The sequence below is a fragment of the Stenotrophomonas rhizophila genome, assembly GCF_003751305.1.
GTDB classification, from domain to species: domain Bacteria; phylum Pseudomonadota; class Gammaproteobacteria; order Xanthomonadales; family Xanthomonadaceae; genus Stenotrophomonas; species Stenotrophomonas rhizophila_B.
Window position 1 is genome coordinate 1,863,747 of the sequence record NZ_RJKV01000001.1, and the last position, 52,562, is coordinate 1,916,308.

Below are 52,562 nucleotides of genomic sequence, written 5' to 3' on the forward strand. Positions count from 1 at the left end.
ATGCGCTGCGAGGGCGACGGCGTTTCAATGCGCACGCCCATCTGCGAAAAGATCGCGGCGGTAGCGCGCGTGTCTTCGCCCTCCAGGAAGCCATCGATACGCGACACGCCATCGGCCAGCGCGGCAAACATCACCGAGCGGTGCGAGACGGACTTGTCGCCGGGAATGGTCAGGCTGCCCTGCAGGGGCTGGCCCTTGTGGGCGATCCAGTACGGAGAAGCGGTCATCGGAAATCCTATGGGGCGGGCCGCCGCGGCGGCGATGCAACGGTGTGCGGGAGGGGCCGCAGTGCCCACACGGGCGCCGGGCCGGGCGTAGCGCGCGAGGCGGCTACGCCGTTCGGATCAGGGCACGGCGACCGGATAGGAGCCGAGGATCTTGATCTGCGCCGAGTGGGCTTTCAGTTCGGCCAGGGCCGCCTGCATCGCGTCGTCCTCGACATGGCCGGCCAGATCGATGAAGAAGCCGTACTCCCACTTGGCGTTGTGCGAGGGCCGCGACTCGATCCGGTTCATGCTGATGCCATGCCGCGCGAACGGGCTGAGCACGTCGAACAGCGCACCGGGCTTGTCGTGGATGAACACGAGCACCGAGGTACGGTCATGGCCGGAGGTCGGGAAGATGTTGCGGCCGATGACCAGGAAACGCGTGGTGTTGTCCGCGTCGTTCTGGATCGGCTTGGTCACGACCTTCTTCAGGCCGTACACATGCCCGGCGCTCTCGCCACCGATCGCGGCGGCGTCATCGGCATTGCGCGCGCGGCGCGCACCTTCGGCATTGCTGGAGACCGGCACCTTCTCGGCCTTGGGCAGATTGGCACGCAGCCACGAGGAGGTCTGCATGAACGACTGCGGGTGGCCGTAGACACGCTCGACATCCTCCAGCCGGCCACTGCGCGACATCAGGTACTGCTGCACGCGCAGTTCCACTTCGCCGCAGATCTTCAGGTTGGAGGTCAGGAACATGTCCAGGGTGATCTGGATGGTGCCCTGCCCCGAGTTCTCCACCGGCACCACGCCGAAATCGGCGTTGCCCGCTTCCACTTCCTGGAACACTTCTTCGATGCTGGCCAGCGGCAGGCCCAGCGCGGAGCGGCCGAAATGCTTGAGCACCGCCTGCTGGCTGAAGGTGCCTTCCGGACCGAGGTAGCCGATCTTCAGCGGCTCCTGCTGGGCCAGGCAGGCCGACATGATTTCGCGATAGACGTGGACCAGCACTTCATCGCTGAGCGGGCCTTCGTTGCGGTCCACCACCATGCGCAGCACCTGCGCTTCGCGCTCGGGGCGGTAGTAATCCACGGCGGCAGCGAGCTTGCCCTTGGCCTTGCCGACCTGGTGGGCGAAGTTGGCGCGCTCGGCGATCAGCGCCTGGATGCTGCGGTCGATATGGTCGATCTTGGCGCGCACGTCCGACAGCACGGGCGCGGCAACGGCCGGCGCGGCGCCGCGCTTGGCGGCCTTGGCCTTCTTCGCGGGGGCAGCCCCCTTGGGCGGGGTCGGCGCCGGCTTGGCGGCCTTGGGCTTGGCGGGTTTGGTGGCCATCTGGGTTCCAAATGCAGTGGGGCGGCGAGCGCCCCGGGAAAAACGAATGCGTCAGCCGTTGCGCTGTTGGAAATCGCGCATGAAAGCGGCCAGCGCCTGCGCGCCCTCCACCGGCATGGCGTTGTACAGCGAGGCGCGGATGCCGCCGACCGCCTTGTGACCCTTCAGCGCCAGCAGGCCGGCCGCTTTGGATTCACTGACGAAACGCGTAGTGAGCGTGTCGTCTGGCAGGAAGAACGGGATGTTCATGCGCGAGCGTGCGGCCGGCACGACCTCATTGCGGTAGAAACCGCCGGACTGGTCGATCGCCCCGTAGATCAGGCCCGACTTGACCGCATTGCGGCGCGCGAATTCCTCCACGCCGCCTTCGGCCAGCATCCACTGGAACACCAGCCCGGCCAGGTACCAGTTCCAGGTGGGCGGGGTGTTCAGCATGGAATCGCGGGCGACGTGCGAGCGGTAATCGAAGATGTCCGCGCGCGGCTGACCGCTGCGCTCGAGCAGGTCGCGGCGCACGATCACCACCGACACGCCGACCGGGCCGAGGTTCTTCTGCGCGCCGGCATAGATCAGGCCGTACCTGCTGACATCCAGCGGCTCGCTGGCGATCGAGGAGCTGAAATCGGCGAACAGCGGCACCTCGCCCACGTCCGGGGTGTCACGGAACTCGACCCCGTGGATGGTTTCGTTGGCGGTGATGTGCACGTAGGCCGCGTCATCGGAGAGCTGCCAGCTGGCGCGCGCCGGGATGTCGTGGAAGCCGTTGGCTTCGCTGCTCGCGGCGACGTTGACCGTGACGTAAGGGCTGACCTGCTTGATCGCGGTCTTGCCCCAGTGCCCGGTGAGCACGTAATCGACGGTCTGGCCAGGCTGGGCGAAGTTGAGCGCGAGCAGAGCCTGCTGGGTGGTGGCGCCACCGGCCAGGAACATCACCGCGTAGTCGTCCGGGATGCCGATCAGGCGACGCAGATCGGCCTCGGCCTGGGCGGCGACGGCCATGAACTCCGGGCCGCGGTGGCTCATTTCGACAATGGAGGCGCCCGCGCCGTTCCACTCCAACATCTCTTCCTGCGCCTGGCGCAGGACCGATTCCGGCAACGTTGCAGGGCCGGCACTGAAATTGAACGCGCGCGTCATGTCACACCTATGAGGCAAGACCCCTAGTATGCCGCAGCGCACCAGCCTTTAGGCCTTGCAGGACAAGGCGAATTTGGTTGCAAACGAATCTAATGGCTCACGCGGGACGTGCCAGGTTGCCGGCCAGCGGCCGGCACTACCTCGCCCCGAACCAGAGCAGCCCGCTGAGCGCTGCGGCCAGCAGCAACGCACTGGCCAGCAGCCACGGCCAGCGGCTCACCCGCTTGGGCGCAGCCACCGGTTCCGGGCGCTGACGTGCGTCGAAGCCGTCGTCCTCTTCTTCGATCACGATGCGCTTGCGGCCGTCGTGTGGGACTTCGAGCACGAAGCGATGCTGGGCATCGAAGACCAGCTGATCGCCCGGCTGCAGCCAGCAATGGCGAACGGTGATGCCATTGACCCGCGTCGACTCGCCGGCGCCCAGATCGCGCAGCAGCAGACGCTCGCCGTGCTGCTCCAGGCGGGCGTGCTGTTCGGCGAAGGCAGGGTCGTCGATGACGATGTCCGCCTCCGGCCCCCGCCCGATCACGCGCGGGCGATCCAGGGTGAAGCTGCGCCCGTGGTGCTGGCCGCCGACCCCGCGTAACAGGCGCTGGTCATCGCCGCCATCATCGCTGCGCGGCGGCGCATGGACGACAGCCTCGCAATCGCCCTGCACCACCATCTCCACGCCATCGGCGTAGACAGCGTCACCGGCGCGCAGCAGCGCCATCCGGCGCACCGGGCGGCCGTTGACGTGGATGCCACGGATCCCGTTGGCGACCTGCAGCCACAGGCCACGGTCGTCCAGGCAGAACTGGGCCAGCAACAAGGTGCCGGGCGTGTCATCGCCAAGCCGGACGGTGCCCGATGCATGACGCACGATGCGCTGCACCCCGGGCCGCAGGGGCTGGTCGGGATGTTGGCGTTGAGTAAAGTGAACTAGCAGGTTCTGCACGCGGCGCAGCCTAGCAGGTTGAATGTCAGGGAAGAAGAAGTGTGACGCAGACCTTGGAGTTGTGCCTGAGGATGCGCACAATGCACGCCCAAATCCGCGCCGTTGTCCGCCAGGAGGCTGTATGTCCACCATCGATATCCGTCACGCCCACACCCTGCCCGCCGAAAATGCGCGCAAAGCCATCGAAGAAGTCGCCGCCAAACTGTCTGAACGTTTCGGCCTGGAGTCCAACTGGGTGGGCGATGTGCTGAACTTCAACGGCTCCGGCGTGGATGGCGCGATCGCGCTGCAGCCCGGCCAGGTGCAGGTCACCGCCAAGCTCGGGTTCCTGCTGTCGGCCATGAAGGGCATGGTGGAAAGCGAGATCCAGCGCGTGCTCAAGGAAAAGCTCGGCTGAACCGACGTCCGGCCCGGCGCCACAACGGCGCCGGCCATCACATCACTTGAAGCCGGCGATGCATACGATCCAAGGGTGTCCACCCAAGGGATCGCCCCATGAATGCACCCAACGATTTCGACGATCGCATCCCCGGCGAGAAGCCCTCGCTGCAGGATCAGGCCGAGCGCTTCTCGCGCAAGCTGACCGATTCGGCCCAGCAGATCTGGCTGGCCGGCCTGGGCGCCTTCGGGCGTGCGCAGGCCGAAGGCAGCCGTGTCTTCGACAACCTGGTCAAGGAAGGCGAGAACATCGAGGCCCGCAACCGCGAGCAGACCGGCGATACGCCGCGCTGGCGCGACAATGTCGAAGAACACCTCGGCGAGGCCCGCGAAAAGGCCAGCGGCACCTGGGACAAGGTGGAGAAGGCGTTCGATGATCGGGTCCAGGGCGTGCTCAAGCGCCTGCACATCCCGACCGCCGAGGACGTCGCCGCGCTCAATGCCCGGATCGACGCACTCAACACCCGGGTCAACCGTGCCGAGGCCCGCAATGCCTCGCCGTCAGGTGCGCCGTCCCCGGGCACTCACCAGTCGCCGACCTCCGACGCCTGACCGCCTCCGTCGATTGTTGCAAAGCAGCACAACTTTGTTGACAATCGAAACCGACCCGCCAATCGCTTGCACCGCCGTTTGTTCCCTCCCCTCACGGCTCTGGATTGGCGGGTTTTTTGTGGGCGCTCGATCCGCGGATCGTCCAAAGTGAGACGGCCGTCACCGACGTGACCACCCGACGCACGGCCAGTGCAAAAACGACGCGCCGCAGACGTGCAAAGGCGCATATAAACTGTCTGTCGCACTTCCCTGTTCATATCCCCCTGCATGCTCTCCTGGATTCTGGCCCTGCTGTTGGCCCTCATCGTCTGGTTCCTGGCCACGGCCTACTTGTGGCTGATCAAACGGAAGCAGAAGGAGACCCAGCTTGGCCTGAATGCCTTGGCGGGCATGCACTGGCGCGAGTTTTCCCTGATCGTCCGGCGGGCGATGCACGAGCAACGCGGCCTGCAGGATGTGCCGGAAGAGACCGCCGACAGCCGCGAACCGCGCAGCGATTTCCTGATGCACGACGGTCCGCAGCGCTGGCTGCTCTCCTGCAAGCATGGCCGCGCCTACCGGATCGGCACGGCGGCAGTGAACGAGCTGGGCGCCGCCGCGCGCCTGGCCGGTGCCCGTGGCGGCATCCTGATCACCGAAGGCAAGGTTGAGCGCGACGGTCGCAGCGCTGCTGAAAAGCAGAGCGTCGAGGTTCTCGATGGCCCGCTGCTGTGGCCGTTGCTGAAGCCCTATCTGCCGGGCGACATGGAAGCCCGTGTCGAGGCCGGTGCCCGTGGCGAGGCGCTTCGACGTATCTCGATCGCGGCACTGGGCGCGGCGACGTTGGGCCTGATGGTCGGGCTGGGCTCGCTGACCGCCGGGCTGGAAAAGGAATGGGCCAACGACGAAACCGCGGCGGCCGCGCCTGCCGTCGCCACATCTGCCGCCACGGAAGCACGCGCCACGGCCGACGCACCGCCCACTGCGGCTGCGACGCCAGCCCCGGTAGCCACTGGGACCGCTGAAAATCGCGCTGCCGATGCCCCCCTGTCTGCAATGGAAGCGAACCCGGACAACGCCACGCTGGACCGCTATCAGCAGGAATTGTCGCGCAAGGTCGCCACCCACCCCGGCGTGGCCAGTGGCATCTGGCTGACCCGCCAGACGCTGGCGATCAACCGCACCGGCGAAATCGAGGCGATCTGGCCGCTGATCTGCGATGAAGTCACCCGCTACCCGGCGCTGCGCACGGTGCGCATCCAGCTCAACCCGCGCCCGGGCGTGGATGAGCCGGTCCGCTGGCGGCAGTGCACCACGCTGTAAGGCTCAGCGCGCGCCTGGCGAGAACCGGGCAACCAGATCGTAGGCATCGCCCAGGAACATCTGCCGCACGCAGGTGATCGGCTGCTCGCCGCGCCAGGTGAGGCGGTCGATGACCAGGCACGCTGTGCCGGGTTTGACCTGCAGCAGCGTCGCTGCCGCCTCATCCGCGCCCCAGGCACTGATCCGATGCTGAGCGCGCGTCCAGGAGACGTTCTGCAGCAGCCAGCTGCCCGGTGCCGTGGTCTCGAAATCCACCTCCAGCACCTCCGGCACGCCGACCGGGCTGATCAAGCGGTGCTCCAGCGCCAGCGGCCGGCCATCGGCCAGATGCAGGCAGCGGATCGCCAGCAGCTTCTCACTGCCGGACAGCGCGGTTTCTTCGGCCACGTGCTCACGCGGCAGCCGATAGGCGCGCTCCAGCAACTGGTAGCCATACACATGGCCACGCGCCTGCACCGCCATCGCGATGTCGGGAATCTCCAGCGCCACCTGTTCCAGGTGCGGCGGCTGGCGCGCGACAAATGAGCCCGCACGCCGGCGGCGTTCGATCATGCCGCTCTCGGCCAGTGCAGTCAGCACCTTGTTCACGGTCATCCGCGAGCAGCCGTACTGCTCCATCAGTTCGTGTTCGTAGGGGATGCGGAAGCCAGGCTCCCACTGTCCACTGAGGATGCGGCTTTCCAGATCAGCACGGATGCGCTGATTGAGGGTTGCTGCTTTCTTGCCCGTCACTCTGGATTCCTGCATGGGAGGGTCGGATCAGACCCTCAACAACGGTCGAAGTGCCGCGGCGAACCGTGCGGCCACCGCCTCGCGTTGCGGGTGGCGACCATCACGGACCAACTGGCGCCCTTGGCGCCACACCGATCGCACGGCGCCATTACGTGCGGCGAACACCCAGCTGTCAAGCAAGGCATCGCCGTCGCGGGCGATCAGCGCCGGGTGGTCCGGATCGAGTTCGACGAGATCGGCCGGTGCACCTGCCTGCAGCCCGGTGGCCACGCCCAGGGCCTGCGCAGCACCGTTCAACGACTGTTCGTACAGCCAGCGGCCGGTGGACTGCCCATCGCCCGGAGCCAGCACGTTGCGCCCGCGCAGCTGCAGGCGCTGGCCGTACTCGAGCAGGCGCAGCTCTTCGGCCGCGTCGATCAGCACGTTGGAATCCGAGCCCACGCCGAACCGGCCGCCGGCACGCGCGAAGGCCTGCATCGGGAACAGACCATCGCCCAGGTTCGCCTCGGTGATCGGGCACAGCCCGGCCACCGCACGGCTGGCGACGATCTGCTGCATCTCCACCTCAGTGATGTGGGTGGCATGCACCAGGCACCAGCGCGCATCCACCGGCGCGTGTTCGTACAGCCACTGCACCGGCCGCATGCCGCTCCAGGCGACGCAGGCATCGACCTCGCGGGTCTGCTCGGCGATGTGGATGTGGACGGGCCCGGTGTTGAGCGGCAGCAACGCCGCCAGTTCCTCGCCGGTCACCGCGCGCAGGCTGTGCGGGGCAAAGCCGAGCACCGCATCGTCCTGGTCCTGCAGCGCGCGCGTGCAGCCCTGCAGCAGTTCCGCAAAGCCGTCGACATCGTGGATCAGCCGCCGCTGGGCCGGATTCGGCGCGGCGCCGCCGAAATCGGCATGCGCGTAGAACACCGGCAACAGGGTCAGGCCGATGCCACTGGAGTGGGCAGCGGCCGCGATACGTTCGGCCATTTCGGCGCGATTGGCATAGGGAGCACCGTCCGGGCCGTGGTGCAGATAATGGAACTCGCCGACCCGGGTGAAGCCGGATTCCAGCATTTCCACATAGGCCTGCTCAGCGATCGCCTGCATGGCTTCGGGCTGCAGATGCGCCAGGAAGCGGTACATCAGCTCGCGCCAGCTCCAGAAGCTGTCGCCGCTGTTGCCGCCGATCTCGGTGAGCCCGGCCATGCCGCGCTGGAAGGCGTGGCTGTGCAGGTTGCCCAGGCCCGGCAGCGCGATCGCCAGCGCGGTATCGCCCGGCTCGGCCGACACACCCTCGGTCACCTCGAGGAGCGTGCCGCCCTGGCTGAGGATGCGCACATCGCGCGCCCAGCCATGTGGCAGCAGTGCATGAGCGGCGTGGAAACGAAGGATCGGTGCGGGGGTGGCTGGCATCACTGGACATCCCGGAAGAGGCGCCTATATTGTATAGACATATACACCGATGTGGTTGCTGCCATGCACTGTGACACCCTCTGGTACCACGCCAACCTGATCACCGTCGACGGCCCGGGCCTGGGCGTGATCGAGAATGGCGTGATCGCCGCGACCGATGGGCGCATCATGCATGTCGGTGCGGCCGGTTCTGCCGATCACCTGCAGCCCGCCCAGCGCATCGACTGCGCCGGGCGCTGGATCAGCCCCGGTCTGATCGACTGCCACACCCACCTGGTCTATGCCGGCAACCGTGCCGGCGAGTTCGAGCAGCGCCTGCAGGGCGTGAGCTATGCCGACATCGCCCGCGCCGGCGGCGGCATCGTCTCCACCGTGCGCGCCACCCGCGCCGCCAGCGAGGCCGACCTGCTCGCCGCCAGCCTGCCCCGGCTGGATGCCATGCTGGCCGAAGGCATCACCACGCTCGAAATCAAATCCGGTTACGGGTTGACCCTGGCCGACGAGACCAAGCAGCTGACGGTCGCGCGCGAACTGGGCCGCCAGCGCGCGGTCGAGATCGTGCCGACCTTCCTGGGCGCGCATGCGATCCCGCCGGGCCGCGAAGCGCAGGAGTACATCGACGAGGTCTGCAAGGTCATGATTCCTGCCGTCGCGGCGGCCGGGCTGGTCGAGGCGGTGGACGTGTTCTGCGAGAACATCGCCTTCAGCGCCGCACAGGCCGAGCAGGTCTTCGTTGCCGCGCAGCAACACGGGCTGGCGATCAAGATCCATGCCGAGCAGCTCAGCAACCAGCACGGTGCCGCCCTGGCGGCACGTCACGGCGCACTGTCGGCCGACCATATCGAACACCTCGACGCCGACGGCATCGCCGCCATGCGCAGCGCCGGCACCGTGGCCGTGCTCCTGCCGGGCGCGTTCTATTTCACCCGCGATACCACCCTGCCCCCGATCGCCGACCTGCGCGCCGCCGGCGTACCGCTGGCGCTGGCCACCGATTCCAATCCCGGCACGTCGCCGCTGACCAGCCCGCTGCTGGCAATGAACATGGCCGCCACCCTGTTCCGCATGACGGTGGCGGAGTGCATCGCCGGCTTCACCCGTGAAGCGGCACGCGCCCTTGGTCGGCAGGACCGGATCGGCCGGCTCGCCGTCGGCTTGGACTGCAATCTCGCCCTGTGGGACATCGAGGCGCCTGCCGACCTCGTCTACCGCATGGGCTTCAACCCCCTGCACGGCCGCGTGATGCGCGGCCAACCCGTCTGAATCTAGTGATGTCTGGAGATTTCATGAGCACTACCCTGACCCTGCACCCCGGCGCCGTCACGCTGGCGCAATGGCGCGCGATCCATGACGGCGCGCGGGTGCGGCTGGACCCGGCCTCGGCCGAGGCGGTGCTGCGCAGTGCGCAGACCGTGGCCGACATCGTCGCCAAGGGCGCGCCGGTGTACGGCATCAACACCGGCTTCGGCAAGCTGGCCAGCGTGCGCATCGAGCGTGACGACCTGGAAACCCTGCAGCGCAATATCGTGCTCTCGCATGCCGCCGGCGTGGGCGAGCCGATGCCTGCACCGGTAGTGCGCCTGATGATGGCGTTGAAGCTGGCCAGCCTCGCCCAGGGCGCCTCGGGCATCCGCCCGCAGACGCTGGCGCTGCTGGAAGCCTTCCTGCAGCACGACTTCATTCCGGTGATTCCATGCCAGGGCTCGGTCGGTGCCTCCGGCGATCTGGCTCCGCTCTCGCACCTGGCCAGCGTGATGATCGGCGTCGGCGAAGCCTTCGTGGCGGGCGAGCGCCTGCCGGCGGCCGAGGCGCTGGCCAAGGTCGGCCTGGCCCCGCTGGTGCTGGGCGCGAAGGAAGGCCTGGCCCTGCTCAACGGCACCCAGTACTCCACCGCCTATGCACTGGCCGGTCTGTTCGCGATCGACACCGTGTTCCGCGCGGCACTGGTCACCGGCGCGCTGTCGGTGGAAGCGGCCAAGGGCTCGGACACCCCGTTCGACCCGCGCATCCACAGCATCCGTGGCCAGCGCGGGCAGATCGCCACCGCTGCCGCGCTGCGCACCCTGATGCAGGGCTCGGCGATCCGCGAATCGCACCGCGACAACGACGTGCGCGTGCAGGATCCGTACTGCCTGCGCTGTCAGCCGCAGGTAATGGGCGCCGCGTTCGACGTGATGCGCCAGGCCGCCACCACGCTGGCGATCGAAGCCAACGGCGTGTCCGACAATCCGCTGGTATTCACCGATACCAACGAGGCGCTGAGCGGTGGCAACTTCCACGCCGAGCCGGTCGCTTTCGCGGCGGACATGCTGGCGATGGCCGTGTGCGAGATCGGCTCGATCAGCGAGCGCCGCACCGCGATGCTGGTCGATCCGGCCCTGTCCGGGCTGCCGGCCTTCCTCACCCCGAAGCCCGGCCTCAATTCCGGCTTCATGATTCCGCAGGTCACCGCCGCGGCGCTGGTCTCGGAGAACAAGCAGCGCGCCTACCCGGCCAGCGTCGACTCGATCCCGACCTCGGCCAACCAGGAAGACCACGTCTCGATGGCCGCACACGGTGCGCGCCGCCTGATGGCGATGGCCGAGAACGCCGCCAACGTGATCGGCATCGAGCTGCTCGCCGCTGCACAGGGCTGCGATTTCCATGCCCCGCTGCGCTCCAGCGATGCACTGGAAGCCGTACGCCAGCGCCTGCGCGCGCAGGTACCGACGCTGGAAGACGACCGTTACTTCCACCCGGACATGGTGGCCGCGACCGACCTGGTGCGCAGTGGCGTGCTGGCTGAGGGGCTGGCCGACATCCTGCCGCCGTTGGAGCCGCTGGCATGACGACCCAACCGGATTGGCTGCAGATCCACCGCGGCGATGTGCCGTTGATCGTCAGCTTCCCGCACACGGGCACCGAGTTGCCCGATGCACTGGCCGCGCAGTTCGTGTCGCCGTGGCTGGCACGCCGCGACGCCGATTGGTGGGTGCATGAGCTGTACGGCTTCGCGCAGCAGATGGGCGCCACCACGGTGCGCACCGCGGTGTCGCGCTCGGTCATCGACGTCAACCGCGACCCCAGCGGCACTTCGCTGTACCCGGGCCAGAACACCACCGGCCTGTGCCCGCTGACCACCTTCGACAACCAGCCGCTGTACTGCGATGGCCACGGCCCGGACGAGGCGGAGATCGCGCGCCGCCGCGATACCTGGTTCGCGCCCTACCACGACGCCCTCGCCGCGGAGATCGCGCGCCTGCGTGCCCTGCACGGCACCGTGGTGGTGTATGACGCGCACTCGATCCGCTCGCACATCCCGCACCTGTTCGATGGCCAGCTGCCGCAGTTCAACCTCGGTACCAACGGCGATACCACCTGCGACAACGCCCTGACCGATGTGGTCGACAACCTGTGTGCGATGAGCGGCATGAGCCATGTGCGCAACGGCCGCTTCAAGGGCGGCTACATCACCCGCCATTACAGCGACATCCCCGGCGGCGTGCACACGCTGCAGATGGAGCTGGCCTGCCGCGGCTACGTGCACGAGCCCGAGGCCGTGGATGAGCACAGCTGGCCCACGCCATTGGATCCCGATCACGCCGCCCCGCTGCGCGCCACGCTGCAGCAGGTGCTCGATGCCTGTCTCGACTTCGCTACGTCCCGGAGTGCTGCATGACCCGTCTCGATTCCACCCGCACCATCCTTGCCCCGACCGGCACCACACTCACCTGCAAGAGCTGGCTGACCGAAGCCCCGCTGCGCATGCTGATGAACAACCTGCACCCGGACGTGGCCGAGCGCCCGCAGGAGCTGGTGGTCTACGGCGGCATCGGCCGCGCCGCGCGCGACTGGGAGAGCTACGACAAGATCATCGAGACGCTGCAGCGGCTGGAGGATGACCAGACCCTGCTGGTGCAGTCCGGCAAGCCGGTCGGCGTGTTCCGCACCCACGTCGATGCCCCGCGCGTGCTGATCGCCAACTCCAACCTGGTGCCGCGCTGGGCCAACTGGGACCACTTCAACGAGCTCGACAAGAAGGGCCTGGCGATGTACGGCCAGATGACCGCCGGCAGCTGGATCTATATCGGCGCCCAGGGCATCGTGCAGGGCACTTACGAAACGTTCGTGGAGATGGGCCGCCAGCATTACAACGGCAGCCTGGCCGGCAAGTGGCTGTTCACCGGTGGCCTGGGCGGCATGGGCGGCGCGCAGCCACTGGCCGCGGTGATGGCCGGGGCTTCCTGCCTCGCGGTGGAATGCCGCAAGAGCAGCATCGAGATGCGCCTGCGCACCGGGTATCTGGACACCTGGACCGATGACCTCGACGAAGCGCTGCGCCTGATCGAGGCATCCTGCACTGCGAAAAAGCCGCTCTCGGTCGGCCTGCTCGGCAACGTTGCCGACGTGCTCGACGAGCTGCTGATCCGCGGCGTGAAGCCGGACCTGCTGACCGACCAGACTTCCGCGCACGACCCGGTCAACGGTTACCTGCCGCAGGGCTGGACCGTGGAGGAATGGGACGATAAGCGCGTCTCCGCGCCGAAGGAAGTGGAAGCCGCCGCGCGCGCGTCGATGGCCAACCACATCCGCGCCATGCTCGGCTTCCACTCGCTCGGCGTACCGACGGTGGACTACGGCAACAACCTGCGCCAGATGGCGCTGGAAGAAGGCGTGGAAGATGCATTCGACTTCCCCGGCTTCGTACCCGCCTACATCCGCCCGCTGTTCTGCCGCGGCATCGGCCCGTTCCGCTGGGCCGCACTCAGCGGCGATCCGGAGGACATCGCCAAGACCGATGCCAAGGTCAAGGAACTGATCCCGGACAACCCGCACCTGCACCGCTGGCTCGACATGGCCGCCGAGAAGATCAAGTTCCAGGGCCTGCCTGCGCGCATCTGCTGGGTCGGCCTGGGCGATCGTGATCGACTCGGTCTGGCCTTCAACGAGATGGTCGCCAACGGCGAATTGAAGGCGCCGGTGGTGATCGGGCGCGATCATCTGGATTCGGGCAGCGTCGCCTCGCCCAACCGCGAAACCGAGGCCATGCAGGACGGCTCCGATGCCGTCTCCGACTGGCCGCTGCTCAACGCCCTGCTCAACACCGCCAGCGGCGCCACCTGGGTGTCGCTGCATCATGGCGGCGGCGTCGGCATGGGCTTCTCGCAGCATTCGGGCATGGTCATCGTCTGCGATGGCACCGAAGCGGCGGCCAAGCGCATCGCGCGCGTGCTGTGGAACGACCCGGCCACGGGCGTGATGCGGCATGCCGACGCGGGGTATGCGATCGCGGTGGACTGCGCGAAGGAAAAGGGGCTGGATCTGCCTGGGATTCTGGGCTGACTTGGGAAGCCTCGGCCAAGTGCCGGGGCCTTTTCATGGCCGGGGGTGACTTCCGTCGCATTGACCGGCGTATCCACGCTTCCTACTGTGCTGGCTCACGTACGGGGATGCCCGCAATGCGTCGTTTCGCCTGTGTAGCCGTCCTGCTGACCGCGTTATCGACACCGTCCGGCGCCGCCCGTGCCGATGACCTAGACACTCGGATCACCCGGCAGCTCCATGCCAACGCGGAGCGCTATGGCATCGCCGGTCAGTCGGTGCTGATACGGCACGACGGCAAGCTTCTCGCGCAGGCCGTCGCTGGAGAGGCCGACCTCACGACGCACCGGCCGGTGACACCCGAGACGGTGTTCAACGCTTATTCGCTGGCCAAACTGCTGGTGAGCACCTTGGTCATGCAACGGGTGGAAGCCGGCTCGATTGAGATGAACGCGCCGGCCAGCCGTTATCTGCCGGATCTGCCGGAGGCCTGGCGGGCAATCACCGTGCAGCAGTTCCTCGATCACGCGTCGGGGGTTCCTGATTATTTCCAGACCCACGACGGCAAGATACTCACCCCGCAGGGCGTTCCCCTTCCGGCCACGCTGGCGGATGTATTCAAGGCGCTCGACACTGCGCCGCTCCAGTTCGCCCCGGGCACCGCCAACCGGTACACGCAGACAAACTATCTGGTCCTCACCGCGCTGTTGGAAGCGCAGTACCGGCAGCCCTATACGCAGATCGTCGAAGAACGTGTGCTGCGCCCGCTGGGATTGACGCACACCTCGCTGGGTCCGGCGGGCGCCGCGCAGGAAAACACCGCCATCGCCTACGTCGGCAGGCAGGGTTCGCTGCAGCGCGAAGACGATATCGCGTGGCCATCCTATGCCTACGGGCATGCCGCACTGCATACCACCGTCGGTGATCTGGACCGCTTCCTGCTGGCCCTGACCCGCGGGGAGCTGGTGCGTCGTGCCACGCTGCAACGTCTGTGGCAGCCGCAGCTGTTGAGCAACGGACGACGCAGCGGCTTCTCCACTGGTTGGGAATTCGAGGAAAGCGGCGACTACCGCATGGTGGGGCATGACGGTGGCACGCGGGTGCGGGCGCGGATCGCCTTCACCAACGGCCTGGCCGGGGATACCTACAGCTTCATCTACCTCACCAACGGGAGTGCGAAGAACGTGTGGTCACGCACGCTGGTGGACAGCACGATGGCGGCGGTGGCCCCAACGCAGTTCCCCCGCGCGACACTGTCGGAAACGCTGATCACCTACGCGCTGGAGCCCCATACGGCCGCACGCACAACCGCGTTGCGACAGTGGTTCACCAACACCGGGCGCGGTGATCAGGCGACGCTGGAGCAGGACATCAATCGCGTGGGCTACGCCGTGGCCGAGAACCTGGGCCACGCCACCGCCGTGCACATCTTTACTCTCAACACTACGCTGTTCCCACGCTCGCCCAATGCGTGGGACAGCTTGGCGGAGACCTACTCCGCGCTGGGGGACCCGAAGCAGGCCGAACGGCTGTACGCCAAGTCGAAAGCTCTGGCAGCGGCCCGGTAGTGCCGGCCGCTGGCCGGCAACCACGCAATCATGGTTCTCACGCGACGGGATCGCGTAGATCCTGGCGAGCCGGCCAGCGGCCGGCACTACGGACATCCCGCCGTCGGCGTTCGTCACCCATACGCCCCACAAGGGTGACGAACACCCCCACATCCTGTTAACTTGCGCGCCCCACATGAAGTTGACAGGGTGTCGCGCCAACACGCGCCCTGTCGACACTGATACCGCGCACGAATGACTGCCCTCCCGAATCGCTCCACCGCCCCCGCCCTGTCCCTGCTCGCCGCTGCCTTGCTGGCCAGCCTTGCCGCCACCAACGTCGCCCATGCCGCGCCCGCCAGTCAGGCGGTCACCCTGGACGCAGTCAACGTCACCGCCGCCGACGCCACCGAGGCCGCGCGCCGCGCGCTCGACCGGGTGCCCGGCGCAGGCAACGTCGTCGATATGACCCAGGTCGGCCAGGGCCGCGTCGCCGGTACCGCCGATGTGCTGGCCTATCAGCCCGGCATCAGCGCGCAGAGCGCCGGCAATGAAGGCGTCAAGGTTTCCGTCCGCGGCTCGGGCCTCAACCGCGCGCCGGGTGCGCATGCCTCCGGCCTGTCGGTCTCGCTGGATGGCCTGCCGCTGACCGGCCCGGGTGGCACGCCGTACGAGCTGCTGGAGCCGCTGTGGCTGAGCCGCGTCGAAGTCCTGCGCGGTGCCAACGGGTTTGAGCGCGGCGCCCTGGCGCTGGGCGGTGCGATCAACTACATCACCCGCAGCGGGCGCGATACACCCGGGCTGGAGCTGCACTACGAAGCAGGCGCACGCGGTTACCAGAAGCGCGGCATCAGCGTCGGCGGCGTGCACGACGCTGTCGACTATTTCCTGGCCTACACCGATACCGAGTACGACGGCTATCAGCAGCACGCCGCCGGCAAGGGCAAGGGTGCGGTGGCCAATATCGGCTGGCAGCTCACGCCGGATCTGGAGACGCGCTTCTTCCTGCGCTACCGCGAGACCGATCACGAAACCCCGGGGCGCCTGACCCGCGCGCAGATCCGCAACGCCCCCCGCGCCGCCAATCCGGCCAACGTGGCCATCGATGCGCGCCGCCCGCAGCCGGGCAGCACCTGGTTCGGCAACACCACTACCTACACGATCGATGAAGATTCATCGCTGCAGGCGGGCCTCGTGTATCACAAGTACCCGATGGACTTGAACGAGAGCCTGTACCGCCAGCAGCTGGACTACGCCAACCTCAACGGCACGCTGGACTACCGCCGCCGGCACGCGCTGTTCGGGCATGACAGCGTGACTACGATCGGCCTGCGCGTCACCCACGATCTGGATGCCAACGTGCGCGAGACCCTGCGCTTCGCCAGCAACGGCTACGCCGCCGGCACGCACACCCGCGACTTTGAGCATTACGGCACCGACAGCGTGCTGCACATCGGCAATGATCTTGCGCTGAGCGACACGCTTCGCCTGCAGACCGGCATGGCGTTGATCCACACCCGCCGCGATGTGCAGGTCACCTGGCCGGCGACGCAGGAGAAACTGTCCGAGCGCCAGTGGGATTACGCGCCGCGGCTGGGCTTCACCTGGCAGCAGACGCCGCAGACGCAGTGGTTCGGCAACCTCAGCCGCTCGGTGGAACCGGCCCACCCTTGGTCGATGATCTGGGGCTCGAACAAGTATTTCGCCGCCGGCAACGGTGCCTCCACGGGCCGCCAGCGCGCGCCGGTGGAACTGGACAACCAGACCGCGACCACGCTGGAACTCGGCGCACGCGGCGACAGTGTGCTGGGCCGCTGGGAGCTGACCGGCTATTACGCGCGCCTCAACCACGAACTGCTCACCGTGGAAGTGCAGCCGGTGCCGAACCTGTTCATCGCCGAATCCAACGCCAGCCCGACCGTGCACCGCGGCATCGAAGCCGGCCTGGACAGTGCGCTGTGGCAGGGCATCGGCGGCCGGCTGTCGCTGCGCCAGGCCTACACCTTCAGCGACTTCCGCTACCGCGATGATGCGCGCTTCGGCAGCAACCGCCTGCCCGGCCTGCCGCGTCACTACTACCAAGCCGAACTGCGCTACGACCACCCGGCCGGCTTCTATGCCGGGCTCAACACCGAGTACGCGTCGAAGATGTTCGTCGACTATGCCAACAGCATGGCCGCCGACAGCCACGTGATCTTCGGCACCCGCATCGGCTACGACGCCCCCGGCGGTCGCTGGCAGGCTTGGGCGGAGTTGCGCAACCTGACCGACCGCCACTACGCCGCCACGGTCACGCCGGGCTACGACGATGCGGGCAAGAATGTCGCGCGCTCGACGCCCGGTGATGGGCGTGGTGTGTATGCCGGCGTACGCTGGCGCTTCGACTGACGTCGTCGCGCCGTAGCTGGGCCGGCAGGCGGGGACCCGGCCTCAGCGCGCCAGTGCCTTGGTGACGGCAGCCTCGGCCAGCGGCACCATCTTCGCGTAACCGGCCGGCGTTGGATGCACGCCATCACTGGCCAGCTCGGGGTCCAGGCCGCCGTCCTTGTTGGTCAGGGCCGTGTGGTAGTCCAGATAGACCACGCCCTGTTTCTTGGCATACGCGCGCAGGGCCTTGTTGAGCGCGGTCACTTTGCCGGCGGGCTGCACGCCCGGCTGCCACGGGTAATCGCTGACCGGCAGCACCGAGGCGAGCACGATGCGGATGTTGTGCGCCTGCGCCAGTTCCACCATCGCGTGCAGGTTGTCTTCGATCATCGCCTGCGTGGTCGGCCCGGTGTTGCCGGCGATGTCGTTGGTGCCCGCGAGGATCACCACCAGCGCCGGTTTCAGCGCGATGACGTCCTGCTGGAAGCGCACCAGCATCTGCGCCGTGGTCTGCCCGGAAATACCGCGGTTGACGTAGGGCTTGCCCGGGAAGAAACGATCACTGCCGGTCGGTCCCCAGCCCTCGGTGATCGAGTCGCCGTAGAACACCACGCGCTTGGTCCCGGGCGCAACGGGCGCCAGCGCGGCGTTCTCGGCGCGGTAGCGCTGCAGCTGTGGCCAGTCCAGCAGGCGCTGCTGCATCTCCGTGATCTGCGCGGGCGTCGCCTTGTCGGCAGGCACCAGATACAGCGGATTGACTGCAGGGCCATCCTGCGCCTGGGCAAGTGGGTGAAGCGCGCACAGCACCAGGCCGGCGGCAAGGGCGAAGGGACGGGTCAAGGCTGGCATGATGCGGCGCTCCGGTAAGGGCAAGCCAGCAGTCTCAGCGATCCGCCACCAGCGATTCAAGCTGCAGCGCGACGCGATCGAACGGGCCGATGTCACGCATCGCCCGGCACATCGCCACCGCGCCCTCCACGCTGGCGATGATCATCGTCGCCAGCGCGTGCGCCTGCCCGGGCGTACGGGCGTCGGTGCACAACGCCTCGCTCAGCCGGGCTTCCCAGCTGGCAAACACAACGGCGGCCGCCCGCTGAGCATCGTCGGGCGCCGCATCGATCGGCTCTTCGACCGCAGCCGCCAGCACCGGGCAGCCCGCATGGAAGTCCGAACGGATCAACCGCTCGCGCCACATCGCCAGAAACAGCGACAGGCCCTCGGCACCACCGGCCTGCAGGCAAGTGGCCAGCACGCTATCGACTTTTGCGCCGGCCAACGTGGTCGCCTCGGCCAGCACCTGTTGCTTGCCGCCCGGGAAATGGTGATAGGTGGACCCGAACGGCGCCTGCGCACGCTTGGCGACCTCGCGGACACTGGAGGCATTGAGCCCATACGTGGCCAGCATTTCCGCTGCCGCAGCCACCACGCGTTGCGGGGCATCGGAATGGCGTGCGCTCATGGCCGGATTCCTTGCTAAGACAAGTGTCATAGACTAGCGTATTTACGTTATGACAACTGTAATAGAAACGACGGCCCGCCCATGAATCTCTGGTTCCGCCTGCTGCTCCTGCTGCTGTCCACCCCATTCAGACCGAAACTGGCCGCGCCGTTTGCGGTGTCGCGACTGAGCTTCCGGGTGCTGCCCAACGACATCGACAGCAACCTGCACATGACCAACGGGCGCTACTGGACGATCTTCGACCTGGGTCGCCTGGACCTGGTGTTCCGGATGGGGCTGGGCCGCGTGGCCTGGCGCTCGAAGTGGGCACCCATCGTGAGCGGCGGCACCATCCAGTTCCGGCGTGAGCTGAAACCGTTCCAGCGTTTCGTGCTGGAGACCCGCATGGTCGGCTGGGCCGGCACGCGCATCATCATGGAACAGCGCGTGTTGATCGGCGAGGAAGAGAAAGTCGCCACGCGCGCGCTGCTGATCACCGGCGTCTACGACCGACGGCACCGCCGCTTCGTCTCTACCGATCAGATGATGGAGGCCATTGGCGCGCCGATCGTGCCCTCGCCCGAACTGGGCAAGGCGGCCCAGGCGTTGCTTGCCGCCGAGATGGCGATGAAAGAAGACTGACCTCACCTTGCGTCACACGGATCACGGCGCCGCTCACGTAGCGCGCCAGGACAGGATCTCTGCTTTGGCCGCCATCGCCTGTTCGATCACGCGCAGGCACTTCACGTCAGGACTGATCAGATACCACTGCTCGCTGTTGCGCAGCAGTGGCAGATCCGCGCGATGATCGGTGTAGGCGATGCGCCACGGCGGCGGATAGCCGCGCTCGGTCAGCATGGGAATCTTGTTCTCACCGATGCAGTGGTTTTCGCTGACCCACCCACCCAGACAGGGCCGTAGGGTGGAAGCCACCAGTGGCACATGCTGCAGACCTTCGCGTTCAAGCAGCGCGCGTGCCAGTGGCTCCCAGCATCCCGTCGCGATGACGACCTGATCCCCATCGGCGAGATGCTGACGCACGCGTTTCACGCCCTCAGGCAGGAACACAGGCTCCGGGCCGGCGAATACTTCGTCGGCATGCACCACGGCAAGCCTGGCCAGCGCCTCGCGGCTGCGTCCGAACGTCGCCATCCACACGGCGAAGCGTACCGGCCTCTGTCGCGTGCGCGGTAGTGCCCAGAGCGGCACCAGCACCGGCAGCGCGAGCATGACACCGGCGATCCGCCACGGTTGGCGGCGCAGCAGACCTTTGAAGAACCGGCTTGCCGTTTCCCAGCGGGTCAGCGTCAAGTCGAAATCAAATACCACCACACTGCGGTCTGACATCCGTATCAGCTCCTTTCAGAAGACGCCTTGCACCAGCAGTTTGTCGTCATCGGTCGGTGTGAGCACCAACCCGTAAGCCTCGTTTCCGCGATGGAAGCCTGCCGAGCAGATCGCGTCCCAGCCCTGCCCGCAATCCACCTCCGGATGCGCGGCAAAGACGGGCGTGCCCTCGTTGTCGGGCGCGGATGCGAGCCATCCGGCCTTGATGAGCAGCGCCTTGGCCTGCGCGTACGGCATGCCGACGGTGATGCCGATCTGCGTCCACGCGGCGGGCAGCGACGGTGCATCAGCGGCATGCACGTGGCCGGCAGACAGCAGGAGCACCACAGCCAGGAACATCGATTTCATCGGCATCACATCAACACCATGGCTGCACAGGATAAAGCGCAGAACCCATCAGAACCCATCCAGTGTCCGCAGCAGTGAGCCAAAGGTCAGATAGAACGAAGTGTGCCCACCCTGCGCGCGGCCGTAGCCGAGGAACACCGGCCCCAGGAACGTATCGGCGCCGACGAACAGGCTGCCTGCGGTCTGCATGCCATCCAGGCTGACATCCTCGCGGCGCTGCCAGAATCCGCCCCACTCCACACTGCCGCCGACATACAGCGGGATGGTCAGCAGCGAATCGGCGTGCGCGACGCGACGGTAATACACCACCCGGGCCAGCGCGGTCTGCGGCGCGAAGATGGATTCTTCCGGATAGCCGGACAGATTGCCCAGCCCACCCAGGAAGCCGTAGGTGGCCAGCAGGTCATCGCCACCGTGTGCCGAGGACGCGCGAAAGCCGCCCAGCCAGCGATTCTGACCGTACGCCCACGCCCCATCCCACTGCACCCGCGTGACCGCCGCCGAATTGTCGGTGCCGAGCGCGTCGAGATAGTGCTGGCGCGTCACTGACACGCGCTGGCCGCGACTGGGGAAGGCCGAGCTGTCGATCGAATCGTGGCGCAGCTGCCAGCCGACGCTGCCCATGTCCGCGCGATAATTGCCCAGCTCGGTGGGGTTGCCGACGTCCAGGCGCAGGCGCTCACGGCCGCGCTCGCCGAACAGCGCGATTTCCCAATCCGGATGTGGCGAATATGCCCAACGCACTCCGCCCAGCCACTGGCTGTAACGGAACTCGGCGAGTGCGCCGCCGCGCATCAGCGCCAGGTCTAGATCGGTGGCGCGGTATTTGGCATAGGTGGACAGCGCATGCCGGCCACTGGCGCCGAACGGCCGGTAGTACTCGGCGAACGCCTCTTCAACTTCGCCCAGCCCCACGCGCAGTTTCAGCTCCGCGCCCTGCTCGCTGAGGCCAGTACGGGTCAGCTCCGTGATGAGCTGGTAGTTGCTGCTGCCGTCGAAATCATCGGACAGGCGCAGCGCGAAATGCAGGAAATCCGGACCCCATCGTTTGTCCTGCGGTGCGAGCACCAGGCCCTGTTGCCCGTCACGCTCTTCCAGCCGCCACTGCACCTGCTGGTAGCGGCCTTCGCCGTAGGCCGTGGCCACGTTCTGCTCCACGCGGTCCGGTGCCAGCGGCTGGCCGACCTCCGGCTTCAGGCGCTGCTCGATATAGCGCGCGGTACGTGTCTTATCGCGCAGCACATCGATGAAGGCCACGATCGGCGCTTCATACGCCGGCGGCCGATGCTGGCGCTGGAAGGCGGCGTAGCGAGTATCGTCCACCTGGAAGCGACGAACCGCCGCGACCTCGGCCTGCGCGGCCTGCTCACCGACGCCGACCGCCTGTGGTGAGCGGTTGAAGTCCTGGCTGCCCATCTCGCCCAGCGGCGGTGTGATCAGCAGATCCTGTGGCCCGAGCGTGGCCAACTGCGCGAGTACTTCGCGCTGCATCAGCACGCTGGCCATCTGGTGGCTGATCGCCAAGGGTGAATCCAGCTGCGCTTCGGTCATCAACGGCGAGCCGACCCGCGACACGATCAGCCGCTGCGCGCCCAGCCGCCGCGCCTCATCAATCGGTACGTTGTCGACCACCCCACCATCCACCAGCAGATGGTCCTCATAGCGGACCGGCGCGAACACGCCCGGCACCGACATGCTCGCGCGGATGGCCAAGGCCAGATCGCCCTGTGCGAACACCACCTTCTCGCCGCTGACGATATCGGTGGCGATGGCCCGGAACGGAATCGGCAGATGATCGAAGTCGCGCACCTGCCAGGTCGGCAGCAGCAGGCGGCGCAGCAGCATCTCCAGCTTCTGACCCTGGATCAGCCCCTGCGGGAACGCGATCTTGCCGTTGCTCAGGCCGACTTCGACGCCGCCCAGCAGGCGCAGGTCATCTTCCTTGCGGCGCATGCTGCGCTCATCGCGTGGCGGTTTGTCGCGCAGCACCTCGGCCCAGTCGATCCGGTCCAGCACCGCCTCGATCTCGTCGGCCGTGTAGCCAGAGGCATACAAGCCGCCGACCACCGCGCCCATCGAAGTGCCGACGATGCAGTCGATCGGCACGCGCTCGCGCTCGAGCACCTTGAGCACGCCGATATGGGCCGCGCCGCGGGCACCGCCACCGCCAAGGACCAGGCAGGTGCGGGGGCGGTCGGAAACCTGCGTCGCGGAATCAACGGGCGCGGGAGCGGTCTGCGCCACCGCCATGAGCGGGGCGAACGCCAGCGCTGCCAGGACGAACAGCCAGCGGCTGCACCGACGCCGCGTGGCGGGACCGGTGGGTTGTAATGGTGTCTGCTGCATTCGATCCCTCGCTCCCCGGTACCCGGCATCCCCTTGAAGCGCACTTTGCCTCGTTTCAAGCGCCGATGGGAAGAAAGCCCACCAGTGCCACGACCAGACAGACCAGGCCGCCAGCCAGCGGCAGATAGGTGGCCCATACCGGCGCCCCTTGGCCGATCGCGAAGGCGACGAACGCTTCCCGTATGCTTCGGCCGGTCAGAAACGGGATGACGACCAGTGCCAGCAGGGGCAACAGCGAAGCGAGCCCGAAGCCGAGGAATGCCGGCCGGTGATCGTTGCTGGCAAATCCGCCCAGCGGGTACAGGGCCAATCCCACTAGTAATCCCACGAAGAACAGGGCGTTGGCGACCCGGATCGTGGTGCGATGACGGCGCCGCAACGCGGCCCGGGACCAGCCACGGTAGTGCGTCTGCAATCGCCTCGCCCAGTACGCGACGAGCCATGTGGCGATGATGCCGCCGACGACACCGCTGCCCGCCGGTCCCCAAGACTGGATATCCATACCTGCGTCCTTGTGGTCTGCCCCGAGTGTAATTCCATCACCGGCCCGGAATGCAGAACGGCCGCCCATTGAGGGCGGCCGTGGGTCTGATGCGTATCGCGGCTCACTGATGAGCGGCGCTACCGATGTCTCGCCTCAGCGCTTGGCCGGCGGCGCATTCTTCACATAGGTGTCGAACCAGGTCAGCATTTCCGACACCAGCTGCTCATTGGATTCCAGCGCGGTGTACCAGTGCGGTTCGTGCGGCAGCATCACCAGGCGAGTGGTGCCGCCATTGCCACGGATCGCCTGGAACAGCTTGCGCGACTGGAACGGCTCGGTGCCCGGGTTGGCGTCATCCTCACCGTGGACCAGCAGCAGTGGCAGCTTGATCTTGTCGGCGTAGAAGAACGGCGAGGCCTTCAGGTACACGTCCTGCGCCTGCCAGACCGAGCGACGTTCGTTCTGGAAGCCGAACGGGGTGAAGGTCTTGTTGTACGAGCCGCTGGTGGCGACCCCGGCCTTGAACAGGTCGGTATGCGCGATCAGGTTGGCGGTCATCAGGCCCCCATGGCTGTGCCCAGTGACACCGATCCGGTTGCGATCGACCACGCCCAGCTCCACGGCCTTGTCCACTGCGGCCTTGGCATCGGCTTCAAGCTGTTCCAGATACGTGTTGTAGGCGGTTTTCGGGTCGCCGACGATCGGGAACGAGGCATTGTCGATGATCGCGTAACCGGCCAGCAGCATCAGCCGGTACGGCGCCAGGCGGGTGAAGGTCTGCTGCGAACCGGACACCTGCCCCGCCTGCGCCGCGTTGGCAAAATCGGCCGGGTACGCGTACAGGATCGCCGGGACGCGCTGGCCTTCCTTGTAACCCGGCGGCGTGTACAGGGTGAACGACAGGTCCACGCCGTCGGCGCGTTTGTAGGTGACCAGGCGCTTCTTGATCTGACGCACTTCGGGGGTCGGGTCCACCAGGTGGGTCAGTGCATCCGGCTTGGACGCGAACTGCGCTTCGCCCGGCTGGGTGTCGGCGACCGGTTCGCCGAGCAGGCGCACGAAGGCATTCGGCGCATCGGTGACCGACTGGTGCCACGTCAGCAGGTGGCCCGGCGTGGCGCTGAAGCCGATGAACTGCTCATAGGCATCGGCATCGCTGCGGAACAGACGCTCGGTTTTCAGGCTGCGCAGGTTGAGTGCGTCCAGGAAGGGACGATCGCCCTGTGGCGACGCACCCTGCCCGCGCAGGAACACGTTGTTGCCGTCCTGGCGCACCACGTAGGCGCCGTTGGGCAGGCGCTGGTAAACGAAATTGCCCGGGTCCTCGTACAGCTCATCGCTGGAAAGGTCCCACAGCAGGCGACCTTCCTGCTTGGGGTTGTCGACGTTGACGATGCGGGTCTGGCGCCAGTGGCGGTTTTCGTCGTTCTCGTCCAGGAAAGCGACGTCCGGCTGCGCGGTCCACGCCAGGCCTTCGAAGCGCTGCGCGGTGCGGGCGATCTCGCTCGGCTTGGCGGTGAACGGGGCCTTGAGCATCAGCACGCGATCGCGATGCGGGACGGTGACTTTCCAATCGCCTTTGTCCAAGGCTTCGGCATACACCAGCGTGGCCGGATCGGTGGCGCGCCAATCGAAATCACGCGGGCCTTCCGGCACGCCATGCACCGGCACGCGGTCGGCCAGCGGCAGGCTGGCGATCGACGTGCTGCGGCCGCTGGCGATATCCACTACTGCCACGTCATTGGCGAAACGCTGGTAGGTCACCGCGTGCGAGAACGGTGCCTTGAGCGTCCTGGTGAGCACGTGCACACCATCCGGCGCGGCCCCGACGCTGTCCAACAGCGCCGGTGCGCCGACGGTGCGCACCGTGTTGGAAGCCGTATCCACCACCGCCAGCTGCGACTGGCCGTAATAGGCGAACAGCGCTTCATCGTAGGCACTGGTCAGCGTATCGCGGGCCTCATAGGTGCTGCTCTCACCGGCAGTTCCCAGCGACTCCTGGATGTCCGGGCCGATCGCACCGTCCGCAGACGGTGCCGGGCCTTGCCTGGCGGGAACCAGCTTGACCAGCAACTGCTGGCTGCCACCGAGCCACTGCACGGTACTGCCGAAGATCGGATTCAGCGCGACGTTGGGGACCTGGCGGACCTGCCCGGTCACCGCATCGCCGACCCACAGCTGCACGCTGTCATCGACCACATTCTGGAACGCGAAGCGCTGGCCGTCGGCCGACCACAGCGCCATGCCGGCGCACCCGTTGGGCAGCGCCACCTTGGTGGAGCGGCCGGTGGTGGTCTCCACCACGGTGAAGTCACCGACGCACGGTGGAATGCCGTAACCACCCGGGGTGTCGTGGCGGCTGCGGTTCTTCGGCTCCAGGCGCACACCGGCCAGCTTCAGATACGGCTGGGCAACGCGGGTGATCGAGGGATAGGTCTGCGTGGTGGTCAGCAGCAGGCGCTGGCCGGTCGGGTCGACACTGGGTATCGGCGGCGGCGGCGCCTTGAGCACCTTGAGCAGGCTCTCCGGTGGTGTGGCGTAGCCACTGGCATGGGCGGGCATCGTGCCCAGCGTGGCGAAGGCTGTCACGGTGAACGCCGTGGACCAGAACGTACGAGCAAGCATGCGTGTCCCCTTGGATATGGTGGGAGCCGGCACGGCAGGGTCGTCGGTCGGCACGTCTCGAATCTAGCACTGCCGTCCTTCCCGAAGATGGGCCAGAAGAAATGACCGGCGGCCATCGAGACCGGTATCGCGGTGCGGTACCCTTGTCGTTCCATTGCTTCCGGGTGCCGCTGTGCGAACCGTGCACGCCCTCCGTTATGTCACCCCGCTGCGCGAAGGCGGCTCCCTGCCCGCCGTGGTCGAGACCGACGACGACGGTATGGTGGTGCTCAAGTTCCGCGGCGCCGGCCAAGGGCCCAAGGCGCTGATCGCCGAACTGATCGCAGGCGAAATCGCCCGGACGCTCGGCTTGCCGATTCCAGAGATCCTGTTCGTCGAGCTGGACCGCGAGTTCGCCCGCACCGAACCGGATCCGGAAATCCAGGACCTCATACGCGCCAGCGAAGGCCTGAACCTGGGCAGCGATTACCTGCCCGGCGCGATCAACTACGACCCGGCCGCGATGCAGCCCGATGCGGAACTCGCTTCGAAGATCGTGTGGTTCGATGCGTTCACCAGCAACGTGGACCGGACCGCGCGCAATCCCAACTTGATGGTGTGGCACCGCAAGCTGTACCTGATCGACCATGGTGCAGCGATGTATTTCCATCACGATTGGGCCAGCGCTGGCGAGGCGTGCAAGAAGCCGTTCGTGCTGATCCGCGATCATGTGCTGTTGCCGTTCGCCACGCAGATTGCCGAGGTCGATGCCGGCCTCGCGGTGATGCTGCCCGATGCGGAGATCGAGCGCATCGTCGCCCTGGTACCGGACAGCTGGCTGGTGGACGAACCCGTGTTCGACAGCCCGGCGGCCTACCGCCAGGCCTATATCGACTACCTGCAGCACCGCCTTCGCGTCCGCGCGGCCTTTGTCCAGGAGGCCGTCCGTGCCCACACTGCACACGTATGACTATGCGGTGATCCGCGTGGTGCCCCGCGTCGAGCGCGAGGAGTTCATCAACGTCGGCGTCATCGTCTCCTGCCCCGGTGCCAAGCATCTGGAAGCGGCGATCGAGCTGGATCTGGAGCGGGTGCGTGCCTTCGCGCCTTCGCTGGATATCGACGGCCTGCAGCCGTGGCTGGACGCCATCGTGGCGATCTGTCGAGGCGACGCGAACGCCGGCCCGATCGCGCAGTTGCCGGCGCGCGCACGCTTCCACTTCCTCACCGCAAAACGCAGCTCGGTGGTGCAGATGTCGAGCACGCACGTGGGGCGCACCGCGGATCCGTCCAGTGTGGTGGAGCATCTGATGCGGAAGATGGTGCGGGTACCGGGCTAGCTCACACCGGCCAGCGGCACCACGCGAACGGGTAGCCATGCAGACCGCTGGCCAATCCCGCGCGCATGGGAGTGGACAGAATGTAGGTAGCGCAGGCGAGCAGTTGACGCTCGTCCAAGGGCCGTTGATCGTGGTAACCCGGTTGCCAGATTCGCCCCCGGCTCGCAGTGCGTTCATGCAGCGCGCGCGCAGAGCGCGACTTCAACGTTCGGATCACCGTCGACAGCCGGGGTCCGCGCAGACGGAACAGCCAGTGCACGCAATCCGGCATGACCACCCAGGCCAGTGATTCGGTGCGCTTTTCAGCATCGGAGGTGCGTAGCCACCGCACGACTTCCTGCGCATGGGCGGAATGGGCGAGCAGCGCGCATTGACGGGTGGAAAACGAGATGACGACGTAGCAGGCGTGTGGCAACGCACACCGGCCGGGTGTAGCAGCGAAACTGGGCATCCGGCCATCATGACCACGGATATCCACCCGTTTCAGAGGGAGACTTCGCCTGCCCCTGTAAGAGTTATGCGTGGTGCGCTGTAGTCATGCCATCCATCACCGGACAGGAACCGGCTGCGCTGGTGGCGTTGGGCAACGCGAACCGCCGCCCTGCACCTCACCCCTTCGGCAGCGCGTAGGCGATCACGTAATCACCCGCCGGCGTTTCCATGAAGTGGTGGCCGCCGGCCATGATGACCACGTATTGGCGCCCGCCAAACTCATAGATCATCGGGTTGGCCTGGCCGCCCGCGGGAAGCTTGGCGTGCCACAGTTCCTTGCCGGTCTTCAGGTCGATGGCGCGCAGCAGATCATCGGTCGCCGCCGCAATGAAGATCAGTCCGCTGGCGGTGACCACCGAGCCACCGTTGTTGGGCGTGCCGATCTCGATCGGCAGGCCGGAGCGGATGCCGAACGGGCCGTTGCCGCGGGCGCTGCCGAACGGACGGTCCCACAGGGTCCTGCCGGTGCGCAGGTCCACGGCACGAATGCCGCCATAGGGCGGTTCCTTGCACAGCAGCTTGGTGAACGGCAGGCGCCACCCCGCGTTTACATCGATGGCATACGGCGTGCCCACCTGCGGATCCCCCGCGCCTTCCGCGCCGCCCTTGTCCGCTTTGACGTCCTCGCGCGGCAGCCAGCCCAGCTTGTCCGCCTTTTCGCGCGGCACCAGCCGGTTGTAGTTGGGCATGTCGTTGTAATTGGCCACGATCACCCCACGGCGCGGATCCACCGCGACACTGCCCCAGTCCGAACCGCCGTTGTAACCGGGGTACTCGATGGAATGACGGTCCGCGGTGGGCGGCGTGTAGAAGCCTTCGTAACTGGCCTTGCGGAACTGGATGCGGCAGACCAGCTGATCGATCGGCGTCATGCCCCACATGTCGCGCTCGGTGAGGTCCGGCTTTCGCAGCGTGTGATACAGCGAGAACAGCTGGGTCGGCGACCGCTGTTCCGGCTCGACGCCACCGGTGGGCACCTTGCGTTCCTCGGCCGGGGTCAGCAGTTTGCCGGTGCGGCGGTCGAGGATGTACATGTCGCCCTGCTTGGTGGGCAGCAGCAGCGCCGGGACCTTGCCGGCGGCGGTCGGGTAGTCGATCAGCGTCGCCTGCGAGCCCATGTCGTAATCCCAGACATCCTTGCGCACCGCCTGGAAGTGCCAGGCCGGCTTGCCGGTAGTGACGTCAATGGCGACCAATGAGGTCGCGTACGTGTTTTCGTTCTCGGTGCGCGAACCACTCCAGTAATCGCCGGCCGAGTTGCCCATCGGCAGGTAGACCAGGCCGAGTTCGTCGTCACCGGTCGCGGTGGTCCACATGTTCGGGGTGCCGCGGGTATAGGTCTCACCCGCCGGCGGTGCACCATTGCGATCGGGGCGGACCATGTCCCATGCCCAGCGCAGCTTGCCGGTGACGGCATCGTAGGCCTGGATCACGCCGGAGGGGGCATCGCGACGCTGGCCGTCCAGCACCTGGTGGCCGGTCACGATCACGCCCTGCACGATCGCCGGCGGCGAGGTGATGGAGACATACCCGGCCGGACTGTCGCCCATGCCGACGGTGATGTCGACCTGGCCATTGTTGCCGAAGCCGAGGCACGGCTTGCCGGTCGCGGCATCGACCGCGATCAGGCGGCCATCCAGGGTGCCTTCGATGATCCGGGCAGCGCAGGCCCCACGCGGCACCTGGGTCAGCACCGGCACGCCACTGGGGACGGCAAGATCGGCCGCGACATCGTTCAGCTCGGTGTCCTGGGCGGTAGCGGGTACTTCGTAATAGGAGACCCCACGGCAGGCCGCGGTGTATGGAATGGAGGTGTCCTTGACCTTGGGGTCGTAGCGCCAGCGCTCGGTACCGTCAGCGGCATTGAGCGCCACCAGCTGGTTGCGCGCGGTGCACAGGTACAGGCTGTCGCCGACTTTCAGCGGCGTGGTTTCCGCGCCCCAGCGCTTGTCCGGCAGATCACCGGTCCGGAACAGCCAGGCCTGTTCCAGCGTGCCCACATTGTCCGGGGTGATCTGCTGCAGCGGCGAGAACCGCGTGGCCGCGTTGTTGCGGCCATAGGCGGCCCAATCGCCATCCACCGGACGATCGGCCGGCTGCAGCGGCGCATCGGCGGTCGGGGCCAGGCCGGTGCTGGTCATCGGCTTTGGGAATGCGCCCTCGGCGGTGGTAACGCCGTGCGGCACGAACGCCAAGGTGAAGGCGGCGACGAACACCAGCGCCAGCACGCCGGCGATGCCACGCGAGACCTTGCGCGAGACCGGGCGATCCAGCGTGGGCAACAGCAGCGACAGCACGAAGCCGATGGCCACGATCAGGCCCAGGCGCGGCACCCAGCGCCAGTAATTGCTGCCCGACTCCCACCACGTCCACAACAACGTGCCGACGAACACCAGCGCGAACCACAGTGCGCCGCTATACCGGCCCCGCCACAGCTGTACCCCCGAGACAAGCAGTCCGATACCGGCCAGCACGTAGTACCAGGAACCACCGAGGCTGGCGAGCCAGGCGCCCCCTGCGGTGAATACAACGCCCAGCAACAGAATGACAATGGCCAGCACAGCCACCAGCCAATGGCGGGGGTGGCGGGTCTGCGTCGTGGTGGACATCGGTCTCTCCTGGAGCGCGAAGATCGCCGACGTTGCTGCCGGTCCCGCGGCCCTTATCCCACCGGGGTCGTGAACGTTGCGCGTTCTTTGCAACGAAAAACGCCGGCGTGTGCCGGCGTTCTCCGTGTGACTACCACTGGCAGGCCTTACGCCTCCGGCGGTGCCACCACCGGGCTGGCCTCGACGGCCGCCAGTGTTTCTTCTTCCACACCCTCGTCCAGCGAGGCATCCATGCGTTCCACCGCCTGGAGCTTCTCTTCCTTGGACAGACGGATCAGCGTCACACCCTGGGTGTTGCGGCCGACGCGCGAGATTTCCGAACCACGGGTGCGCACCAGGGTGCCACCATCGGAAATCAGCAGCACTTCGTCGCGCGGCCCCATCAGCACCGCACGCACCAGCTTGCCGTTGCGCTCGGTGGTCTGGATGCCGATCACGCCCTGCGTGCCGCGGCCCTTGCGCGGGTAATCCGGCAACGGGGTGCGCTTGCCGTAGCCGTTCTCGGTCGCGGTCAGGATGTACAGCGCGTTGTCGTCGTCAGCCCCGTTCTCGATCACGGCATCGCCGCTGTCGATCACGGTCTCATCGACCTGGCTCTCGTCCTCGTTCTCGTCTTCACTGCCGCCCGCACTCTCGGCCACGATCAGACTGACCACTTCCTCGCCCTTGGGCATCTTGATGCCGCGCACGCCAGTAGCGGTACGGCCCATCGAGCGGACCTTGTCCTCACCGAAGCGCACGGTCTTGCCGTTGGAGGCGAACAGCAGGATGTCGCGCTCACCGTCGGTCAGGCCAACGCCGACCAGCGCGTCACCCTCATCGAGGTTGATCGCGATCTTGCCGCGCGCCAGACGGAAGGCGAACTCGCTGAGCGGGGTCTTCTTGACGGTACCGTTGCGGGTGGCGAAGAACACGAACTGGCCTTCGGCATACTCACGGACCGGCAGCACGGCCTGCACCCGCTCACCGGTTTCCAGCGGAATCCAGTTGATGATCGGGCGGCCACGGGCGTTGGAACCGGCTTCCGGCAGCTGATGCACCGGCAGCCAGAACACCTTGCCTGCGCTGGTGAAGGTCAGCAGCGTGTCGTGCGTGTTGACCAGCCACAGCTGTTCGATGAAATCCTCTTCCTTGGTCGACGCGGCGCTGCGGCCACGGCCACCGCGGCGCTGGGCCCGGTAGGCACTGACCGGCTGGCGCTTGGCATAGCCGGCGTGCGACAGGGTGACCACCACGTCTTCCGGGGCGATCAGGTCGAGGATGTCCAGGTCTTCTTCGCTGTGGCGGATCTCGGTGCGGCGTTCGTCACCGAACTCGGTGCGCACGTTGATCAGCTCTTCGCGGATGACCTGCAGCAGACGGTCGGGATCTTCCAGGATTTCGATCAACCCGGCGATCACTTCCAGCAGCTGCTTGTACTCGTCGGTCAGGCGGTCCTGCTCCAGCCCGGTCAGGCGGTGCAGACGCATTTCCAGGATCTGGGTCGCCTGGATCTCGGTCAGCTGGTAGCCGCCCTCGAGCAGGCCCACACCCTTGGGCAGATCATCCGGACGCGACGCTTCGGCACCGGCGGCGCCCAGCATCGAGCCGACCAGGCCCGGCTCCCACAGGCGGGCGAGCATGCGTTCGCGCGCTTCGGTGGGGTTCGGCGAGGTCTTGATCAGTTCGATCATCTCGTCGATGTTGGCCAGCGCGACGGTCAGGCCTTCCAGCACGTGCGCACGGGCACGCGCCTTGCGCAGCTCGAACACGGTGCGGCGGGTGACCACTTCGCGGCGGTGGCGCACGAAGGCCTCGAGCATCTGCTTGAGGTTCATCAACTGCGGGCGGCCATCCACCAGCGCCACCATGTTGATGCCGAACACCGACTCCATCTGGGTCTGCTGGTAGAGGTTGTTCAACACCACTTCCGCCGACTCGCCACGCTTGATCTCGATGAAGATGCGCATGCCGTCCTTGTCGGACTCATCGCGCAGTTCACTGATGCCTTCGAGCTTCTTTTCCTTGACCAGCTCGGCGATCTTCTCGATCAACCGGGCCTTGTTCACCTGGTACGGGATCTCGGTGACGATGATCGATTCGCGGCCGTTTTCAGCCACTTCGACCTCGGCCTTGGCGCGGATGCGCACACGGCCACGACCGGTCCGGTACCCGGCAACGATGCCGGCGGTGCCGTTGATGATGCCCGCGGTCGGGAAGTCCGGGCCCGGGATGAACTCCATCAGGCCGTCGACGTCGATCTCGGGATTGTCGATCAGCGCGATGCAGGCGTTGATCGATTCGGTCAGGTTGTGCGGCGGGATGTTGGTCGCCATGCCCACCGCGATACCGGCCGAACCATTGACCAGCAGGTTCGGGAACCGGGTCGGCATGACCGTCGGCTCCAGTTCCTTCTCGTCGTAGTTGGGCTGGAAATCGACCGTTTCCTTCTCGATGTCCGCCATCAGCTCATGGGTGAGCCTGGACATGCGGGCTTCGGTGTATCGCATCGCGGCGGCGGAGTCGCCGTCGACCGAACCGAAGTTACCCTGGCCATCGACCAGCATGTAACGCAGCGAGAACGGCTGCGCCAGACGCACCAGCGTGTCGTACACCGACTGATCGCCATGCGGGTGGTACTTACCGATGACGTCACCGACGATACGCGCCGACTTGAAGTAAGGCTTGTTGGCGTGCGCGTTGAGTTCACTCATCGCGAACAGCACGCGGCGATGCACCGGCTTGAGGCCATCGCGCGCATCCGGGAGTGCGCGCCCCACGATCACGCTCATCGCGTAATCGAGGTAACTCTTGCGCATCTCGTCTTCCAGGTTGACCTGGATGATTTCCTTGGCGGTTTCTGCCATTCGGGTTCCGTTGTCTGGTAGCGGTCCAGTCCGTCACGACCGCCCTTTCGGGGCGGTTGCGCCGGAATCTCGATTAACCGTTGGATTCTACCACAGCGGGCCATTTTCCGCCCGCTTTTACGGGGGTTTTACCGGCAAGAATCAGGAACTTACGGGAGCGTTGCCGGCCAGCGGGCGGCACGGCCGCAGGTAATTAGCGGGGAGCCCCCTGGGCAAGGGGGCAGCCGCAACGCGCCAGTGCCGCGACTTATCCGAATGCAGCCTGCATATTGGCCATCGTCGGGTTCAGGATCACCCCGCGCTCGGTCACGATGGCATCGATCAGACTGCCCGGGGTGACATCGAACACCGGGTTCCAGGCGGCGATGCCCTCGGCCACGGTGCGGGTCCCGCCCACGCCATAGAGCTCGCCGGGATCGCGCTGCTCGATCTCGATCTGGTCGCCATCGGCGGTGTCCATGTCCACGGTGGAGGACGGCGCCACCACCATGAACTTCACGCCGTGATGGCGGGCGGCGATCGCCAGCTGGTAGGTGCCGATCTTGTTGGCGGTATCCCCGTTGGCGCAGATGCGGTCGGCGCCGACGATCACCCACTGCACCGCGCCGGTCTTCATCAGGTGCGAGGCCGCGGAATCGGCGATCAGGGTGGCATCGATGCCATCCTGCTGCAGCTCCCACACGGTCAGGCGCGCGCCCTGCAGCCACGGCCGGGTCTCGCCGGCGAACACGCGGGCGATGCGGTGCTGGGCCATGCCGGCACGGATCACGCCCAACGCGGTACCGAAGCCGGCGGTGGCCAGCGAGCCGGTGTTGCAATGGGTCAGCACACCGCTGCCAGCCTCGATCAAGCCAGCGCCCAGCGCGCCCATGTGACGGTTGGCGGCCAGGTCCTCCTCGGCGATCGCCTGGGCCTCGGCGGCCAGCACCTGCTGCCAGTCGGCACCGGCCGGAGCCAGCGCGCGGCGCATGCGGGCCAGCGCCCAGGCCAGATTCACGGCGGTCGGGCGGGACGCATTGAGGCGCTGCAGCGCCGGTTCCAGCTTCAGCAGCGCCTGGGCGCCATCATCGGCCTGCACCTCGTTGGCCGCCAGCACCACGCCCCAGGCGGCCGCAATGCCGATCGCTGGCGCGCCGCGTACGGTCAGCGCGTGGATGGCCTCCGCAACGGCGTCGCTGTCGCGGCACTCCACGTGCTCGACAATGAACGGCAGTTTGCGCTGGTCGAGCAGTTGCAGGCTCTCGCCGGTCCACAGGATCGGGCGGATATGGTCGTAACGGGCGTAATCGATGTCGGTGGATGCGTTCATCGGGCCATTGTAGCGGCGCGTCGATGCGGGCGGAATCGCGTGCTCAGTTGACCGCGAACTCGGCCCGGCAGCCCTTGTCCACCCAGACCCCGCGACTGTCCCAGCCCCAGCTGCTGCCCTGCTCGCAGGGCGTACCCGACAGTTGCTTGTTGAGCGTGACACCGTGGGTGATTCCCGCACCACAGAAGCGGCGCTGACGGGATTTGGATTCGCAGACGAGAATGCGCGGCACGTTGAGGAAGCCGCTGCCATCGGCGGCACCGACCTCGAACTCGCCCTGGCAGCCGCGGGTCACCCAGATCTCGTTGCGCCGATAGCCCCAGCTGTGGCCTTCGCGGCACGGCAATGACGTCAGCTGGCGCAGCAGGCGGACCGGCGCGCCCTGCAGCACGACCGGGCAACTCTGCGGGCGACCACTGGATTCGCAGCGCACGACACGGCGCGTGCGACGCTCGCCATCGGCGCGGGTTGCGGCAACGGCGCTACGCGCCCGGAACTCGGCGCGGCAGCCCAGCGTGACCCAGATACCGGAACGGTCCGTGCCCCACTCCGAACCCCGCACACAGCTGTTGTCGGACAGCTGGCGGATCAGATCGACGCCGCGTTCGGTGGGGATGTCGCAGTGCACCCACTCCATGTCGCGTGATTCGCAGCGCACCACTTCGCCGGCATAGCCGCCCGTCTGCGCGAGCGCCGTCTCCGGCAGCAGCGCAGTCCACAGCAACACCGGCCACAGGGGCATGCCCGCGCCTACCAACAGCTTCATCAACACGATCCCCGCCACGCTTGAACGATCACACGATCACCTTCGGACATCCCGTGTGATCAGAGCATCATCATGCAGCCCGTGCAAGACGCGACTGCGTCAAAAGCACCCTCACGCCCGGGCGAAATCGAAGGCCAGCACATCGGCGATCCGGCCGGTGCGGTTCATGGCCATCAACAGACGGTCCACGCCGACCGCGACGCCCGCGCAGTCGGGCAACGCCGGCAGGGCTGCCAGCAGACGTTCATCCAGCGGGGGCAGCACGTCGCCACGCGCCGTGCGTCTGGCATGGTCGCGCTCGAAGCGCGCGCGTTGTTCAGCCGCATCGTTCAGCTCGTGATAGCCGTTGGCCAGCTCCACACTGCCCAGATACAGCTCAAACCGCTCGGCCAGAGGCGGCGTGCCGGGACGGATCCGGGCCAGGGCCGCCTGGGTGGCGGGCCAGTCGTGCACCACCGTCATCGTGTCGTCACGGAAGTGCGGCTGGATGCAGTGGGTCATCAGCAGATCGAGCCAGTCGTCGCGGGTGAGCCCATCGGCCTCGATGCGGACCTCGGCCAGCGGCGCCTGCAGCTGTTCCAGGCTGGCTTCGAACGGGTCCAACCCGATGTGCCGCTGGTAGAGGCCGCGGTAATCGATCACGTCCAACGTGGCCTCGCGCTGGACCAGCTGCAGCGCGGCGCGGACCAGCTCGGCGGTCTCGTCGATCAAGCGGCGGTGATCCCAGCCCACCCGATACCACTCCAGCATGGTGAACTCGGGGTTGTGGCGGCCACCGGCCTCGCCATTACGGAACACGCGACCGAGTTCGTAACAGTCCCCCACCCCGGCGGCAAGCAGCCGCTTGAGGGGGAACTCCGGCGAGGTGCGTAGCCAGCGTTGCGGCGTGCCTGCATCCACGTGCCCGCTGAAACGGGTGTGGAAGCTGTCGATGTTCGGCTCGGTATTGCCGGCGGCAGAGAGGATCGGCGTTTCCACCTCCAGCACATCGCGCGCGGCGAAGAAGCCGCGGATCAGCGCGTTGAGCGCAGCACGCTGGCGCAGCGCGGCAATCATGCGCGTGCGTCCTTCAGGCGCTGGGCCAACGGCAGCGTCAGCAGATCGCGGGTGTCATCCACATAGCCGGTGGCCAGGTACAACCGGCGCGCCAGTTCGTTGTGGTGGTTCACTTCCAGCCGCATCCGTTCCACGCCCCGCGCATTGGCACGCTGCTCCAGTATCGCCAGCGCCTGCTTGCCGCGCCCGCGGCCGCGCGCGGCATGGGCCAGATAAAGCTCGTCCAGCAGCGCGAAGTGACCGCCCTGCTCCAGGCTGAAGCCCATCGCAAGCGCACCGTAGCCCACCACAGCGCCCGCCTCGTCCAGCCACAACAGCACTTCGCCATTGCGCGGATCTTCCAGCAGTGCGGCCAACGCGTTGCGCACGCGGGTGTCGTCGAAATCGAGTTGGTCTTCGGCGTAAAAATCGCGCATCAGCCCGATCAACAGCGCGGTGTCAGCGACGGTGGCCAGGCGGAAATCGAGGGGAACGGTCTGCATGCGGTCTCTCTTGTTCAATACTTCGCCAGGAAAGCGACCAGCTGGTCTTCGTCCCAGACCGGCACGCCCAGCTCCTGCGCCTTGGTCAACTTGGACCCGGCCTCGGCACCCGCCACCACGAACGAGGTCTTCTTGGACACACTGCCGGCCACCTTGGCACCCAGCGCTTCCAGGCGCGCCTTGGCCTCATCGCGATTCATCTGCGACAACGTCCCGGTCAGCACAGCGGTCTGGCCCTCCAGCGGACCTGTTGCCTGCTCGGCTTGTTCCGGCGCCAGCGCCAGCAGCTTCTGGCGGTAATCCTCGGCCTTGAGCAGCATCGGCCCGTGGCCCTCGCTGTCCAGCCAGTCGGCCAGGCCCATGGCTACCTCATTGGGCAGGCCGGCGGCCACGAAGCGCACCGGCTCGGCATCCAGCACCGAGGCAGCGTCCGGCAGCATGGCGACCAGCTTTTCGGCGCGCAGGCGGGTGATGCCCGGAATCTCCGCTTCGACCAGCAGCTGCGCGAAATCCAGACCCTCGCGCAGCTTGGCGATCGGTGGATGCACATCGCTGATCCGCACCTGGCCGACCTGCAGGAGTGCATCGATCGCCTCCTGGTTGCCGGCCTGCTCGAAGAAGTGGCCGAGCGAGCGCGCGACTTCACCGCCGATGTCCGGCACGCGCTTGAACAGCGGCCACGGCAGATGGCGGATCAGCTCCAGATCCCCGAACCAGGTGGCCAGGGCCTTGGCGGTGCTCTCGCCCACGTGTTCGATGCCCAGCGCGAACAGCAGGCGTTCCAGCGTCGTGGTGCGGCTGGCGTCGATCGCGGCGATCAGGTTGTCGGCCCACCTGGTCGCGATCTTCTTCGTGTTCCAGGTGAACGTGGCCGGCATCGCCAGCGCCTGCGCACGCCACGCCTCGTCAGTGCCATCCAGCCTGAGAATGCCACGCAGGTAATCGCCACTGCCTTCCGGCGGCAGGTGCAGCCCGATCTGGCTGGCCAGGGCCTCGGGCGACTCGGCATCCAGCACCAGCTTGAGCTGCAGCAGCTGGTCGCGCTGCAGGCGATACAGATCGGCCACGCCACGCACGATGCCCGCATCGACCAGCGTCTCGATGTACTTGCCGCCCAATCCATCGATATCCATCGCACGACGCGAGGCGAAGTGCGCGATGGCTTCCTTGCGCTGGGCCGGGCAGCTCAGCTCACCCGAGCAGCGCCAGGCCGCCTCACCCTCTTCGCGGACGATCTCCGAACCGCACACCGGGCACTGCGAGGGCATCTGCCACGGGGTAGTGCCGGCGGGGCGACGGTCGGCGATGACGCTGACCACTTCCGGGATCACATCGCCAGCGCGGCGCACGATCACCGTATCGCCCACGCGGACATCCAGACGCGCGATCTGATCGGCGTTGTGCAGCGTCGCGTTGGACACGATCACGCCGGCCACGGCCACCGGTGCCAGGCGCGCCACCGGGGTTGCGGCGCCGGTGCGGCCGATCTGGATCTCGATCGCCTCCACCGTGGTGGTCTGCTCCTGTGCCGGGAATTTGTGTGCGATCGCCCAGCGCGGGGCACGCGCGACGAAGCCCATCTGTTCCTGTCCGGCGCGGTCATCGAGCTTGTAGACCACACCGTCGATATCGAAGGCCAGGCCATCGCGGCGCTCGCCGATATCACGGTAGTAGGCGAGCAGCCCGTCCGCACCTTCGACCACCTGGCACAGGTCGCTGACCGGGAAGCCCCATGTACGCAGCTGGGCGAGCGTGGCCGAGTGCGTGGGCGGCAGTTCACCGCCGTCGACCTGGCCGATGCCATAGGCGTAGAAACTGAGCTTGCGCTTGGCGCTCATCTTCGGATCCAGCTGGCGCAGCGAGCCGGCCGCGGCGTTGCGCGGATTGGCCAGCACCTTGCCGTCATGCAGCCGGGCATCGGCGTTGTAGGCCTCGAAATCAGCGCGGGCCATGTAGACCTCGCCGCGTACTTCCAACACCTCAGGCCAGCCTTCGCCGTTGAGCGTCTGCGGGATCACACTGATCTGGCGCAGATTGGCACTGACATCCTCACCGGTGGCGCCATCACCCCGGGTTGCGCCCTGGACGAAGCGGCCATTCTCGTAGCGCAGGCTGATCGCCAAACCGTCGAGTTTGGGTTCGGCGGAAAAATGCAGCGTACTGCGGCGCAGGCGCTCGCCGATGCGGCGCACGAAATCCTGGACTTCCTCATCGCTGAAGGCGTTGCCCAGCGACAGCATCGGCACCGCATGGCGGACCTCGGCGAAGCGCGAAGAGGCCTTGCCACCGACCTGCCGGGTGGGCGAGTCGGCCGCGGCCAGCTCCGGGTGCGCCTGTTCGATTGCCTCCAGCTCACGCACCAGCAGGTCGTACTCGACGTCGGGAATCAACTGCTCGTCGCGCTCGTGGTATGCCTTGCCGGCATCCTCGATCTGGCGGCGCAGGACGTCGGCACGTGCGGCGGGGCTGGGGGTCATGCGGAAGGCGATCCTGGTGGGGCATTCAATTTTACCCCTCCCCCCGCTCCTGCGCGCAGTGAAGAACGCTTGCCGCCACTTCGCAGTGGCGCTAGGTTGCGCCGAACCCCTCTTTGCCCGGTGCGCCGTGACCCCTGCCCTTGCCGCTTCCCGTCGCTCGTTTCTGCAACTGGCCGGTACCGGCCTGGCGTTGTCCGGCCTGGGCGTACTGCCCGCATCGGCCGCGCCGTCGCGCGCGCTCCCCGCCAGTGGGGGACCGGTGCTGCTGAACTTCAACGAATGCCCGTATGGGCCATCGCCCGCCGCGCAGGCCGCGGCGCGCGACATCGTCGCCGGCAGCGGGCGGTATCTGTTTGCTCTGGCCGGCGAGCTGCGCGACCTGTTCGCTCAGCAGGAAGGCATCGGCAAGGATCACGTGCGGCTGTATCCGGGCTCCAGCGAGCCACTGAACCGGGCGGCAGTGCTCTGGACCTCGCCTGGCGCGGGGCTGGTGGTCGCCGATCCCACCTTCGAGGCGCTGGGCGATCTTGCGGCTGCGCGTGGGGCCACCGTGGCCAAGGTGCCGCTGCGCGCCGACGGGGCACATGACGTGCGTGCGATGGCGGCGGCTGCCGCGACGGTCAATGCCGGCCTGATGTACCTGTGCAACCCCAACAATCCCACCGGCTCGATCACCCCGGCCGCCGACATCGCCTGGCTGCTGGCCAACAAGCCTGCGCAGACCCGGGTGCTGGTCGATGAGGCCTACCTCCAGTACAGCGAACAACGCTCGGTGATCGCCCAGGTGATGCAGCGCGATGACGTGATCGTGCTGCGCACCTTCTCCAAGCTCTATGGCATGGCCGGCCTGCGCCTCGGTGTGGCCGCTGCGCATCCTGATCGTCTGAAGGAACTGGCCAGCCTCGGCGACAACCCGCTGCCGGTCAGCGCGGTGGCCGCCGGCCTGGCGAGCCTGCGCGATCCCGGGTTGATTGCACAGCGCAAGGCAGAGAATGCCGTGGTGCGTCAGGAGACCATCGGCTGGCTGGGCAAGCGCGGTTTCACCTGCGTGCCTTCCGAAGCGAACTGTTTCGTGGTCGATGTACAGCGTGACGGCGCAGCGTTTTCCGCGGCAATGGCCGAGCGCGGCGTGGTCATCGGCCGCAGCTGGCCGATCTGGCCGCAGCGGGTGCGCGTGACCGTTGGGACCGCCGCCGAGATGGCGCGCTTCCGTGAGGCGTTCGAGGCGGTGGTCAGCCGCACCGGGTAGAGCCGACCGTTGGTCGGCTCTACTTGATCACCAACGCGGTGCTTTGGTGAGCGGCGGGGCCTGATGCTGGCGGTCATAGGCACGCAGCTCATCGCGGATGTGCGCGATGCGCTGGCGGCCCAGGGCGTTGCGGCTGTCATCGAGCACCACGCCATCGAGCAGTTCGCCCATGCGCTGCACGGTCGGCAGCATCTTTTCCCAGGCGTCCAGCGCGGTCAGCGGCGCCGGCAAGGTCAGGAAGAAGGCGATCGCCGGCGTTTCCATCTCGCGGATGTTGGCCATGTCGAAACTGCCCGGCTTCATGATGCTGGCCATCGAGAAGATCGGGCCGCGCTCAGGATGGCCTTCGACCAGACGGTGGAAGACATTCATGTGGCCGAATACCAGGCCGGTCTTTTCCGCAGCGACGACGATGTCTTCGCCGCGCAGCTGCTCACCGGCACGAGCGGCCACGAACAGCGAGACGATCTTGTCGAAATCCTGGGTGGTGCGCTTGCCAAGGTCACTGGCCGGACCGGCATCCACCTCGGGCAGGCCGAGCTCGGGCTGGGTGACGCCGTCTTCGCCCACAACGGGTGCAGCGCCATCGGCCGGGGTGTCGCCCTCGCCCAGTACGGGCTCGCGGCGCTGGCCGTTGGTGCCTTCAGCACCCTCGACACGGCGGCCCTGCACTTTCTTTTTCGGACGGCCAAACAGGAAGATCGCAGCGATCAACAGCAGGCCGGCGGCCAGGATGCCGATGCGGAGCAGTGCCATGTCGGACATTCGGGAGGTTCTCCGGCTAAATCATTCAGGTACTTAAGGATGGCACGTCACGCCGCGCCCGCCAATCGTGCGGCTTCCTCCAGGTCGACACTGACCAGTCGGCTGACGCCCGGTTCGCGCATGGTCACGCCGGAAAGCTGCTGCGCAGCCTCCATCGTGGCCTTGTTGTGGCTCACAAACAGGAACTGAACCTTCTCGCTCATTTCCTTGACCATGTTGGCCAGGCGGCCGACGTTGGCTTCGTCCAGCGGCGCGTCCACCTCGTCCAGCAGGCAGAACGGCGCCGGGTTGAGCTGGAAGATCGCAAACACCAGCGCCACCGCGGTCATCGCCTTCTCGCCACCGGACAGCAGCGAGATGCTCGACACCCGCTTGCCCGGCGGCCGCGCCATGATCGCAACACCGGTGTCGAGCAGGTCTTCACCCGTCAGTTCCAGGTACGCATGGCCACCACCGAACAGGCGCGGGTACAACTGCTGCACGCCAGCGTTGACGCGGTCGAAGGTGTCCTTGAAGCGGCCGCGGGTCTCGCGGTCAATCTTGCGGATCGCGTCTTCCAGGGTTTCCAGCGCGGTGGTGAGGTCGGTGTTCTGCGCATCCAGGTACTCCGAACGCTGCGAGGCCTCGCCATATTCCTGGATGGCGGCGAGGTTCACCGGCTCCAGGCGGCGCATGCGGCCGTCGATCTGATGGACCGTCTGCTCCCAGTCGGTGATGCGCGCATCCTCGGGCAGGCCGTTGATCACGTCCTGCAGCACGAAGCCGGCCTTCTCCACCGAGGCCGACAGCTGGTCGGCGCTGAGCACCAGCGCCTGCTGGTCGAGCTTGCGCTGGGAAATCCGCTCGCGCTGCGCAAGCGCCTGTTCGTCGCGCTGATGGCGCGTCTGTTCGAAGGAGCGCAGCTCGGCATCGATGCCATCCAGCAGCGTGCGCGCCTCGCCCAGCACCCGGTCGGCACGCACGCGCTCGCCGAGCGCGTTCTGGTGTTCGGCTTCCAGCGTCTTGACCGGTGAATCGCCCTCATCGAGCTGCGAGTGCAGTTCGCCCAGGCGCGTATCCAGCTGCCCGCGCTGCGTGCTCATGCGTTCCAGCGCCTGGCTCAGCGACGCAATCTGCGCGCGTTGCGATTCCAGGGTCAGCGCGAGCGAGTGCGCTGCTTCACGTACGTTGCGGGCCTGATCGCGAGCCTGATCACGCGCATCGGTGAACTGGCGGCGCTCGCCTTCCAGCGCGGCGCGGACGGATTCCAGATCGCCCATGCTGGTGACCGCATCGTCCAGCCGCGAGCGTGCCTCGCGCACCTGCTCACGGCCGGCATCCAGCGTTTCCAGCAGCTGCACCAGTTCGCCTTCGATGCGATCAATGCGGGTGCGCGCGGCCTCCACCTTGCCCTGCTGGCTCTGCAGCTGGCCGCCGAGTTCGGACACGCTGCGATGGGCCAGGTACAGCTGGCGCTGCGCATCTTCGCGCTGCTGCTCACCGGCCAGCAACTGGTCACGGAAGCCGGCCAACTGTTCTTCCAGTGCGGCTTCGCGGTCCTGAAGCGTGTCGATCTGCTCGCGCAGGGTGACGATCTCGCGCTCGCGCAGCAGTGCGCCCTGCTTGGCCGCGCCGGAGCGCGACACGCGCACCCAGCCCTCGCCCAAGCGCTCGCCACCGCGGGTAATGACCGAGTCGCCCTCACCCAGGGTCGCCTGCAGTGCACGCGCGGCCTCGAGATCCTCGGCGGCATGCAGGCGCGCCAGCAGGCGACGGATCGCCGTCGGGCCCTGCACTTTCGCGGCCAGCGAGGTCGGCGCGACGGTCAGCGCGTCCTGTTCGGCCGAGACCAGCGCGATGCGGCCCTCCCCGAGTTCGCCCAGTGCATCCACCAGCGATTCCGGTGCATCGACCAGCACACCTTCGATCAGCTGACCGAGCGCGCTTTCCACGGCGTTTTCCCAGCCACTCTCCACGGTCAGCCGCTCACCGACGCGCGCGCCGGAATCCAGCCCCCGCGCCTTCAGCCACGCCACCGCTGCGCCCTGCTCCTGGCCCAGCGCTGCCTGCTGCAGGGTTTCCAAGGAGGACAACCGGCCGCGTGCTGCCTGGGCCTGCTTGCGGATCTCGGCCAGCTCGGTCTGACCGGTACGCTGGCGATCCTGCAGCCCGGCCACGACAAGTTTGCGTTCTTCGACCTGCTCGTTGAGCGTGTCCAGCGAGGCCTTCTGGGTCTCGTGCTGGATGTGCAGCTCCTCGAACACCTCGGCCAATGCGTCCAGATCCAGCCCGGCGCGCTCGGCCTGCAGCGACTCGCGGCGGCGGTCGGCTTCCAGCACCTGGCGGTCCAGATAGTCCACGCGGGTGCGTTCAACTTCACCGGCGCGCGAGGCTTCCGAGGTATTGCGAGTATGGGCTTCCCAGCGCTGCTGCCAATCGGCCAGACGGGCCTCGGCGTCGCGCAGGGCTTCCTGTTTGATTTCGTTTTCTTCCTGCAGCTGCTCCAGGCGCGGCTCGGCGTCATCGACCGCCTCGCGCAGCACCATCAGCTTGGCCTCATCGCCACTGATGTGCTGGCCCAGATCGGCCAGCGCCTGCTGGGCTTCGTCGCGCGCCTTGTTCAGTCGCTGCGACATTTCGCGCTGATGCTGGATCTGCTGTTCCAGGCGGGCCAGCGTGCTGCCAACCTGGTACACCTCGGCCTGGGCGGTGTTGAGCGCATCGGAGGCTTCTTCGCGGCGCAGCCGGCTGGTTTCAATGCGCGCTTCGGCGTCACGCTGTTCAGCGATCAACTGCTGCAGGCGCGTTTCCTCGCGCGACAGCGCTTCGCGCAGTCCGCCCAGGCGCCCATCCAGGCCGCGATACTCCAGTGCCTTCCACTCGGCATCCTTGATCTTGCGTTCTTCCTGCAACGCCTGGTATTGCTCGGCCTGGCGCGCCTGGCGCTTGAGGTGTTCGAGCTGCTTGCCGATTTCCTCGCGCAGGTCGCCGAGGCGATCCAGGTTTTCGCGGGTATGGCGGATGCGGGTTTCGGTTTCCTTGCGGCGCTCCTTGTACTTGGAGATGCCGGCGGCCTCTTCCAGATACACGCGCAGATCTTCAGGCCGGGCCTCGATGATCTTGCTGATCATGCCCTGCTCGATGATCGAGTAGCTGCGCGGCCCGAGGCCGGTGCCGAGGAACAGATCGGTGATATCGCGCCGGCGGCATTTGGTGCCGTTGAGGTAGTAGTTGCTGCTGCCGTCGCGGCTGACGGTACGCTTGACCGAGATCTCGTTGAACGAGGCGTACTCACCGGTGATGGTGTGGTCGGTATTGTCGAAGATCAGTTCGACGGTGGCCTGCGAGACGGGCTTGCGGGCGGAGGAGCCGGAGAAGATGACGTCGGTGAGCGAGTCGCCGCGCAGGCGGCTGGCGGAGCTTTCGCCCATGACCCAGCGCACGGCGTCGATGATGTTGGATTTACCACAGCCATTGGGGCCCACCACGCCGGTCATGTTGGTCGGCAGGTGCAGCGTGGTCGGATCGACGAAGGATTTGAATCCGGACAGTTTGATCGTGGACAGACGCATGGCGTGATGGTTTTCCGGGCGAAGGTCTGAAGCGACCCCCACCATGGTGGATTACGGAGCGGATTTACCCTTCAAGCCATTGATGTTGCAGGGTTTCAATGGCCCCGGGGGCGACGCGATAGCCTGAGTATAACGGGGCGGGTGTTCAGCGGGCTGCGGGGGCTGGTGTTGGCCGTGGCCGTGGCCGTGGCCGTGTAGCCGCAGCCAGAGCGAGAGCCAGAGCCAGAGCCAAAGCCAAAGCAGAAGCCGCATTTCAGATTGGTGCGTGGCGGGACGGCGTGGGTGGGGTCGCGGGACCCGCCGTGAACCCGTCCATGGGGGCTCGAAATGCGCCATCCATGGCGCATTACGGTCCCGCCACCCCACCCACGCCATCCCGTATACACATGGCTGGTGTGCGGGATTAGAGCCGAGGCATGGCGGCCGTGGCTTGGCTTGGCTTCGCTTGGCCTGACTTGGCCCGACCTGACATGACACGACCTGTTCGCCATCGTCGGCGCGTCGACACCGGGGTAAAGCCAAGCCATACGCCGCTGGGGCGGTACGAAAAGCAAGAGCATCCACGCATGGCGTGGATCTACCTGGGCCTGGACCCGGAGCATGCCGGCCTGGGTACCGCCCGCCACAGCCGGCGGACGCCAGCTCTTCCAACCGCCCGGACCGGACATTTGGCTGGAGGGTGCCGGGTAGCCTGGGCCGGGACCGTAATGCGCCATGGATGGCGCATTTCGAGCCCCCAAGGACGGGTTTACGGCGGGTCCCGGCCCAGGCTACCCGGCGCCCTCCCGCCGATGCCATCAAGGCGCCCAGCTGTTGCTGTTGCTGTTGCCGTTGCCACAAACAAAAACGGGCACCCTCGCGGGCGCCCGTTTCAGTGACTCCCGCCTTTCGGCAGGGATCAGGCCTTTTCGGCTTCCACAACCACCTTGACGGTGGTTTCCACGTCGGCGTGCAGGTGAACAGTCACCTCGTACTCGCCCACGTTGCGGAATGCGCCTTCGCCCAGGATCACTTCGCTCTTTTCCAGCGGCAGGCCGGCAGCGGTGAAGGCTTCGGCGATATCGCGCGGGCCAACCGAACCGTACAGCTTGCCTTCGGTCGAAGCGTTCGCAGCGATCGTGACGCTCTTGCCTTCCAGCTTCGCCTTGCGGGCTTCGGCATCAGCGTGGATCGACTGGGCCTTGGCTTCGTAATCAGCGCGCTTGGCTTCGAACTCAGCCACGTTGGTCGCGGTGGCCGGAACGGCCTTGCCGGTCGGGACGAGGAAGTTGCGGCCGTAGCCCGGCTTCACGTCGACCAGATCGCCCAGACCGCCGAGGTTGGTGACCTTCTGAAGAAGAATCAGCTTCATGGTGTAGCTCCAAATATGTATTCGTTAGCGAGGCTCAGGCCCCGCAGCGGATGGCTGTCCGAATATCCGAACGGCGAATCCTTAACACCGCCCGACGCTTTACAGCGCGGGCGGCCGGATCCGCGAAAGCGGCGACTCGAAGTCGCCAGCCTTCATCAGACGTCGTGGTTGTCGGTGTACGGAATCAGGGCCAGGAAACGGGCGCGCTTGACGGCCGTTGCCAGCTGGCGCTGGTACTTCGACTTGGTACCGGTCACACGGCTCGGCACGATCTTGCCGTTCTCGGTGAGGTACTGGCGCAGGGTGTTGAGATCCTTGTAATCGATCTCCTTGACACCTTCGGCCGTGAACTTGCAGAACTTGCGACGACGGAAGAACTTGGACATGTCAGTGCTCCTTAAGCGGCCGAAGCGGCGTCATCGCCGGCATCGGTGTCAGCGGCGGCGGGGGTGGTTTCACCTTCTTCGTCATCACGACGACGACGCTCGCCACGCTCGGGCTTGTCACCCTTCTCGTCCTTGCTCTTCATGATCAGCGACTGCTCGGTGTCAGCTTCGTCACGCTTGATGACGAGGTTGCGCAGCACGGCGTCGTTGAAGCGGAAGCTTTCCACCAGCTCGCTCAGCACGGCCTGGTCGCACTCGATGTTGAGCATGACGTAGTGGGCCTTCACCAGGTTCTGGATCGGGTAAGCCAGCTGACGACGGCCCCAATCTTCCAGACGGTGGATGGTGCCGTTGCCGTTCTCGACCAGCGCCTTGTAGCGCTCGATCATGGCCGGGACCTGTTCGCTCTGGTCCGGATGGACCAGGAACACGACTTCGTAATGACGACTCATGTGTTTTTACCTTTCGGATGTGGCCCTTTGAGGGCCGGACAGCCCCCCGCAGGTGAACGCGGTGGGGCAAGGGTCCTGCCCGGAATCAGGCAGGAAGCCGCGCATTGTGGCAGCAGAAGGGGTTTCAGGCAAGCCGGGCGGGCTGAACAGGCCCGGCCTGCGGACGATCAGGCCTTGTCGGCCTCGGTCGTGAAGCTCTCGCCGCAGCCGCATTCGGCGGTCGCGTTCGGGTTCCTGAACGTGAAGGTTTCACTCAGACCGTGCTTGCCGAAGTCGATTTCGGTCCCGTCGACCAGGTCCAGACTGGTGGCATCCACATAGATACGGACCCCGTCCTGCTCGAACACGGTGTCGCCTTCGCGCTCATCGCGGGCCAGATCGGTGATGTGCCCCCAGCCGGAACAGCCGGTGCGGGTCACGCCGAAACGCAGGCCCAGCGCGCCGGGGGTCTGCTCGACAAACTTCTGCACACGGGCAAAGGCAACAGGGGTAAGGCTTACGGCCATGACAGGCAACTCCAGCGGATCGTGATCATTATAGAGTGTATGGCGCGGCCCGGCCTCGGCGGCCGCAGCTGCGGTTCACGCGGCGCGCAGCCCCCGGGGGACGCGAGAAATGCCTCGCAAGCCGAACACCGCACCCGTTAAACTCCGTGTTCAGAGATCGAGTCGATCAATAGAGGATTCAAGTCATGACGGTGGTCAGCGTTGAACATGCGCTTGCCGGGAAAATCCCGGAAGGCGGCGAGGCAACAGTACGCGGATGGGTCCGCACGGTGCGCGGCTCTGCGGCGCTTGCCTTCGTCAATGTCACCGATGGCTCCTGCTTCGCCCCCATCCAGGTAGTGGCCAATGACACCCTGGCCAATTTCGACGACATCAAGAGCCTGACCCCGGGCTGCTCGGTGATCGCCCGCGGCACCCTGGTCAAATCCCAGGGCAAGGGCCAGTCCTTCGAGATCCAGGCCAGCGACATCGAGATCGTCGGCCTGGTCGAAGACCCGCTGACCTACCCGATCCAGCCCAAGCCGATGAGCCCGGAGTTCCTGCGGGAAGTGGCGCACCTGCGTCCGCGCACGAACCTGTTCGGTGCGGTCACCCGCATCCGCAACTGCCTGGCCCAGGCCGTACACCGGTTCTTCCACCAGAACGGCTTCAACTGGATCAGCACCCCGATCGTGACCACGTCCGATGCCGAAGGTGCCGGCCAGATGTTCCGGGTCTCGACCCTGGACATGGCCAACCTGCCGCGCAACGAAAAGGGCGAGGTGGATTTCAGCCGCGATTTCTTCGGCAAGGAAACCTTCCTGACCGTGTCCGGCCAGCTGAACGTCGAGGCCTACTGCCTGGCGCTGAGCAAGGTCTACACCTTCGGCCCGACCTTCCGTGCCGAGAACTCCAACACCACCCGCCATCTGGCGGAGTTCTGGATGATTGAGCCGGAAATCGCCTTCGCCGATCTGGCCGAAGACGCGCGCCTGGCCGAGCAGTTCCTGAAGTACCTGTTCCGCGCGGTGCTCGATGAGCGTGGCGATGACCTGGCCTTCCTGGCCGAGCGCGTGGACAAGAACGCGATCACCAAGCTGGAAGACTTCATCAACGCCCCGTTCGAGCAGATCGACTACACCGAAGCGGTGAAGCTGCTGCAGAACTCGGGCAAGAAGTTCGACTTCCCGGTCGAATGGGGCCTGGACCTGCAGACCGAGCACGAGCGCTGGCTGACCGAAGAACACATCGGTCGCCCGGTGGTGGTGACCAACTACCCCGAGCACATCAAGGCGTTCTACATGCGCCTGAACGACGACGGCAAGACCGTCGCGGCGATGGACGTGCTGGCCCCGGGCATCGGCGAGATCATCGGCGGCAGCCAGCGTGAAGAGCGCCTGGATGTGCTGGATGCGCGCATGGCGCAGTTCGGTCTGGATCCGGCGCATTACGGCTGGTACCGCGATTTCCGCCGCTACGGTTCGGTGCCGCACGCCGGCTTCGGCCTGGGCTTCGAGCGCCTGGTGGTCTACGTGTGCGGGCTGAGCAACATCCGCGACGCGATCCCCTACCCGCGCGCACCGGGCAGCGCCGAATTCTGATCGACCTACGGAGGCACTGAACCATGACCCTGTTCTTCGCGCTGTGTTTCGTCGGCGTGGCGATCGCCGGGTTCAGTGCCTTCGTGATCTTCTGGCCGCTGACCCTGGTCCACATCCGCGACCGCCACCCGGCGCTGGCGGATCGTTTCGGCACGGGCGCGTTCCTGCGCCCGGATGCGCTGCGCTGGCTGCTCGGCCGCGACTATCGCCAGAGCACCGACCGCTCGCTGACCGGCCTGGCCGCGCCGGCCTGGCTTTCCCTGCTTACGCTGCTTGCTGGACTGGGCATGGCTGCCCTGCTCTGGCTGCTTTCGATGGTAATCACATGAACGACGACACTTCCCACCACGACGAGTGGTTCCTGGCCAGCCTCGGCAACACGCTGATCTGGGCCCGCCTGCGCGTGCGCCCGGCCGGCACCGCCGAGGTGCTGGACAGCGACGGCAACACGCTCAGCTATGACAGCGAAGACACCGCACGCTCGCAGCTGTTCGACGCCGAGTTCGTCGCCTACGACGGTCTGGATGAAGAAGACGCCCTGGTGCGCGGCTTCTCGCTGCATGAAGTTCAGCCGCCACAGGCCGACAGCGATGACGCACTGCACGGCCGCATGATCCAGAGCCTGGGCGCCCGCGCGTAACCGACGATGTTCATCCCGTCCGCCTTCGTCGAGACCGACCTGATCTGGCTGGACCGGCTGCTGGCGCGCGATGCGTTCGTCACCCTGGTCACGACCGGGGTCGACGGCCTGCCGCAGGCCACGCGGATGCCGGTGCTGTACCGGCGCGATGCCGACGGCATCCTGATCGAAGGCCACTGGGCCAAGCCCAACCCGCAGGCGGGCCATGCCGGCCCCGCGTTGATGCTGGTGCACGGCCCGCATGCGTATGTATCGCCAGGCTGGTATCCGGACAATGCCGTCAGGAACGACGTTGGACAGCCGAAGGCTGGCCCGCAGGGTGAGCCCCAGGGACGGGGTGAACACAAGGCTGCGCAGGCGCGTGTGCCGACCTGGAACTACGCCGCCGCGGAACTGCGCGGCGTGCTGGAGCCGGTGACCGACGATGATGCGCTGATCGCGATGCTGGACGGCCTGAGCGCGCACTATGAAGCGCAGGTCGGCGGCGACTGGGACCTGCTGCCGATCGAGCCGCGCCAACAGCGCATGCTCGCCGGCATCGTCGGTTTCCGCTTCCGCCCGGCGCAGGTGCAGATCAAGCTCAAGCTCAGCCAGAACCACCCCGAGGCCAACCAGTCCAGCGTGATCGACGCGCTGTCGGCACTGGACGCCCCGGCATCACGCGAGCTGGCGCAGTGGATGCGCTGGCGCCGCGAGGGCGGCACTGCCGCCGACTGACCCTCCCCACTCCTGCGACGACGCGGCCACCCTGGCCGCGCCTTGCCCCCACCCGACGTCAGGGACCCCGCACGATGAAAGACATCCACAAGCTGCTGCAGAACAACCGCGAATGGGCGGACCGGATCGAGAAAGAAGACCCGGAGTTCTTCCACCAGCTGGCCAAGCAGCAGCACCCGGAATACCTGTGGATCGGCTGTTCCGATTCGCGCGTGCCGGCCAACCAGATCATCGGCATGGCACCGGGCGAGGTATTCGTGCACCGCAACGTGGCCAACGTCGTGGTCCACACCGATCTGAACTGCCTGAGCGTGATCCAGTACGCCGTGGATCAGCTGAAGGTGAAGCACATCCTGATCGTGGGCCATTACGGCTGCGGCGGTGTACACGCCAGCTTGAACAACACGCGCGTGGGCCTGGCCGACAACTGGCTGCGCCATGTCGGCGATGTGGCGCAGAAGCACTCGGCGATCATGGAGGCGATCGAGGACCCGGCGCTGAAGCATGCGCGCCTGTGCGAGCTGAACGTGATCGAGCAGGTGGTCAACGCGTGCCGTTCCACGATCGTGCAGGATGCCTGGGCACGCGGCCAGAAGCTGATGGTGCACGGCTGGGTATACAGCCTGAAGGACGGCCGGGTGCGCGAAATGGGCATCGATGTCGGCGCACCGGAAGAGCTGCAGGCGGCCTACGAAAAGGCCCTGTCCTACGTGCCGCGCCACGGTCGGCGCGACTGATTCTTCCTTTTACGGACATCGCCCATGCTTGCCTCGCCCATCAATCTGCTCGGCTGGATCGACGAAAACCGGCATCTGTTGAAGCCGCCGGTCGGCAACAAGATGATCGAGGACGGCGATTTCATCGTGATGGTGGTCGGCGGCCCGAACAGCCGCACGGATTTCCATTACGACGAGGGCCCGGAGTGGTTCTATCAGCTTGAAGGGGAGATGACGCTGAAGGTGCAGGAGGATGGCGCGGTGCGCGACATTCCGATCCGCGCTGGCGAGATCTTCCTGTTGCCGGGCGGTGTGCCGCATTCGCCGCGCCGCCCGCCGGGCGGTGTGGGCCTGGTGGTCGAGCGCAAGCGGCTGGCGCATGAGCGCGATGGGTTGATGTGGTTCTGCGAGCGGTGCAATCACAAGTTGTACGAGGAGTTTTTTGCGCTGGAGAACATCGAGACGGATCTGCCGAAGGTGTTCGATCGCTATCACTCTTCGCTGGAGTTGCGCACGTGCGATGCGTGCGGACACGTGGATCCGTTGCCTGCGAAGGTCGCTGTTGAGGGGTGATGGTTCGCTAGCTTGAGAGCTTGGAAGCTTGGAAGCTTGAAAGCCGGCCGTTAGGTGGACTGGGAGTGGGCCGGTGGGGGCGGGTTTCCTGGACCCGCCGCAAGTACGTCCATGTAGCAACTGTGTTGCTGGAGGGAGTTCGGTCCCTCCAGTAGACGGACGCGGTAGTGCCGGCCGCTGGCCGGCAGCCTTTGGAGATGTGCCCGTGCGCGCTTCAGGCCGGGATTGGTCCGCTTTGAGCGTCGCGCACGCGGGCGTTGAGGATCACCAGCATCTTCCGCATTACCGCCACGATCGCCACTTTGCCCTCCTTGCCGCGGGCCCGCAGCGACCGGTAAAAGTCTCGTAATCGAGGTTCGTGCTGCAGCGCCGACATGCTGGCCATGTAAAGCACCTGACGGATCTCGGCTCGACCGCCGTGGATGCTTCGTTTTCCGCGTATCGTCCCGCTGTCGTGGGACATCGGTGCCACGCCCACCAGGCTGGCGATGGCCTTGCCGCTGATCTGGCCCAGCTCAGGCAGGTAGCTGGCCAGCACCGCCTGTAGCCCCGGTCCCACGCCCTTCATCGACTTCAGAATCGTGAGCTGGGGCTGTTGAGCGACTTGCTCGGCAATCTGCTTTCCCAGGCGTTCTACCAGTGTCTGCAAGCGGGTGATGTTGGTCTGCAAAAGCCGTCGCAATTCACGATCACGCACCATTTCCTGCTGCTGTCGCGCTACGGTCAGGGCCTGCATCATCTGTCGACGTGCCCGCACAAATTCCCGCAGTTTCTGCTGACAAGGCTCTAGTGGCTGGTAGGCCGGCAGTTTCACCAGCGCGGCCATCTGTGCCAATGCATAGGCATCCAAGCGGTCTGTCTTGGCTATTTGGCC

Annotated in this window: 47 protein-coding genes (1 of these 47 only partly in view); 19 read left to right on the forward strand and 28 right to left on the reverse strand. The window is 66.6% G+C overall.

Annotation, left to right across the window (positions count from 1 at the left end; all coding sequences use genetic code 11):
* The 4 genes from aroA to EDF74_RS08405 form a co-directional block, all read right to left on the reverse strand.
* Nucleotides 1–227 carry the start of a 3-phosphoshikimate 1-carboxyvinyltransferase gene (gene aroA / locus EDF74_RS08390; RefSeq protein ID WP_123729618.1) on the reverse strand. It extends 1,087 nt beyond the left edge of the window, so 227 of the gene's 1,314 nt are visible here — the first part of the coding sequence; its start codon is at nucleotides 225–227; the stop codon falls past the left edge of the window.
* A 117-nt stretch (nucleotides 228–344) separates the two neighbouring features.
* Nucleotides 345–1,541 (reverse strand): prephenate dehydratase, encoded by a 1,197-nt coding sequence (pheA, locus tag EDF74_RS08395; protein WP_123729619.1) that lies wholly within the window; start codon nucleotides 1,539–1,541, stop codon nucleotides 345–347.
* A gap of 51 nt (nucleotides 1,542–1,592) precedes the next feature.
* On the reverse strand, nucleotides 1,593–2,678 hold the full coding sequence (serC, locus tag EDF74_RS08400; protein ID WP_123729620.1) for a 3-phosphoserine/phosphohydroxythreonine transaminase: 1,086 nt from the start codon (nucleotides 2,676–2,678) through the stop codon (nucleotides 1,593–1,595).
* A gap of 136 nt (nucleotides 2,679–2,814) precedes the next feature.
* Nucleotides 2,815–3,615: an FHA domain-containing protein gene (locus EDF74_RS08405; RefSeq protein WP_123729621.1), complete on the reverse strand. Its 801-nt coding sequence runs from the start codon at nucleotides 3,613–3,615 to the stop codon at nucleotides 2,815–2,817.
* A gap of 121 nt (nucleotides 3,616–3,736) precedes the next feature.
* Between EDF74_RS08405 and EDF74_RS08410 the strand changes: the two genes are divergently transcribed.
* The 3 genes from EDF74_RS08410 (at nucleotide 3,737) to EDF74_RS08420 (ending at nucleotide 5,907) form a co-directional block, all read left to right on the forward strand.
* Nucleotides 3,737–4,012 carry a polyhydroxyalkanoic acid system family protein gene (locus tag EDF74_RS08410; protein WP_123729622.1) on the forward strand — a complete coding sequence of 92 codons (276 nt, stop codon included), beginning with the start codon at nucleotides 3,737–3,739 and terminating at the stop codon, nucleotides 4,010–4,012.
* Nucleotides 4,013–4,110: 98 nt separating this feature from the next.
* Complete coding sequence (locus tag EDF74_RS08415) at nucleotides 4,111–4,605, forward strand: phasin family protein (RefSeq protein WP_123729623.1); 495 nt, start codon at nucleotides 4,111–4,113, stop codon at nucleotides 4,603–4,605.
* Nucleotides 4,606–4,872: 267 nt separating this feature from the next.
* Entirely contained in the window at nucleotides 4,873–5,907 is a 1,035-nt protein-coding gene (locus tag EDF74_RS08420) for a restriction endonuclease (RefSeq protein WP_123729624.1), read from the forward strand.
* Between the two features lie 3 nt (nucleotides 5,908–5,910).
* On the opposite strand, the gene hutC is transcribed toward EDF74_RS08420, so the two are convergent.
* The gene (gene hutC, locus EDF74_RS08425; RefSeq protein WP_123729625.1) at nucleotides 5,911–6,639 is read right to left on the reverse strand and encodes a histidine utilization repressor; all 729 of its coding nucleotides are present in this window, start codon (nucleotides 6,637–6,639) and stop codon (nucleotides 5,911–5,913) included.
* 27 nt (nucleotides 6,640–6,666) lie between these two features.
* Nucleotides 6,667–8,043: a formimidoylglutamate deiminase gene (locus tag EDF74_RS08430; protein WP_123729626.1), complete on the reverse strand. Its 1,377-nt coding sequence runs from the start codon at nucleotides 8,041–8,043 to the stop codon at nucleotides 6,667–6,669.
* 63 nt (nucleotides 8,044–8,106) lie between these two features.
* Here EDF74_RS08430 and hutI point away from each other — a divergent pair, with 63 nt between their 5' ends.
* From hutI to EDF74_RS08460, 6 genes are all read left to right on the forward strand, one after another.
* A complete protein-coding gene (gene hutI, locus EDF74_RS08435) occupies nucleotides 8,107–9,306 on the forward strand; it encodes an imidazolonepropionase (RefSeq protein ID WP_123729627.1) in 1,200 nt (399 codons plus the stop codon).
* A gap of 23 nt (nucleotides 9,307–9,329) precedes the next feature.
* The gene (gene hutH, locus EDF74_RS08440) at nucleotides 9,330–10,871 is read left to right on the forward strand and encodes a histidine ammonia-lyase (protein WP_123729628.1); all 1,542 of its coding nucleotides are present in this window, start codon (nucleotides 9,330–9,332) and stop codon (nucleotides 10,869–10,871) included.
* Nucleotides 10,868–11,701, forward strand: coding sequence for an N-formylglutamate deformylase (gene hutG / locus EDF74_RS08445; RefSeq protein WP_123729629.1), 834 nt, complete (start codon nucleotides 10,868–10,870; stop codon nucleotides 11,699–11,701). Before hutH ends, hutG begins: the two co-directional genes overlap by 4 nt.
* Nucleotides 11,698–13,365 (forward strand): urocanate hydratase, encoded by a 1,668-nt coding sequence (gene hutU, locus EDF74_RS08450; RefSeq protein ID WP_123729630.1) that lies wholly within the window; start codon nucleotides 11,698–11,700, stop codon nucleotides 13,363–13,365. The genes hutG and hutU overlap by 4 nt, the downstream gene beginning before the upstream one ends.
* 116 nt (nucleotides 13,366–13,481) lie before the next feature.
* Complete coding sequence (locus EDF74_RS08455) at nucleotides 13,482–14,912, forward strand: serine hydrolase domain-containing protein (protein ID WP_123729631.1); 1,431 nt, start codon at nucleotides 13,482–13,484, stop codon at nucleotides 14,910–14,912.
* A 234-nt stretch (nucleotides 14,913–15,146) separates the two neighbouring features.
* Nucleotides 15,147–17,279 carry a TonB-dependent receptor family protein gene (locus tag EDF74_RS08460; RefSeq protein ID WP_123729632.1) on the forward strand — a complete coding sequence of 711 codons (2,133 nt, stop codon included), beginning with the start codon at nucleotides 15,147–15,149 and terminating at the stop codon, nucleotides 17,277–17,279.
* Between the two features lie 42 nt (nucleotides 17,280–17,321).
* Here EDF74_RS08460 and EDF74_RS08465 read toward each other — a convergent pair whose 3' ends face one another.
* Together EDF74_RS08465 and EDF74_RS08470 are read right to left on the reverse strand one after the other, a co-directional pair.
* Nucleotides 17,322–18,107: an SGNH/GDSL hydrolase family protein gene (locus tag EDF74_RS08465; protein ID WP_184997142.1), complete on the reverse strand. Its 786-nt coding sequence runs from the start codon at nucleotides 18,105–18,107 to the stop codon at nucleotides 17,322–17,324.
* A 34-nt stretch (nucleotides 18,108–18,141) separates the two neighbouring features.
* Nucleotides 18,142–18,717: a TetR/AcrR family transcriptional regulator gene (locus EDF74_RS08470; RefSeq protein WP_123729633.1), complete on the reverse strand. Its 576-nt coding sequence runs from the start codon at nucleotides 18,715–18,717 to the stop codon at nucleotides 18,142–18,144.
* Nucleotides 18,718–18,798: 81 nt separating this feature from the next.
* Between EDF74_RS08470 and EDF74_RS08475 the strand changes: the two genes are divergently transcribed.
* On the forward strand, nucleotides 18,799–19,338 hold the full coding sequence (locus EDF74_RS08475; protein ID WP_123729634.1) for an acyl-CoA thioesterase: 540 nt from the start codon (nucleotides 18,799–18,801) through the stop codon (nucleotides 19,336–19,338).
* Between the two features lie 33 nt (nucleotides 19,339–19,371).
* Here EDF74_RS08475 and EDF74_RS08480 read toward each other — a convergent pair whose 3' ends face one another.
* From EDF74_RS08480 to EDF74_RS08500, 5 genes are all read right to left on the reverse strand, one after another.
* Nucleotides 19,372–20,043, reverse strand: a complete 672-nt coding sequence (locus EDF74_RS08480; RefSeq protein WP_123729635.1) for an HAD family hydrolase — start codon at nucleotides 20,041–20,043, stop codon at nucleotides 19,372–19,374.
* Nucleotides 20,044–20,058: 15 nt separating this feature from the next.
* A complete protein-coding gene (locus tag EDF74_RS08485) occupies nucleotides 20,059–20,391 on the reverse strand; it encodes a hypothetical protein (RefSeq protein WP_123729636.1) in 333 nt (110 codons plus the stop codon).
* Between the two features lie 48 nt (nucleotides 20,392–20,439).
* Complete coding sequence (locus EDF74_RS08490; protein WP_123729637.1) at nucleotides 20,440–22,737, reverse strand: patatin-like phospholipase family protein; 2,298 nt, start codon at nucleotides 22,735–22,737, stop codon at nucleotides 20,440–20,442.
* Between the two features lie 55 nt (nucleotides 22,738–22,792).
* Entirely contained in the window at nucleotides 22,793–23,239 is a 447-nt protein-coding gene (locus tag EDF74_RS08495; RefSeq protein ID WP_123729638.1) for a hypothetical protein, read from the reverse strand.
* Between the two features lie 135 nt (nucleotides 23,240–23,374).
* Nucleotides 23,375–25,846 (reverse strand): S9 family peptidase, encoded by a 2,472-nt coding sequence (locus tag EDF74_RS08500; protein WP_123729639.1) that lies wholly within the window; start codon nucleotides 25,844–25,846, stop codon nucleotides 23,375–23,377.
* A 172-nt stretch (nucleotides 25,847–26,018) separates the two neighbouring features.
* Between EDF74_RS08500 and EDF74_RS08505 the strand changes: the two genes are divergently transcribed.
* Both EDF74_RS08505 and EDF74_RS08510 read left to right on the forward strand, forming a co-directional pair.
* The gene (locus EDF74_RS08505) at nucleotides 26,019–26,795 is read left to right on the forward strand and encodes a HipA family kinase (RefSeq protein ID WP_123729640.1); all 777 of its coding nucleotides are present in this window, start codon (nucleotides 26,019–26,021) and stop codon (nucleotides 26,793–26,795) included.
* Nucleotides 26,773–27,165, forward strand: a complete 393-nt coding sequence (locus tag EDF74_RS08510) for a DUF3037 domain-containing protein (protein WP_123729641.1) — start codon at nucleotides 26,773–26,775, stop codon at nucleotides 27,163–27,165. Before EDF74_RS08505 ends, EDF74_RS08510 begins: the two co-directional genes overlap by 23 nt.
* A 1-nt stretch (nucleotide 27,166) precedes the next feature.
* On the opposite strand, the gene EDF74_RS08515 is transcribed toward EDF74_RS08510, so the two are convergent.
* The 8 genes from EDF74_RS08515 to ligA form a co-directional block, all read right to left on the reverse strand.
* Complete coding sequence (locus EDF74_RS08515; protein ID WP_123729642.1) at nucleotides 27,167–27,616, reverse strand: REP-associated tyrosine transposase; 450 nt, start codon at nucleotides 27,614–27,616, stop codon at nucleotides 27,167–27,169.
* Nucleotides 27,617–27,773: 157 nt separating this feature from the next.
* On the reverse strand, nucleotides 27,774–30,266 hold the full coding sequence (locus EDF74_RS08520) for a membrane-bound PQQ-dependent dehydrogenase, glucose/quinate/shikimate family (RefSeq protein WP_123729643.1): 2,493 nt from the start codon (nucleotides 30,264–30,266) through the stop codon (nucleotides 27,774–27,776).
* A gap of 146 nt (nucleotides 30,267–30,412) precedes the next feature.
* Nucleotides 30,413–33,112: a DNA gyrase subunit A gene (gene gyrA / locus EDF74_RS08525; protein ID WP_123729644.1), complete on the reverse strand. Its 2,700-nt coding sequence runs from the start codon at nucleotides 33,110–33,112 to the stop codon at nucleotides 30,413–30,415.
* 247 nt (nucleotides 33,113–33,359) lie between these two features.
* The gene (gene mtnA / locus EDF74_RS08530) at nucleotides 33,360–34,421 is read right to left on the reverse strand and encodes an S-methyl-5-thioribose-1-phosphate isomerase (RefSeq protein ID WP_123729645.1); all 1,062 of its coding nucleotides are present in this window, start codon (nucleotides 34,419–34,421) and stop codon (nucleotides 33,360–33,362) included.
* A gap of 43 nt (nucleotides 34,422–34,464) precedes the next feature.
* The gene (locus tag EDF74_RS08535; RefSeq protein WP_123729646.1) at nucleotides 34,465–35,187 is read right to left on the reverse strand and encodes a DUF3011 domain-containing protein; all 723 of its coding nucleotides are present in this window, start codon (nucleotides 35,185–35,187) and stop codon (nucleotides 34,465–34,467) included.
* A gap of 111 nt (nucleotides 35,188–35,298) precedes the next feature.
* Nucleotides 35,299–36,243, reverse strand: a complete 945-nt coding sequence (gene epmA, locus EDF74_RS08540; RefSeq protein ID WP_123729647.1) for an EF-P lysine aminoacylase EpmA — start codon at nucleotides 36,241–36,243, stop codon at nucleotides 35,299–35,301.
* A complete protein-coding gene (locus EDF74_RS08545) occupies nucleotides 36,240–36,725 on the reverse strand; it encodes a GNAT family N-acetyltransferase (RefSeq protein WP_123729648.1) in 486 nt (161 codons plus the stop codon). The genes epmA and EDF74_RS08545 overlap by 4 nt, the downstream gene beginning before the upstream one ends.
* A 14-nt stretch (nucleotides 36,726–36,739) precedes the next feature.
* Nucleotides 36,740–39,202, reverse strand: coding sequence for an NAD-dependent DNA ligase LigA (ligA, locus tag EDF74_RS08550; protein ID WP_123729649.1), 2,463 nt, complete (start codon nucleotides 39,200–39,202; stop codon nucleotides 36,740–36,742).
* Nucleotides 39,203–39,329: 127 nt separating this feature from the next.
* Between ligA and EDF74_RS08555 the strand changes: the two genes are divergently transcribed.
* Complete coding sequence (locus tag EDF74_RS08555) at nucleotides 39,330–40,451, forward strand: pyridoxal phosphate-dependent aminotransferase (RefSeq protein WP_123729650.1); 1,122 nt, start codon at nucleotides 39,330–39,332, stop codon at nucleotides 40,449–40,451.
* 27 nt (nucleotides 40,452–40,478) lie between these two features.
* On the opposite strand, the gene zipA is transcribed toward EDF74_RS08555, so the two are convergent.
* From zipA to EDF74_RS08585, 6 genes are all read right to left on the reverse strand, one after another.
* Complete coding sequence (gene zipA / locus EDF74_RS08560) at nucleotides 40,479–41,216, reverse strand: cell division protein ZipA (RefSeq protein WP_123729651.1); 738 nt, start codon at nucleotides 41,214–41,216, stop codon at nucleotides 40,479–40,481.
* A 47-nt stretch (nucleotides 41,217–41,263) separates the two neighbouring features.
* The gene (gene smc, locus EDF74_RS08565; RefSeq protein WP_123729652.1) at nucleotides 41,264–44,767 is read right to left on the reverse strand and encodes a chromosome segregation protein SMC; all 3,504 of its coding nucleotides are present in this window, start codon (nucleotides 44,765–44,767) and stop codon (nucleotides 41,264–41,266) included.
* Between the two features lie 898 nt (nucleotides 44,768–45,665).
* Nucleotides 45,666–46,118: a 50S ribosomal protein L9 gene (gene rplI, locus EDF74_RS08570; protein WP_123729653.1), complete on the reverse strand. Its 453-nt coding sequence runs from the start codon at nucleotides 46,116–46,118 to the stop codon at nucleotides 45,666–45,668.
* A 155-nt stretch (nucleotides 46,119–46,273) separates the two neighbouring features.
* Nucleotides 46,274–46,504, reverse strand: coding sequence for a 30S ribosomal protein S18 (gene rpsR, locus EDF74_RS08575; protein WP_002804494.1), 231 nt, complete (start codon nucleotides 46,502–46,504; stop codon nucleotides 46,274–46,276).
* Nucleotides 46,505–46,515: 11 nt separating this feature from the next.
* Entirely contained in the window at nucleotides 46,516–46,956 is a 441-nt protein-coding gene (rpsF, locus tag EDF74_RS08580; RefSeq protein ID WP_088434172.1) for a 30S ribosomal protein S6, read from the reverse strand.
* Nucleotides 46,957–47,123: 167 nt separating this feature from the next.
* Nucleotides 47,124–47,462: a HesB/IscA family protein gene (locus EDF74_RS08585; RefSeq protein WP_123729654.1), complete on the reverse strand. Its 339-nt coding sequence runs from the start codon at nucleotides 47,460–47,462 to the stop codon at nucleotides 47,124–47,126.
* Between the two features lie 185 nt (nucleotides 47,463–47,647).
* On the opposite strand from EDF74_RS08585, the gene asnS reads away from it, so the two are divergent.
* The 6 genes from asnS to EDF74_RS08615 all read left to right on the forward strand — a co-directional run bounded on the left by asnS (nucleotide 47,648) and on the right by EDF74_RS08615 (nucleotide 51,688).
* Nucleotides 47,648–49,042, forward strand: coding sequence for an asparagine--tRNA ligase (asnS, locus tag EDF74_RS08590; RefSeq protein ID WP_123729655.1), 1,395 nt, complete (start codon nucleotides 47,648–47,650; stop codon nucleotides 49,040–49,042).
* A gap of 23 nt (nucleotides 49,043–49,065) precedes the next feature.
* Complete coding sequence (locus tag EDF74_RS08595) at nucleotides 49,066–49,371, forward strand: hypothetical protein (RefSeq protein WP_102787980.1); 306 nt, start codon at nucleotides 49,066–49,068, stop codon at nucleotides 49,369–49,371.
* The gene (locus EDF74_RS08600; RefSeq protein ID WP_046273331.1) at nucleotides 49,368–49,682 is read left to right on the forward strand and encodes a hypothetical protein; all 315 of its coding nucleotides are present in this window, start codon (nucleotides 49,368–49,370) and stop codon (nucleotides 49,680–49,682) included. The genes EDF74_RS08595 and EDF74_RS08600 overlap by 4 nt, the downstream gene beginning before the upstream one ends.
* 6 nt (nucleotides 49,683–49,688) lie before the next feature.
* Complete coding sequence (locus EDF74_RS08605) at nucleotides 49,689–50,399, forward strand: FMN-binding negative transcriptional regulator (RefSeq protein ID WP_123729656.1); 711 nt, start codon at nucleotides 49,689–49,691, stop codon at nucleotides 50,397–50,399.
* Between the two features lie 74 nt (nucleotides 50,400–50,473).
* Complete coding sequence (gene can / locus EDF74_RS08610; RefSeq protein ID WP_123729657.1) at nucleotides 50,474–51,136, forward strand: carbonate dehydratase; 663 nt, start codon at nucleotides 50,474–50,476, stop codon at nucleotides 51,134–51,136.
* Nucleotides 51,137–51,160: 24 nt separating this feature from the next.
* A complete protein-coding gene (locus EDF74_RS08615) occupies nucleotides 51,161–51,688 on the forward strand; it encodes a 3-hydroxyanthranilate 3,4-dioxygenase (protein WP_123729658.1) in 528 nt (175 codons plus the stop codon).
* A gap of 214 nt (nucleotides 51,689–51,902) precedes the next feature.
* Here the strand turns inward: EDF74_RS08615 and EDF74_RS08620 are convergent.
* On the reverse strand, nucleotides 51,903–52,562 hold a 660-nt coding region (locus EDF74_RS08620; protein WP_148045931.1), incomplete at its 5' end, for a transposase.

Excerpts from the sequence above, each read along its gene's own strand:
- mtnA (WP_123729645.1), bottom strand. The coding sequence starts at position 34,421 with ATGAACGCATCCACCGACATCGATTACGCCCGTTACGACCATATCCGC.
- hutU (WP_123729630.1), top strand. The coding sequence starts at position 11,698 with ATGACCCGTCTCGATTCCACCCGCACCATCCTTGCCCCGACCGGCACC.
- EDF74_RS08460 (WP_123729632.1), top strand. The coding sequence starts at position 15,147 with ATGACTGCCCTCCCGAATCGCTCCACCGCCCCCGCCCTGTCCCTGCTC.
- rpsF (WP_088434172.1), bottom strand. The coding sequence starts at position 46,956 with ATGAGTCGTCATTACGAAGTCGTGTTCCTGGTCCATCCGGACCAGAGC.
- EDF74_RS08585 (WP_123729654.1), bottom strand. The coding sequence starts at position 47,462 with ATGGCCGTAAGCCTTACCCCTGTTGCCTTTGCCCGTGTGCAGAAGTTT.
- can (WP_123729657.1), top strand. The coding sequence starts at position 50,474 with ATGAAAGACATCCACAAGCTGCTGCAGAACAACCGCGAATGGGCGGAC.
- EDF74_RS08475 (WP_123729634.1), top strand. The coding sequence starts at position 18,799 with ATGAATCTCTGGTTCCGCCTGCTGCTCCTGCTGCTGTCCACCCCATTC.
- EDF74_RS08595 (WP_102787980.1), top strand. The coding sequence starts at position 49,066 with ATGACCCTGTTCTTCGCGCTGTGTTTCGTCGGCGTGGCGATCGCCGGG.
- EDF74_RS08455 (WP_123729631.1), top strand. The coding sequence starts at position 13,482 with ATGCGTCGTTTCGCCTGTGTAGCCGTCCTGCTGACCGCGTTATCGACA.
- EDF74_RS08410 (WP_123729622.1), top strand. The coding sequence starts at position 3,737 with ATGTCCACCATCGATATCCGTCACGCCCACACCCTGCCCGCCGAAAAT.
- EDF74_RS08465 (WP_184997142.1), bottom strand. The coding sequence starts at position 18,107 with ATGCCAGCCTTGACCCGTCCCTTCGCCCTTGCCGCCGGCCTGGTGCTG.
- EDF74_RS08495 (WP_123729638.1), bottom strand. The coding sequence starts at position 23,239 with ATGGATATCCAGTCTTGGGGACCGGCGGGCAGCGGTGTCGTCGGCGGC.
- EDF74_RS08485 (WP_123729636.1), bottom strand. The coding sequence starts at position 20,391 with ATGAAATCGATGTTCCTGGCTGTGGTGCTCCTGCTGTCTGCCGGCCAC.
- EDF74_RS08500 (WP_123729639.1), bottom strand. The coding sequence starts at position 25,846 with ATGCTTGCTCGTACGTTCTGGTCCACGGCGTTCACCGTGACAGCCTTC.
- EDF74_RS08490 (WP_123729637.1), bottom strand. The coding sequence starts at position 22,737 with ATGCAGCAGACACCATTACAACCCACCGGTCCCGCCACGCGGCGTCGG.
- EDF74_RS08545 (WP_123729648.1), bottom strand. The coding sequence starts at position 36,725 with ATGCAGACCGTTCCCCTCGATTTCCGCCTGGCCACCGTCGCTGACACC.
- asnS (WP_123729655.1), top strand. The coding sequence starts at position 47,648 with ATGACGGTGGTCAGCGTTGAACATGCGCTTGCCGGGAAAATCCCGGAA.
- zipA (WP_123729651.1), bottom strand. The coding sequence starts at position 41,216 with ATGTCCGACATGGCACTGCTCCGCATCGGCATCCTGGCCGCCGGCCTG.
- hutH (WP_123729628.1), top strand. The coding sequence starts at position 9,330 with ATGAGCACTACCCTGACCCTGCACCCCGGCGCCGTCACGCTGGCGCAA.
- EDF74_RS08605 (WP_123729656.1), top strand. The coding sequence starts at position 49,689 with ATGTTCATCCCGTCCGCCTTCGTCGAGACCGACCTGATCTGGCTGGAC.
- hutI (WP_123729627.1), top strand. The coding sequence starts at position 8,107 with ATGCACTGTGACACCCTCTGGTACCACGCCAACCTGATCACCGTCGAC.
- EDF74_RS08480 (WP_123729635.1), bottom strand. The coding sequence starts at position 20,043 with ATGTCAGACCGCAGTGTGGTGGTATTTGATTTCGACTTGACGCTGACC.
- pheA (WP_123729619.1), bottom strand. The coding sequence starts at position 1,541 with ATGGCCACCAAACCCGCCAAGCCCAAGGCCGCCAAGCCGGCGCCGACC.
- EDF74_RS08535 (WP_123729646.1), bottom strand. The coding sequence starts at position 35,187 with ATGAAGCTGTTGGTAGGCGCGGGCATGCCCCTGTGGCCGGTGTTGCTG.
- rplI (WP_123729653.1), bottom strand. The coding sequence starts at position 46,118 with ATGAAGCTGATTCTTCTTCAGAAGGTCACCAACCTCGGCGGTCTGGGC.
- epmA (WP_123729647.1), bottom strand. The coding sequence starts at position 36,243 with ATGATTGCCGCGCTGCGCCAGCGTGCTGCGCTCAACGCGCTGATCCGC.
- EDF74_RS08420 (WP_123729624.1), top strand. The coding sequence starts at position 4,873 with ATGCTCTCCTGGATTCTGGCCCTGCTGTTGGCCCTCATCGTCTGGTTC.
- EDF74_RS08415 (WP_123729623.1), top strand. The coding sequence starts at position 4,111 with ATGAATGCACCCAACGATTTCGACGATCGCATCCCCGGCGAGAAGCCC.
- ligA (WP_123729649.1), bottom strand. The coding sequence starts at position 39,202 with ATGACCCCCAGCCCCGCCGCACGTGCCGACGTCCTGCGCCGCCAGATC.
- EDF74_RS08430 (WP_123729626.1), bottom strand. The coding sequence starts at position 8,043 with ATGCCAGCCACCCCCGCACCGATCCTTCGTTTCCACGCCGCTCATGCA.
- smc (WP_123729652.1), bottom strand. The coding sequence starts at position 44,767 with ATGCGTCTGTCCACGATCAAACTGTCCGGATTCAAATCCTTCGTCGAT.
- EDF74_RS08615 (WP_123729658.1), top strand. The coding sequence starts at position 51,161 with ATGCTTGCCTCGCCCATCAATCTGCTCGGCTGGATCGACGAAAACCGG.
- hutG (WP_123729629.1), top strand. The coding sequence starts at position 10,868 with ATGACGACCCAACCGGATTGGCTGCAGATCCACCGCGGCGATGTGCCG.
- rpsR (WP_002804494.1), bottom strand. The coding sequence starts at position 46,504 with ATGTCCAAGTTCTTCCGTCGTCGCAAGTTCTGCAAGTTCACGGCCGAA.
- serC (WP_123729620.1), bottom strand. The coding sequence starts at position 2,678 with ATGACGCGCGCGTTCAATTTCAGTGCCGGCCCTGCAACGTTGCCGGAA.
- gyrA (WP_123729644.1), bottom strand. The coding sequence starts at position 33,112 with ATGGCAGAAACCGCCAAGGAAATCATCCAGGTCAACCTGGAAGACGAG.
- EDF74_RS08470 (WP_123729633.1), bottom strand. The coding sequence starts at position 18,717 with ATGAGCGCACGCCATTCCGATGCCCCGCAACGCGTGGTGGCTGCGGCA.
- EDF74_RS08520 (WP_123729643.1), bottom strand. The coding sequence starts at position 30,266 with ATGTCCACCACGACGCAGACCCGCCACCCCCGCCATTGGCTGGTGGCT.
- EDF74_RS08600 (WP_046273331.1), top strand. The coding sequence starts at position 49,368 with ATGAACGACGACACTTCCCACCACGACGAGTGGTTCCTGGCCAGCCTC.
- EDF74_RS08515 (WP_123729642.1), bottom strand. The coding sequence starts at position 27,616 with ATGCCCAGTTTCGCTGCTACACCCGGCCGGTGTGCGTTGCCACACGCC.